Genomic DNA, 57,671 nt, shown 5'->3' with positions numbered 1-57,671 from the left:
ATGATGTTTTGGAGGACAGATCTGTTATTTGGCAGACTCGTTTGATTAATCCTCCTTTCAACCAACATGTTTTATTGCTTGAAGAAGGTGGTTTACTGGTTGGTTTCGTCTGCGCGTTTGGTAATCACAACTTTGAACGTGGCACGTTCATTGATGCGCTACACGTAGACAATAATTATCGTGGTCGAGGTGTAGGCAAGCGTCTGTTGTCTGAATTGTCGAAGTGGTTGCAGCAATACTATTCGGACTCAGGGCTTTACCTAGAGGTGATGTCTGAGAACCACCAAGCGATTGCTTTTTATCAGGCGATTGGTGGCAAAGAAGAGCTCGAGCAAGTTTGGAGCGCACCATGTGGCAGCCAAGTGAATGAAAAAGTGATTTCTTGGAGCTCTCCCGTTGAACTTGAACAGAAAACAGCGAGCGTTGTGTATTCTTAGTCGATTCTTGTTGAATACTGGTTTTTTGCTGAGTAGCAGGTTCTTAACGAAGCTATTTTAAAGCAGAAGAACAAAGACAAAAGCCCCGAGTATTAAGTTGCTCGGGGCTTTTTTGATTGAATTAGTGGTCGTTTTAATGATTCGCAAAGATACGTGAAATATTGGGCGATTAATCACACCATGTGATCTTATTCCTACCGCCTTTTTTCGAAATGTAGAGTGCTTGGTCAGCGTCGTCGATAAGCTGCTCGACAGAACCAAGGGCTTGAAGGGCATGTTTCACACCGATTGAAATTGTTACTTCTAATCTAAGGCGAGTAGGGGATTCTAAAAGGGCATTAACCAGCGATTCAATTGAAGCCTCGGTTTCTCCTTGGACCAGCACCAAAAATTCTTCACCGCCGTATCGAAAGCAGTTACTGCTAGTCGGTAGTCGTTTTTGAATTTCATCGGCCAGTTCTTTAATCACCATGTCACCCATTTGATGGCCGTAGGTGTCGTTAATCGATTTGAAATGATCAATATCTATCATGATCGATGTAATGGATCGCTGACGGTCTATGCTCGGTTCTATCACCTGATGAAGATAAAGGCGGTTGTAGCAGCCCGTTAGTGCGTCTTGATAGGAAAGGGCCTCGAACATATTAGATTGCTTGCGAAGCTGAATCGCTTGTTTGCGCAGTTGCTCGGATTGAGCGAAACGCTTGTGTACTTCCAAGTCACGTCTTATACAAGCCGCTGAGATCAGGATGTAAGCCGAAATATAAACGGAAATTGTTTCTATTTCATGCTCTGGCTCCACTTCATAAAGCAGTGGCGCAAGGCCGATGAGATAAGCCAAAAAGATAAACGACAGCGTAGATATACTGTATCTGGCTGACAATCTTGAAAACGTACCAATGTAGATCATCACTAAAATGATGCCACCTTGGTAATCGAAGTTGTTCAGCTCGATGGCTAGTCGACCGACATAGACCAAGAAAAGTGAGCTAATTACAAGGAAGGCACTTTCTACGAGTTCCAAAACGTTGGGTTTGTTTGTAATACAGTATCTGGCGGCGGCCATCATCAATAAAAAAAGTATGACTCGGAAAATGATAGGCGTAATGCACTCGCTACCAAAGTGGATGTAATCGGTGACGATAAAAGCACAGAATATTGAGATAGGGATGTAGATGAAATTTATGTACGGCAAATAAATTTCATTATCGAAATAGGTTTTAAATCTTTGATTCTTGAACCCAGAATAAGAACGCATTGAGAAATTAGCCGAGATTGATACACAATAATTTGCGTAGTATGTCACAGTCTTGATGATTGTAAACGAGCATTTCTATAGATTTGTCAGTATGTTAGCTAGATCAACAAACGGTAGCGGGCAATATTCACGCTCTATTATCGATAGAGCGTGAATATCTAGAGGCTGGTGTAAGAGTGGTAAACAGAAATTAAAGCAGATTATAAAAACTAATCGCGATTAACGCTTGTTCTTCAAATAACGCTTACGACGCTCTTCTTTTTTCTTGATCTGTTGTTCGGCTTTCAGCGCAGCCGCTTCTTCAACTTCGATCAGCTCTTGTGTGATCATTTCTGGCAACTCAAGCGTTACCTTACCTAAAGTGCCATTACGCAATTCGTGAAGCAGGATTTCTGAACATTTGTGAATGTCGATATGACCACCGGCACGAAGTGCACCACGCTTACGGCCAATCGCTTCCATCAGTTCGATGTCAGACTCAGGCAGCTCTTCAATTTGGTAGCGCTCTTGCAAAAGGTTAGGGTACTGTTTTGCTAGGTACTCTACTGTGTAAAATGCCACTTCATCGTATTCCATTGCTGTATCTTTTACAGCACCTGTTGCAGCCAAGCGGAAGCCACTGTGTGGGTTTTCTACTTTAGGCCAAAGGATTCCTGGAGTATCTGAAAGGATCACGCCATTTTGCAGATTGATACGTTGTTGGCGACGAGTTACCGCAGGTTGGTTACCAGTAACCGCAATCGTACGTCCAGCCAAGCAGTTGATGATGGTCGATTTACCCACGTTCGGGATGCCCATGATCATTGTACGAATGTTTTTGCCCATCTGTTCACGGTGCGGTGCCAGTTTGCGTACTAGCTCCATAACGTGATTAACTTCTTCTTTTACGCTAGTCGTAATCGCAATCGCTTTAACGCCTTGCTCTTTCTCGAAGTGCTCAATCCAACGTTGAGTCAGTTCTGGATCTGCAAGGTCACGCTTGTTCAGCACTTTTACACAAGGCTTATCGCCGCGCAGTGAAGAGATCATTGGGTTTTCACTACTGAACGGGATACGAGCGTCCAGTACTTCGATGATCACATCAACTTGTGGGATAACTTCTTCGATTTCTTTGCGGGCTTTGTGCATGTGACCCGGAAACCATTGAATACTACTGTTAACCATTTGAAACTATTACCTTTAAATTTTAGTTGTTTAATGTGGGGTACAAAGTGGGGTACATAAGATTTGATAAGGAAATCACAATACATGTACTGTTTCGTCGCCACAATAAACTTTGATAAAGAGATCTTAACACTTTATAAGGGTAGCGTGAATCGAATAACAGGTGTGAAGGCGTAGAGAGTATTTAAAATAAATTTCTAGGGATGATTGCGATGGATAAAGCAGATAGAAAGCGATGGAGCTCCTGTTCTTAGCTATATCTTAATTTGGTTCTAGTGATTGGAGAGGTGCGTATATCAAGGAGGTAGTTTTTAAAATGAAGAGGTTCTGAAGTAACACAACGCTACTGTGTATGGGTGAGTCAAATTCTACGTAAAGAAATGCGCTTAACTCATCATGTTGCGGGATAACAGTGCTCTATAGCAATTAATTGTAAAGTGGAATTTTGCGTTTACATATCGAAGTGAAAATCCCACTTATCATGGTAAGCCTAAAGCAAGAGTTATGCGGCTAATGCTAAATAGCTATCATCAAGAAAGTACTGACGTTTTTCGACTAGCTCTGATACCACAACCTTGAGGTCTTTGCCCAAGACCATTGCAGCAATTATGCTATCAATCTCATGAGAAAGAAATCCAACCGAGTTCGCGCCAAGAGATATTGAAGGTGGGAAAGTTCCATCATTAATTTTGCGATGAAGTGTTGCCATCGAAAATGGGATGCGTGCTAAAACGTCTTTTTTACGTTCGATCTTGAATTTAATGCTCATAAAAAACCTATATGTCACTGTTCAAATCAGTGAAATGAGTGGATGGTTTTCAAATGTTTATGAGAACTAAGTGGCATAATGTGCCAAGGGAATAATCGTTTGCATAATTTATCGCCAGCAAACAAGGCTCTATATTGTTAGTAACTCCTTCAAGTTGAATACAAAGTAAACTGTGAGGACAGCTTTACGAGGTGAATATGTTAACTGCTACTTATTTGCTTGGTAAAGGTCAAACATTTGCACATGCAATTATTTGTGATTAACCTCACGCTTAGTGGTGCTTTTTGTTTAATGTGTAAGCGATTCAAGTTGTTGGTTTATATAGTTAAATGATTAATACGATAAAGTTAAATCATATAACCCCCTAAATGCCGCGTGTGTAGTGGCATTTAGGGGGCTTCGATCTGAATCCTAGCTGATGGTGTTTCTAAAAGCTAAAGCTCTATCATCAAGTTTAATTCTCACTAAGTTTTTGTTGCCATTGTATCCATGCTTTGGCCATATATACCCCAATGAGGTTAATAGGGATTTTAAGAGTTTGGTTGCTCGGGCCTGTGTACATTCCTCATAAAACTTTACTCTTGGAAGTACCTCATGAAAATATTCATGGTTGTCATAAATTTTTCGCGATATTTCAAGAACCTGTGGACGTGAAAGTCTAAGTTTTTCATCCCGATTACTATATTCAGAACTCTCAAAGATCATTGAATTCAGAATCTTGGCAGGTTCAACGAGGTGTTTTGTGCTTTTGTCCAGTTGACTAGTCCAGACGTGTTTGAAAAGCTGTTTATTCGTAAAAGACATATCAAAAAGAACATCTTCTTCTTTTACTGAACTAATCTGATAGTCACGCATGATCTCGAATCTCTTTATCATCGCTTGCTCTTTAAAACCTACTTGGTTTGTTGCCATGAGCCTGTCTACTTCTGTTTGCGTGGTTAGAGGCGCATCCAAGATTGCTTGTATTCGACTCTCTTTGTCCAATCCATTCAATACATTGAGCTGATTTTGTCCCTTCTCCAATAACTCATGGGTGGTTGTTAATATTTGAACATTGAATCCAAGTTGTTTTAGCGCCCATCTCATACTTAATGGTTGGTTGCTATTGAACAGTTTCCGCTTGTTAACAAATTCTAGATTCAATAGGTCACAATCTGAATCAAGAAAATTGTTTTGTATTGGCTGATAGTCGTACATAAAATTTGATGTTAAATAGAACGTTATTTTCGTGCTAGTTCTGAACCTCTTTGAAAAATTAATCAGTTCTTTCACACCCAGCGTGAGATCACTCACGACGTTCACATTGTCTGTATAGTCACTTTCTATCGAATAACCTGAAGCTAGACATGGAGATGCGAAAATCTTGTCGTATTTCAAGCATTCCTTAGAAGGGTTTTCTAGAAATTTGGCTTGTTCTGATGAGCCTTTGTTAGCACCTGTAATAACAAGTGTTTTCTTACGTAAAGCTACTTTTTCGCATGGTTGCCCAGAGCTATCTTTCAATCCCAAATCTATCATTACAAGTCTGAGTGATTTGAGAGTGTCAAATAAAATGACCTTTTCATTTTTAAACTGTTTTCTTGTATTTGTGAAAACATGGAGCTTGTCTGCAATTGTGACGTTCACATTTTTGTATGGATTATGTGTTGCTTTGATAACCTGAATGTTTTTGCCTAGTTTTTTCAGCCAACGTAGAGTTGTGTCAGTAATATCAGCGTCAGCAACAACAACCTTGGGAGCCCTCTTAATTGCTTTGCTCAAGATTTCAAAGACTTCTTCTCGCGGCATTGTATTGTTGCTGTTTGAGCAAACAGTCGAAGTGACTTTTTCAAATTCATCGATAATAAGTACGTCGCAACTAAGTACGAAAGACGCTATGTGATCTTTGTAGCTACTGTTAACTACAACTCCAAGTGCATCTGCATTTTCTATCTCATATAAGGGCGCTTTTTTATAGGAAATTGCATCAGTCATTTCACAGAACTGTTCAACTAGTGGAATGAGATATGAAAGATACACGATACGCTTTTTGTTATGAGCAGACTTCGAGATAGGTTGCAGTACATTTTTAGTTTTCCCTGTTCCTGCTCTACCTAAGAGTGCATATGTGTTGTACTTTTCAGAGTTAATGTAGTGGCCCACATCCGCAAAAGTTTCGACTTCAACAATATCGTCAAAGTTGGAGACTCTAGTTGCCTCTATGAGTTCGCTTTCGTGCGACGCTTCAAGTTCCTGTAACTTGGAGAGAAGCTTTCTGTAACTATCATCGGAGCTACCTGGAACAAAGTGATTTAGGCAAGCCTCGGCTGAGTCAAACCGAAGCGGGATTTGCTGAATTAAGTACCTAGAAAGGAATGATGCCAAATCTTCACTTGGATGTATCTTGTAAGCTTCAAATAAGTACTGAAATGAATGGTAGCTAGAGTAGTCAACGCCCGTTACTACATCAATAATATGCTTTTTGTCGGCTTTGAAGTTTTCAAGCATTAGAGTCGAGGAAGCCTCTGGAAGTGACTGAGAATCGATTGCAAACCGTATGTCTTTTAATCCTGCTTGTTTATATGATCGGTAAATTTCCATAATGTTTTTTTGACCATATATTGGTGCCACGATCCTTCTATCTGATGAAGAATACTCAACACCATTTGATACGAGAATCGTGACTTTATCGAATGCATGACCAGTCATGACAATGTGTTCTGATGTTGTTGATTTATTAGTAATTTTCATATTTACCTTTTTATAGTTATTTTCGTTTTTACGTGGTGGAAATTGTTTAAAATTGGCCCTTTAGAATGAACCATAATCGATAGATTCAAAGAGGGACTCTTTGGAGGGTTTACTACTGACATTTATCAGCAAAGCGTTGCCTTTAGTAAAAGGGGGCACTTTGAAGTGTTTATATATAAATAAGGGAAAGTGTCCCTATGAGCAGTTTTCCAAAACTTCGTTTTGAATTGCTCGAGATGCTTATATTTTGAGCATTCGACAAGAAAAGGAAGGCCTTTTAATGCACTAAGAGTTTTCAAAGCTTTTATGTTGCGGTTTGAGTTTGAGTTTGAGTTTTGTTTTAAGGCTCTTCTATAGATAAGTTTGTTCATGGTGGTTTACCGTTGATTTGGTCAAACCTTAACGTAGATACGGTTCTGACACCATATACTACTACTTATAAAATCAATGGCTTAGGTGGTTTTTAAACGTTGTTATTGTTAATCAATATGTTACGGATTGTATTTTTTCAAGATGGTTCACATGTCTTGCTTCTTAAAGGGCCACTTTCTTCTGTATGTATAAAATAAGTTCAAAGTGCCCCCTGTTTTAAAGTTCGCCAAAGCTTAGCTGTAAACTAAATCGATATGTTCATGAGCATTGCTCATGGAAATTTTTTCTGTAAATGATGCCCTAGGCATGATTTTGTAGTTACATCCTTTGAATAACGTATAGATTAATTTATGTGATCTGAGTCTAAATATTAAAACCTCATAGAAACTAGATACTATTTTCATTAAGAAAGTTATGAAGCAAGCTAACTGATTGAGTTAGATGTATAAGTTCATACTCAATCTAAATTTTAGTATTATTAGATTTAATAAACTAGATTAAGTTACTGATTTAAAAGATTAATATCCATTACTGCTAATTGATAAAGCAGTCAATTTTAGTATTATTTACTACGAAAGTAGGGGGGCTCCTCTACCATTAATCAATTTGAGGTAAATAATATGAAGAAACAAAAGCTCACACTAATTAGAGGCATTCCTGGGTCAGGAAAAACAACAATGGCTTCAAAACTTGATGCCCGTTTGGTCGAAGCAGATATGTTTTTTGTAGATAAAGATGGTAAGTACAGCCATTGCCCGCAGTACATTAAAGATGCTCATGCATGGTGTCGACTTGAGATGAAACGTCTTCTAAGAGCTGGATATGATGTTGTCGTAGCCAATACTTTTATTAAAGGCTGGGAGCTTCAAAGTTACATCAATGCTACGCAGAGCCTTGATATTGAGTTGGAGGTTGAGGTTATTGAAGCTGAAGGGAAGTATCAAAATATACACGGTGTTCCAGACTGGACTGTTGAGCGAATGAATCAGCAATTTGAAACATTTGTACCAAAATCAAGCCAGAGCTCACTTAATACTAACGTGTCTACGGAGGTATAAGTATATGCCTGTAAAAGACATAGATTTTTTCTACAGAAAACATATTCGTGCGGCTAGAAAGGCAGCTAAAGGTCTCTCAGGGCTTGATAGGGCGGAAGCCATTTATATTTATTTTGAATATGAAACGCAGCACCCTCATGCGCGATATACATACGACCAGGAAATGATGAATCGTCACTCTGATCATCAATTTCCAATTGATTTGATGAAAGTCATGAGCTCATTATCTGCTACAAATGACTGGCTTGACCTAGATAGTAAACCAATACTTCTGATTGAATAACTTCATTATGGCTACTCTGAGATTGTACAGAAATCAATACTGATCATAGTGGATGTCAGAGAGCATCGGGGGGCCTCATACGGGAAACCAGTTCTGGTTTTATGGTGTTATCTTCTTATCATTATAAGGACATTACACAACAGACCTAATTTTAGTGGGGTATCAGTTAATACGTGATGAGGTACATTATTATTGAGTCATTTCAACTTTAAAAATTCTTAACATCCCAACCCAAATTTAAGAATTCTTAAATGGATTAAGAATCGGTAAGAATTTTCCCATGAGCTTCGCTCAAGAACCTGTCGATTTATTCAAAGCACCGCTTTGGTGGTGCTCTATAAGGGTTATATCGCCAATTAATCTGACGTATCAATGGAGTCGTACATGACTTGTTGGACATCGGTTTGAGCTACTATTATCCTGTTATAACAGTCATTTTTTAAGGGATTGCCAGTGGATACGTTGTTTCAAGTGATTTCAGATTTGCATGAAGAGTTTAGTGGAACCACTATTAAACAATTGGTTAACCCTGACGCTGATATTGTGATACTAGGTGGGGACATTACGCATGGGGTAGGGCTAGCAGAACTCGCTTTTCAAGCTGCTAAATCAAACCCTGACATTGAATTTATCGTGATTGCTGGTAACCATGAGTTTTATCCTCAAGGTTTCGATTATCTTGATTATTTGAGCTGTTTGCCTCTTTGGAATCAATTAAGTTGCAACTTGCACTTTCTCGAAAACACGTCGGTAGTTATTGATAAGTATGATCTTGAGATATTTGGAGGGGTTGGTTGGACAAACCTCAGTGGGCTAAATGACGTCAACACACTTTCTCTACAGATGAGAATCAATGATTTCAAGTACATAACCGTGAATAATCAAACTTTGACACCAACAAAAATGAGGGAGTTGAATGCTAAGTTTAGGAGTTCTTGTATTGAATCTATGTCTAACTCTCTAAAAAATAACAAGCTGGTTGTTTCACACTTTCCACAGAGCTTTGAACTGAAACATTCAGGCTATCCAGTTGACCTTTTAACGTGTTATTTCTGCTCTGACGACAATGAGTTAATCAGAGAGTTAGCTAGTCTTGGAGTAACTGTTATGGTTAGTGGACACACTCACGATAATTTTGATCGAATTGTTGAGGGCGTAAGACAGGTTTCAAACCAAGTCGGATACCCACATGAAGACGGGTTTGAAAACAATCTTATTAAGTCTAGAAAGTTACATACGCTGCTAAAATCCTAATGAGGAAATACTACTGCGCATGCGAGCCCTTCAACTCATAGTTTTCTTACTTGCTAAATAGAGCGGGAATTAAGGATCTATAAGATTGCTTTGGTAAACAAAAATCGTTGATTACTTCTTTGACTTGTTCGTGGAAAAACTGATTCACAGAGTTTTCAAACTAGTACAACTCAGATTTAGCCTTTGCTTGCGTACTCTCTATACATTGAACATTTGAATTTGAGTTTTTTGATTGAGTTTACTTTGAGAATAACTAGTAGGCTGTCCATGTTAGTAGTAGCAATAGAAGTGTTGAGATGTAGTATGAATCTCTCTATATGATTGTCACTTGATATATGTAAGTGCATAATATATCAGTAAATAGAACTATTTTAGAGAATTTAATCATGTGGCAGTTAAAGAGTTATCTTTTGTTAAAAGCTATATCTGTTTTACGCTGGGCTATACGTAGAATTAAATCAATTACCGATACCTCAGATGGTAATAACAGTGAGATGCTTTACCTGGCACCTACGATAGTTGAGACTCCAAATGATTACGACTATTACTTCCATCAGCTAGATTACTTCATTAATGAGTGCTCAAGTAATGTACAGGAAATAGCTCTGACTGGGCCCTATGGTAGCGGAAAATCAACACTATTAAGAACCTACTTTAGTAAGCGACCTAGCTTGAAAACTAAGTTTGTATCTTTAGGGACTTACTTGCCTTCTAAAGATGAAAAAAAAGTAGAAGACTTAGAAAAGGCAATTGCTCGACAGTTACTTTATCAATATAGCGGACTAGATGAAATCGGCTCAAGGTTTAGTTTTCCTATTTATAAAAAAGGAAAAAAGCTATCTGCATATATGCAAGCAGCCGTTCTGATTTGTTGGGGTGTATTGGCTGGGTATGGTATTTCATTGGGGTTAAAGACGTCATTAAACTTGCTATACAATGTTTTGCTGAATGCAGACTGGGTTAACATGAAGGTGTGGGGGATTAGTTTCTTTTTCGCTGTTCCGATTTGCCTTCTGGCCGATGTGTATAAGTACTTGTCTAAAAATAGACTGTCTAGTATTAACCCAAAAGAAGGTAGTTTCGATTTTCAACCTACAGCAAAAGAGGGGACGTCATTTAGTTTACACCTTGAAGAGCTTTTGAGGTTTTTTATTGCTACAAAGACTGATGTAGTAGTGATTGAGGATCTAGATAGATATGAAATTCCTGAGGTTTTTGAAAGTCTGAAAGAATTAAACAATATCGTAAACAAAAGCGACCAAGTATTAAGCCCTGTGCGGTTTGTATATGCTGTTCGTGATGATATCTTTCAAGGGAGCGGTAGAGCAAAGTTTTTCGATGCAATAGTTCCGCTTATCCCTATTATGTCGCCATTCAACTCATATGAAAGATTCAAACAATTGTTTGCAGATCCCGCAATAGCAACTCAGTTAGAACCTGTCTTAAGAAGAGTATCTGTAGCAGTACCTGATATGCGTGTGTTAAGGAATACAGTGAATGAGTTCAACTCATATAGAAAAATTTTGAAGACACAGAACTGTCAAAACAATTATGCCCGATTGCTGTCATTTATTGTATACAAAAACCTTTATAGCCATGACTTTGCCAAGTTATATACAAATGATACCAGTGCGATTGATCAAGCCGTTAACGTTAAAGAGAAGATCCGCCAACAGCAAGAAAAAAACTTAGCTGAGCAATATAACCAGTTACTTCAACAAGATAAAAACTCTTCTCTGGAACTTTTGCAGGATGAACAAGAGTATTTTTGGGTATTATTGGGGCAGCTATCAAGAGCTTTGAATGTGGACGCAATAAGGCTAATTTCAGGGATTGAAACTAAGCAGATGGAAACAGAGGAACTTGTTAACCTTATCCACTCTGACTCACCGCATTTTAAGCAGCTGACTGTCATTGTTAACGGGAACCATCAAACTAATAATTATCAGTCAAAGCAGTTAAGAGTCCCTGCTTTAGACCCAGAATTAGTGCAAAAAAGACTGAGTAATATTCGTGGCAAAAACACGGAACTAGCTGAGAAAAGGCAGCGCGAATTATCTAAAATTAAACAAATGTTATTAGAGACTAGATCTATGACTTGGCCTTTATCTGAAGCAATGGAACTGATGCCAGATGAAGAATGGGTTCCTCATGATATGCCTGTATTAAAGATGTTACTTCGGGATGGTTTAATTGATGAGCATTACGGTTTGTACCTTAATCATGTCCTTGAAGGGAGGCTTACAGATAGAGACTTTGCATTTTTACAAGCGTTGCGAGATCGTCAAGAGTTTGATTTGATGTTTGAGTCTAGCAATTACAACGAAGTATTGTCATACCTATCTGACAATGATGCTTACTCACCAGCGGCTCAAAATTATGGATTGTTGCGATTCCTTTCTAGTTCTGAAGAGCATTCAGTATTACGGAATAAAATTATGCATATTCAGTTCATTGAGCACGAATCATGTGCTGAGCGCTTATACAAACTTCGAGGTGTTCTACCTGAATGGAACAAACTTTTATGGCCAACTGTCATCTCAGATCTTTTATTTAGCATAAAAAATCTACCAAAAGTCGATGGTATTGAGTTGCTCTCTGACTTAGTTAATCATGTGGAAGATCTCTCTACCGAGGAGAAATCCCTTGTGCAACTTCAACTTAAAGAAGAGCCATTATTACTAGAGGCGATAAGTAGGCACTCTAATCCCCAAAAAACTATTGAATCATTTAAGAATAAACAAATAGTGATCAGTAGCTTGGATGAAGCTCCTCATCTTAGATCATTAGTTAGAAGTTCTATTGAATTTGGTATTGTCGAGCTAAACTCAACAACGCTACAGTCGGCGCTTTCTGCTTATTCAGAAAAACATATTAGCTTACCAGCATCCTACAAGTTAATAAGTAAGTTCGAACAAGTTAGGTCATTTGTTGATAGCGATTTCACAAAGGAAGTGGAGCTGGCTAGCACAGGAAAGATTATTAAATGCCCCGATACTTTTATTTTAAAAGTTCTACAATCAGAGCTAAGTGAGGAGGTAACGCTTAGTTCATTGAAGCGTATCGAATTTGAGTTGGTGACCTTAGACAAAGTTCCTCAACAGTATTGGGTACCATTAATAGAAAGCCATAAGTTACAGATTAATTGGTACGTAGTAGAAACTCTGATTAAAGTGACAGAAGAGGAGAATCAAATTGATTCAAACTGGTTATCAGAACTCTTAGCCGAAAAAGAAGTTAAGGAAAAGCTAGCAAATGACACCTCTAACTGCTCATATGAGCAAAATCAAATAATAAAAGCCTTTCTTATCGAGTATACCAAAGACTCAGAAACCTTTACTTATTATGCCAGTCTTCTTAATTTGAGTTTTTCTAATGAAGAGCTAGTTGAACTAACACCATCTAAGCTTAAGTCTTTTGTACATAATGAAATGATAGAACCATCATTAGAGCTTTTCGAACTCTTGCAGCAAAGTGATGTTGATAGCGCCTATTTTTTGATTGAGAAGTACCCAGAACTAATTGAGCAAAAAAGTTTTGAAATAGATGAAGATGATTTTTGTGCTTTGCTTCCTAGAGTAGAGTTGGAACATAGGAAGGTTTTGCTATCAGGCTGGACTGATTACTTGAACGCCTCGATTCCATCTGAGTATTGGTTTCCAATGTTTGCACAAGAAGTTGTGGTAAAAGCTCCATTTACAGGCCTTATAAAGAAAAAAAATGGAAAAGACTTAACACGACATTTAGCTGAAATTGGGATTAAAAATGTAATTAAGCTAAATGAGAGTCAAATCGTAAAGTTTCTTGAAAGTGAGAAAGTTACTCTAAATGAAAAGCTTAACCTGATTATTGGTCAAGTACCTCACCACAAAGGCAAAATTGATAGTTTAGCCGAACAAGCACTTGGTTCTGAATGGCCCCTTAGTGTTAACTTTTACCCTTATAACCCTACTGTTTACGCATTGTTGATGGTTTGCATAGAGTACGAATTATTATCTTCAATAAGATTGTCGGATGAGGGGGTGAAAATCAATTCATTCAGAAAATAGGTTTGGGATTAGCTGTAGTAATTCAGACCTGATCTGACAGTTACCCACTTTTAGACTCGGTGCCTGTCAGATTATATCTGGGCTAAATTCTTTTCAGCCCAGATTGATTTACCATCCTCTAATGTCTCTATTGGCGTTCTGCCACAGCACATTTTTCCTTGATGGGTACGATGATTGTTGTAGTAGTCCATCCATTCGTCCAGATCTTTCTGTAACTCTTCCATCGAACCATACAGTTTCTTTCTGAATGTGACTTGGTAGAACTCATTCAATATGGTCTTGTGGAAGCGTTCGCAGATACCATTTGTCTACGGTGACATCGCTTTCGTTTTCGTGTGGTCGATATCATTGATGGCTAGATAGAGCTGGTAGACATGCTGATCAACACGACCACAGTATTCAGTGCCTCGGTCAGTCAAGATTCTCAACATTGGCAGCTTATGATTCTCGAAGAACGGCAGAACCTTGTCACTCAACATATCTGCTGCCGTGATTGGTGTTTTTGTCGTGTAGAGCTTTGCGAACGCTATTTTGCTGTAGGTATCAACGAACGTCTGCTGATAGATACGCCCAACACCTTTAAGGTTGCCAACATAGAATGTGTCTTGAGAGCCTGGGTGTGCTGTTTCTATCTCACCACAAGCTTCATCATCATGCTTCTGCGTTCTAGAGCAGCGACTTGCTCTTCCGTTAGAATGATACCGTTCTCAGCAACTTGCTTTTCTAAGGCAATGAGGCGTTTTTTGAAGTTTTCTAGGTCGTTGTGAAGCCAGATTGAGCGCACGCCACTTGGAGAGATAAAGACCCCCAGTTTACGCAGTTCGTTGCTTTCGCTATCTGGCAGGGTAGTCGATGGCATATTTTAGGACGGCTTGTTCAGTTTCACTATCGACTCGGTTCTTTAAGTTTGGTGTTCTTCTGCTCTGATTAATCAGAGCATCAATACCGCCAGTTTCAAGTGATAAAACGTGTCTCGAGAGACACCCATAACCTTGCAAGATTGAGAAGCCCAGCTTTGTGTTTGATGATTGGATTGCTAGTATGAAGCATGAGAGTTACCTCTATTGTCTTTGATTAGTGATTAAGTACCTTTAATCAAAGTGGGTAACTCTCTTCTTTTCAAAATGAAGTGTCAGATCTAGTCGGAACTGATACAACTAATGATCCTTGTTGTCAAAAAACAAGTCGCACGTCGTATAAAAATTGTTGTGATAACCTGTCGCTATAAACGTGTAGTGATCCACGTCTCTCTCTCGAAAAGCTTCTATAAAACTATCACGAAGACCTTCGAATACACCAGCGCCTCTCATATTAGAAGCTAAAAACTCGTCATCTGATGTTTCACTTTCAACCAATTCAATTAATTGCTTTTTTGCGTCTTTACACCATTTCGACATGTGATTTGTCGAGTTTGAGTATTGATCCAGAGCATAAATAAATTTCTTATATTCCACCTTATTTCGTCTAAAAAATGGAACACTTTTCATTATAGCTCTCTGATCTATGCTTTCACTTGTAATTAAGTGTGCCCACTTGTCATTGTTCCTCAAAGACTGACGAAACAATTGATTAGTAACTCCACAGACACAAACATAGTTGACTGTATCGAGCATCAATAGCTTTTTTACAAGTAGATTGAACAACCCTTTGTTTCGCATTTCTAAGTCAAGAATTTCAATACGTTCGATTGCAGGGCAAGATTTCTGAAGAGCTAATATGGCTCCAGGTATTGATGAATCAAAAAGTTCAGATTCTCCAACCTCTAATAGCTCTCTTGGCATTTTAAGTGGGCTTCTGATTATAAGTTCGATTGAGTCATCGATATAATTAAACGCCTCGCGTGGATATGCCGACATTGAGAAGTTTTTAACAATTTTCTCAACTGTTGTTTTTACATCATTCATATCTAGAGCTCCTTAATAACTTCAGGACTCAAGAGTGCCAGACTGTCGGTGTTTGTCAATAACTTCTTATAATTCAATTATTTAAGTTATAATATCTCTGAGTGTGAAATGGTGGTGACCTATTTAAATCAAATGAACTGTTCAATGGGAATGTGAGTATACGACCCAACGATTAAGTCGTGTTAAATAGTCAACTTCCTTTGGTCTAAAAGTACGGGTTAGGCTTCTGAGGTAGAAAGTGTAAGAGGCTAAAAATCATTCTGACGCGAAAGTGGACAATTATGAGCTACGAATGCCATCAGTGTCTGCCTTGTTCGCATAAATAAAAATATGGGAAAACTCCATATCAGTGGCCAGTTTTAGTGAACCACTACAAGCTCAAATATGGGTTCTAATGTAATGAATCAAAAATACTGCATTATTCACAGTTTCCTTTTACTGCATCTGATATAATTAACCTATTGATATTAAACGCTTTGTGATGTTTAGTGAAATGAACTTTAATCAAACCACAGTATTGGCTTTCTTTGAGCCCTCCAAGGTTAGTTACGAGATCCCTGTATACCAGCGGGCTTATGCTTGGGGAGAGAACAACTGGCATGAATTCTTGTCAGATCTTTATGAGCAAGTAGATGGGGAAAACAACTATTTTTTCGGGAATATTCTTCTTGAATGCGTTGAAAAGAACAAGTTATACGAAATCATTGACGGCCAGCAAAGGGTCACTACCATTACTATATTTGTTCGCTCTCTACTCAATGTATTAAAGACACGAAATGACCTGTCAGAGCATGATTTTGACATTGATGACACTGAAGAAGCTTTCATCAGAGATAAAAATATTAAACTCCGCCCAGTTGAATATGATCGAAGTTGTTATGACTGCCTAATTGTTGAAAATTACGATCAGTTTGATGCCTATTCTCCATCACAAAAGAAACTACTTGAAGCGAAAGCCTACTTCACTAAACAACTCTCTAAGCTTGATACCGCACGCCTTGTCAGTATCCAAGAGAAGCTTGAAAATACCGACCTTACCATCATCGAGTTGGAGGGTAAGAAGGATGCGGCTTTGATGTTTGAACTGGAAAATAATAGAGGCAAAGAATTGACCAATATGGAAAAGGTCAAATCGTATTTCATGTATCAGATGTATGTGAATAGCCCTGCTGACGATGTTGATAACAATATCGAATTTGTATCGAACATATTTAAACGCATTTATCAGGTAATCAACAACATAGAGCGGATCAATGAAGATAGTGTGCTGATTTACCACAACAATGCGTATATCAAGGGGTACGCTTACCGCACTTTGGATGACTTGAAGGAAGCTTTCCGTAATAAAGATGACAAAGTTACCTGGATAAAAGAGTACGTTCGAAGTTTAAACGATTCATTCGTGGCCATAGATAAGTTACAACATGAAGAGAGTCTGTATGCGAAAAGGCTGTTTAAACTTGGGATCCCCGCATACATTTACCCATTCATTATTAGGGGCTACCGTTATAACTCTTCAGATCTCCCAGCTCTTTTCCGCATTCTTGAAGTGATAACCTTTAGGGCTAAGCTCATCAATAGTCGGGCAAATATCCAAGAGCGTCTCAATGAAATTCTGCTCTCCTACGATGGTAACAATGTTGTCTTATCAGAAAAAATAACAAGTAAGCTCAACGATACATGGTATTGGAGTGATACAAATACGAAGAACTATCTACATGGCGGGATGTACGGAAATAATGTACTAAGCTACCTGCTTTGGAGCTACGAGAGTTATCTTCAGAGAGCGGGATATTCAGTCGAAGGGTTCAAGATTACTAACCAACAAATTGAACATATAGCACCGCGTACGCCTACTGATGGAAGTCCTCTCGAAACAGGATATGAACTCAATGAGCAGGGTGAGTATTCCGAAGACTTTAGCTCTGAATACCTCAATTGTCTTGGTAACCTAATGCTCATATCAGGGTCGCACAATGCGTCCATCGGAAACAAACCATTTGCCGATAAGTTAATGTCTTACAGAAAGAACCCCATTCTCAATCAACAGGCTGAGATTGCTTCTTTCGTTAAAGATAGCGAGAACCCAGTGTGGGATTGTGAAGCAATAGATAAACGGCATAACAAAATCGTGGACTTTGCGATCACTGAGTGGTCATTTCGGTAAAGGGTAACCAGCCACTATCTAGAATCTATTGAGACTGGATAGTGGCAACAGACGGTTCATATATGTCACAAAGTTATGAAGAAATACAAGCGAACTGATTTTCAGATATTCACCCTGTGATTTTGTACCCAATGATTTGCAAAAATCGATAGCAGATTAAACCCCATAGAAATGTAGTGGCACACTGAGTTTGGTCACGCAGTTAGATTAGAAAAAACAAGTTAAATGAGGCTTTGGTGATATCTGTGTTAAATCGGTCGAAACAAGGAATGGGGCAAATATAAGTTCATTTCGCAGGTTGCGATTCGCACACTGCGAAATGGATTTCTAACTCAAAAAAGGGGCTGTTCTTAGCTAGCAGGCACTTTGAAAGAAAAGTGCCACGAGTAAAACTTCAGGCTTATGAAGCCTCTGGACAAAGGCGAGTTGGCGAGATTAGGAGCTTGTTAGATTTCGGATTAGCTGAGGTAACGCTAAGTCAACGAGCCAAAAACCATGGCATATACTCTCACGAAGTGAAAATACCAAGCGTTTTTGGTCACTGTTAAACGCCTTGTTATAACACTACTCTGACGGTTTCGCTTTCTCTCCAAGGTGCTGGGTAAACCTTAGTAAATAACCATCTAGATCTTGTATTAGAAACTCTCGTTCACCTGATAGCTTTTCACCAGTGTCATACCATGTTTCCTTTAAATCACGAAAAAAACGTACGTTAGCTTTCTTCAGTCTTTCAACTAGCGGCTCTAAGTCTGAAAGCTCTATTTGGAAGTTTACTCCACGTCCTAATGGAGTAACTAACTCACCTGTAATCCACCCTGAATCCGTGATTTGTTCGAGCATGATCTGAACCTGTTCTTGTTCAAGGTATACAAAGTCAGGATTTTCTCGCTTAATACGTACAGAGAAGCCAAGCACATCGACGTAAAATGATAACGACGCTTCAAAATTGCTTACCGATAATTCGGGAACCATAGGATTCCAGTATTCTTCCATAATCTATCCTTGCTATATGCTGTAATTCCGCTTGTGTTATAACGCCTTGCTAAGCGGACTAAAATTGTGGGTTATAATGTGTAGCGAAGCGAAACGTAACCCACTGTTTTAGTTCCGTTTAAGCAACTTGTTATATGCTTTTACATCTTCCCAATATTCATGTTCTGTAAGTGGGGGATATCTTTGAGACATGAGACCAAGAATTTCTTTTACGGCTTCTTCATGACTCTTTCCCGTGAATCTATAATCACTTAAAATTACTTTTAGTCCAGGAAAAGCTTTAGCAACTAACTTATAGTTTACAGCACTTGCTCCCTTATTTTCTATATTCTCTGTGCGCAGTCTAATATAGGTAGGTTCGTTTTCTAATTTTAAGGATATTATGGAAGCGACTAAATCTGCTGATAATTCATTTAAATAATCGTCATAATCGTCAGAGCTATTCTGCTTTACGAAACCAGAAACTTTATACCTGATCGGAGTGAAACAATGCCCAGTTTCATGTTTTAGAGTGTTTAAGCTAATCCCTTTTTTGTAAACAATGACACACTCTTTATTTTTTCCATCTTTCAACAAGTGAACACTAGTTACAGCATTTACATCTCTATTATTTGAAAGTATTAAAAACTTGCGATTTATAGAATCAAGAGTATTGATCGTAGGTTTTTTACTATTTTTAAATATATGATATTTCTTATTATCTGTATTGTTTAAGCTACTATTGAGCGCTATCAGTACAACACTAGAATAGTCACCGACCATTCTAGTGGCATTTTCATAGAAAATATTTTCTTCTGTGGAATGAGCATTTTTCAAAAAAAATGATAATAAAATAACGACTAAAAATGTATTCTTATGCATATTGTGATAAACCTTGTGTGCATATAACGCCTAATTAACAGGCAAAAAATAGTTGGTTAAAATAAGCGACGAAGGAGCAAAAACCAACTGTTTTTTGTCCTTGTTTAATTTCTTGTTAGGCTTTTAATACACCTTGCCAGTAACCAACATCTTTCCATTGTTCAAATTTAAAACCAACCTGTTTGAAATGTGCAACTTTTTCTAAGCCAAATTTCTCATGGAGAGCGACGCTAGCAGGATTAGGCAATGTAATGCCACCAATCACAGAATGGATAGAACGAGATTTTAACTCTGAGAATAAAGCATCATAGAGTTGTGAACCTACGCCGTTACCGATACATTTTGGCGATAAATAAACAGTAACCTCGACTGAAAAACGATAAGCAAAACGCTCTCTCCATTTGGTAGCATAAGCATAACCAATTAAGGCACCCGAAGAATCTTCGGCAATTAACCACGGTAAATCATCTGATTGAACTTTAGATATACGATTAAGAATATCTTCAGCAGATATAATTTCTGTTTCGAATGTAACAACAGTATCTGAAATATAATGATTATATATTTCAGCAATTGAAGTAGCATCCTTACTCACTGCATTACGAATCACAATGCCTCCTGAAAGCCTTACATTTTAATATCGTGCAAGCACGAATTCACACTTTCAGCATATCCCAACCCCATCACTTAACCAAATGAAAAATAAGAATATAATACAGTACAAATACGATTTTTTAGGTGCAAACCGTGCAAACACACATTGCTTCCTATCCAAGGCACGTTATCACTGAAGAACTTCCATTTAGTTATCGACTATTCAATAGCTTAGAGACACTTAAACAACGTATTCGTGCGTAGCTGTGTTTGAAGATCAGTCTTTAGTGGTCTAGTGGGTTAGAAATTTGGGGACAAAGTTAGAACTTTAGGCATGAGGAAAAGTAAGGCAAGTTCCTGAGTTTGAACCTGAGTTCAATCCCTATCTGGCTCATTTTGGGGCAGGAATAATTTAGGAAACAGGTTGTTTCCCAATTTGACAGCTTGATAAAACAGGCTGATTAAAATTGCATTTGCCTCCTATCCAAACTCATTTGGGGGCATAAGTTAGTTAGCGAGAGGAGAACTTACATTGAACGGCCAATCTCAGACGGAGGTTTGATCTGGATGTTTAGCTGTGAGTACTCGGAGCGATTATTGTTAATTCTTAGCAATTCTTAAGCGAATTAAGAATTCTTAAAAAACGAAAGAAATTTTAAGAATTCCAATTATTAACTGCTTTATCAATGTTGCGATGTGTTTACATTTTAAAATACCGCCTGCGGCGAAGTTGCCAATATGTTTTTCTTCCTTTTCTCTAGTCCTTGTCTAGGATAGGAGTGATCTTTGTGAGTCATCTCTTGAATGCTAAGTACATCTTCGTCTGTCAGACTTCCAAAAATATCGGCTTCGATCTGATTCTTTCTTGACTTGTTTGCGACTTGATATTTTACGTGCACTTGCGATGCGATAGTGTCGTTCAGCATCGAGAAGTCCGATAGAGGTTTGTGAAGAGCCTTCTCGTCCATGCCTTTAGCTCTAAGAATTTCTTCAAGTCTGAAGACTGCTTGCAGTAAAGATTCTGCTTCAAATGCCGTAACTCGATCGACAGATTCAATTTCACCAATTTGCTCGCAAACATGATGGATTGGGGCAGCGAGACTATGTGTGGTAATTCCATGTTGTAATTCTACTTTGTCTCGACCTTTTTGGACTTCTCTTTGCTTTCTAATATTATTTTTGTATGCAGCAACCTGGCAATAATCCTGGAGTGCACTGAAATGAGTATCCTTCAGTTGCATGATTTCAGGTTGGTATAGCTCAGTACCAAACATCTCGAAAGCTTCTTTTTTTGAAACTGGCTTTTTCGTTGCTAAATGCAGCTTAGCGCTCAATATCACGCCGCTCTCGTCTTTAACTTTCTTTCCGTCCTTTTTCACTGTGGCTCGAATGTGTAATGAAACTTGTTTTTTATCATTCGTTTGAAGCTCATCAATGTGCTGGAAATCTGGCTTTTGAATTTGGTAATGTACAGTTAAATTATCACTACCCTGCATTTTAATGTCATTTTTTAATTTGTATTCAAGTTCGATTATTCGCTCTTTATTATTCATGCTTCTAACCATTTTTATTATTTTTATTGGTATTTAGATATATTAATTGGAATGAATAAATATAGCAATGATTCTTATTAATAGTTGACAAATAAATATTACCAATTAGTAAGGCTTAACAATTTACTTTCCTATTGTTGTATTAAAGTTAATATTCATCTAGTTGAGGTTTTCTCTATTTAAATAAATTTAGTGCGAGTAATTATTATAAACAAAAAATATAAGGTAATAATTAATAATCAACAAACAAAGTTATGAAATTTAAATATAAATAACGAATTATCAATAATTTAAAGTTCGCAGGTTTATTGTAGGTATATTGACGGACTCTTCCAAACGGCAAGGCTTGTTCGCATAAGCTATTTCAGCTACACTAAATCTAAGGTAAGAGAGGGATTAGTCGGATTGAAAAAGCCCCTCCACCCGCGCTGCCATCGCAAGATGCTTCGGGAGAAGATAATGCAGAGCGACTGCGAAAAGCGTATAAAAAGGTAATCTGGAGATTCATCGCCCCTACTCACAGGGGCGTTTTTCGTTTATAGGGAAGGGGATAGGTCATTTGCGATAGTTCGTGCTCTAGCAGTGCTCTTTGTCCCGTCTCCTGAGTCTTGTTTGCCTTTAATGTGCATTTCGAGGTCGATAGTATCAATGACTTCGTTTTTGCGGCCATCATGATGATATTCTTGATTCTCAGTAAAGCCGAAGAGATTTTGGTAGTCACTATCGAGAAGTACTTCTGCAAACTTTATATCTGTCGATGGTGGGCGCACTTCCCGAGTGTCAAATCCAAAAAATTCTAGAATCATATCGATAAACATCTCGGCCCATTTTAGCTCAAGATAAGCACGATACTCGGGGCCTGTCATTCTCGGTGTTTCTTCGAGATTTTTGACTGCAAATCGACGACTGACAATAAAAACTCCATCTTTTCGATGAGCTCTAAAGTTTCGTTTCTTACGCAGCATTTTGAGAATATGTTTGGAGAAATGAAGTTCGTCCATTTTGACTTGAACATCGTAAACTTTTTTGCCCAACAATCTTATGTCATCAAGCTTCTTGAATGCGATGATGTCCTTTTCTTCATCATCTCTCATCCTGGTTTCACGAGCTGATATTTCTTTCGCAATACCAAGTTGCTCATCGGTGATATGAGACAGTCTGTCCTTGATTTTTTTGAATCCAAACTTGCTTTGCTTTCCTAGTTTTGAGGCTGAACAGATAAAGTTCTCACCGCTTTGAGCTTTGATTCTGTATGAGATGCCTTTGATTGCGCCATCTTTAGTGTATGTAAACTGAACGCCGATACTGGCTTCTCGTAGTGCCAGCATCCACTCAGACAGAGAGGGTTTTAATTGGGTTTCCGTGAGGAGTTGGTCATGCACAACGTTTAAGCGCCTGATGATGTCATTTACATGAGGTTTTCTTCTGTCGCCCTGCTCAGAGTTGTTTGGCACCATTATATAGTCGCCATTCTCCTGCTTTTCTGGCTTCATCAAGTCGCCTGGGCTTGCTAGACGGGTTAGGCCAAAGTCTAGCTCTATCTTTCTAATGATAGGGAAGGAGCGCTCGTGTTCTTTCCAGTCGGGAATGACTTTGTTAGTAAGCGTGTCAATTCGACTGATAATAAGATGGACATGTGGGTTGGACTCTTTTGCATGCTTGAAGCAGATCCATTTACAGTTTTCGTATCCAAGGCCTGTCATGAATTGTTCTGCAACCTTGGCCCATTGGTGATTTGCCATATCTTCGCCTTCGGGGTTTGAGAGCACCCAGTGCTTCAAAGGACGTTGGCATCTATCGTTTCTGCTACTAACTTCAATCAGCTCTTCGATCACATCATCCCAATTTTCAACGGTCGCGTTGGGTCTAAATATCATCTCGTCTGCTGAGAGCATCTCATTTGAAGTGATGAACTCGCTCACACTGCCTTCTTTTGTGTTCGCGCTATATAGAAGCATTTGTTCTGCGTTTAGTTCGGTGTCATCGATGACCTCAAGAGGGACGGCGGCTTCCATGCCGCCTTTACCCGATCTAGACACATAACGCATCATTTGGACGACGTCTTTTGCAGTCTGGACAGTTTCTTTAGGCTTGCATTCAAATCCAATCATGCATCACCTCTCGCTTTGCTGTTCTTAAGCTTATAGCCATTCACTACTTCTTTAACTTCATCAAGTGATAGATTATTGATGGCGAGTGAGATGATGGTGTCGGTGCTTATGTCGCCTTTAATTTCCTCGCGAAGCCCCCTGATTTCATCTCGAAGACTTACTGTGTCTTCAACGAATACTTTCATGTGCCCATTCAGCTGTTCTCCCCGATGTAAAGAGTGCATCAGTTGATTGAAGTTGCTGAAATAACTTCGTGAGCTTTTAAGAAATTCTAGCGATGTTTTAGTGATTATTGCTTTAGGCTTAATTGCGCTAAAGACGCAGTCTCGAACATAGTCTGACTTATACTTATACCCAGCATCTTTGTATGCTCTCACTATAGCGTCGTTTTGAGCATTAGTGATTTTGCATCGTAGATCTTTACTTTGTTTAAGGTGAGCTTCTTTTTTAGGTGCGCCACCTTTGTTTTTGCTTTCTTTATAATCGTTATTGTTTTTCATAGTAGTACCATTTTTATTATTATTTTTTTTTGGTAGTGAGTTAATTTTTGGTGTTTGGCACTGTTGTTGCCATTTGAGGCATCAGTGTTGCCAAGCTAGGGATGCGAAACCCAAATAAAGTCGATTTTGGCACCAGAGGTGCCATTTTGGCCGTTTAACGGCCAAGCTAGCGAAAATTGCGAAGCGAATTTTAAAGAGCCAACGGAGTTCAAGCAGTTGAAGAGGTAGTAACGAAGTTACGTATCCTCTGAAACTCCAGCTTGCTAATTATTTAAATATATGAAAAATAAGAACAAGCTTACTATTTGAATTTAGGGTAGCTAAAAAGCTTTATTCTTAATTGTTTTGCAGTGCGCGTGTGCGCTGAATTATATGTTTACTAATTTTAGATAAGGTGTTTTTCTTGAATTAGTTAATTACTAAGTTTTTAAAGATCTATGAATAACCGTTTATTTGCATTCATTCTTATATAATAAAGTTTAATTATTTATTAATCAACTGACATTGAAATTTTTAATTGTTATGTTTTTAAATTTATTTTAATATTACGCCTTTTGATGTTCTAAAAACCATATTTATTAAGGTAAACATATTCTCAAGTGTGTTTGTTTTTAATTAAATATAACCAAATTTTATTTATAAACAACTAACAAAAGTTAGTCATTTTCCACAAGATTTTTATTTGAAATAAACAAAATTAGTTAAATGAATTATGTAGACGTACAAACACTGGAAAATTAGCGGACAAAATTAAGAGTCGAGTTCAAGAAGAGGGATGCAAGATGTCTAAGAATAGTTTGATTCTCAGTAATGCTGACGTTAATTTTTCTGTGGGCTAGTTCTCTAATAGCAGGCATAGGCTTCTATCTGATCTGTTTGTGCTTAATGGGAATACCTTTCCGTGTAACAAATTACGGATAATTACATAAATTATGTAATTACAGCTTTTGTTGTTGGTGATAGTCTGCTTACAACGAATGAAGAGGAAGTCTAAATATGAACATGACTAAAGAAGAGTCCATTAGGTGGATTAATCATGCTATTGCATTTTACGAAAATTTGGGTAAGAAGCAGAAAGATCTCGCGCAAGATTTTGGTATTCCAGAATCAAGGTTGAGCGAACTCAAAAATTTACAGAAACCACTTAAAGTTACGCCTAACCAAATAAGGCAGATTATTGATTTGTGTGGGTCACCTAAAAGAGATCCTGGTCGATTTGAGCTCGCAGAGTTGTACGATAGCTTAGAGTCGTTCTTTGAGCAGTACATACCTGTAACTTTGAATCGATTTCAGCGTGACGTTTATCAATACATGTCTACCACCCGCGTTATTGATGAGGTTCTTAATATGTGTTTTTTTGAATCGTCATCTAGAGATGACCAGATTAGAAGTGTAAACCTACTATTAAAGTCCGATGAATTTGCGAAAGTTTGTAAAGATATTGAATTCAATAGAATAGTAACGAGTTCCTCCATTGAGCAACTTTCTTCGATTACTAAGTCACATGGTTTTCAGATTTCAGACAAAGGGACGTTTCATGTTTTTAGGCAATTGTGGTCACTCAACGAGGCGCTTGACGAGTTTCAATTTGGTTGTGAAACCAATCATGGACTTGACCTTATTGTACCAAAAACACCTATTGTTCTAACTGGAAAGCGAATAGCTGCATTTATGCCAGAACATTCAATGCATGATGGGCCAGCGAACGAACTGGTAGAGAAAGAGTTAATCAGGCTAATTAGTGACTACCTTCCATCCATACGTGACCTACCAAAATTGGATAATTGGAACACTATACGTGTAGAGGTGTATTTGAGTGAGAACATGAACTATCACCTATTGATCCACATGTCTCACGGTAACTTAGAGCCATCAGACCTTTCTCATGAATCTACTATCCCCGAGGGTTTCGAATGGTGCAACTACGATGCCGCCGTTGGCGAACGTGATCGAATAGCAGTGATTAAGAATGTTAATACTTTGGATTTGTTTAGACAGATAGAAGAACTTAGGAAATGGCAAGGTTTAGAGCAAGATAACCTCTACGAACTTAAGCAAAACATAGCTAAAGCTGGAGGGCATATTCCAGGAGCTTACGTGCTGGTTTAATAACCAAGTGTAGGATGAGCAAAGGGTTATATAACTTCAGAAAGCTAGGATAATAAAATGAAAGAAGAAAAAGAAAAAATTGGCCTTTTCATCGATGCCGATAACGCTCCAGCTAAAAAGATAGATAAAATCCTGTCGGAGCTCGCTCGTTATGGAGTTGTTAATATTCGGAAGGCATATGGCAACTGGAAAAACCAGAACCTTAAGGCATGGGAGGATGTTCTGCATGAACATGCGATACAGCCAATTCAGCAATTTGATCTAACAAGAGGTAAAAATGCGACTGACATGGCATTAGTGATCGATGTAATGGATGTCCTATATACAAAAGATATTGATGTAATTTGCTTAGTTTCATCTGATTGCGACTTTACGCCCTTAGTAACTCGAACCTTGGCTGATGGTAAAACCGTTATTGGTTTTGGAGAAAGAAAGGCTCCGTCGCCATTTGTTAATAGTTGTTCTAAGTTCTTGTATCTGGATGATGACCCCAGAGAGGCTCGTCATCCAGTAGTAAAAGACAAGCAGCTACATAGAGATACACGTTTAATGAATCTACTGCGCCAAGCAGTAGAGGCAACTGAAGAGGAAAATGGATGGGCTAGTTTGGGGCCAATTGGCAACCATATATCTAATCATGCTTCATTTGACCAACGGAATTACGGGTTCAAAAAACTAAGCGATCTGTTTGTGGCAATTGATCTATTTGAAATGAAAAAAACGAACGGTTCTGTACTGTGGGTGAGAGACAAAAAGCGGTCAAAGAAACAAAAATAGGGCATTGTCATGGTGGCAAACTAGGTGAATATTTGGCCTTGAATTTTGCGAGTTGGACGGCGTTTTACATCGTTCGTTATCCAACTAGGCTTAATGGTAAGTCTAGTTGGATGTTAGACACTTTCTTTATACAGGGAAGAGTATAGGTTTTTATATACGAAAATCCTTCAGCTGATTTACCTTATCTATGTTATCCAAGATTGTGTCTACGATATCTTGTGTTGTTAGCTGAAATTCTATGATTCTAGATTTAATCTTGAAGTACCCATGAGGAGATTTGCTAGGGGACGTGTATTGCTTCAAAATATCTGTAATGTACTCTTCAATATCTTTGGCCTTTGTATCCACTTCTGAGTAGTCATCACTATCTGTTCGCCAATTTATGTAATACGACTGGTTGTATGGTGGTAGGTCTGAAAGCGAACCAAAGATAATGTATCCATTTACATACTTTAGTTCAGGACAAATTTTTAAAAGTCCTTCGCAAATATTTTGCATAGCGTGGCCTTATGTATATCAGTGGCTTTGACAAGGTTCAATGTTTGATGAGTATGGGTAAGTTATACTCTATACCTTGAAAAACAAAGTATTACGGTAAAAAAATGGACTTAAACTTACTAAAATCTAACTATGAATCGGTACTAAAAGATCTTAATAGTACTGACTTTATCAATGGTGAAGACAGGTATTCAGGAGTTTTTCTACCTTATCCGTTTGAGGAGTTTAGTTCTGCCAATAGGCGCGTAATGATAGTAGGAAGGGAAACTGCTAGATGGAATACGCTCAACAATAAAAATACGATAAGTCGCATTGTTAAGCATAATGATACTAAAAACCTACGATCTATCATTGATGAAGCGTTTGAACGATATTCTTGGCATTTATTGGACAAGAAAGGCGGAGAGTTAAAAGCTTCTCATCGTTCTCACTTTAAACGATTCTACTCCAAGCTTGCTCAAGAGCTTTCTCTCAGCCCTCAACAACTTATTTATGCCAACTTGTATGCTTGGGATTATAACGGGGTATCGCCACAACGGCGCGGTAAAGAAGAGTTCTCGGTTATTCAAAAGTTATCCGCAGAGCTTTTGGTTGAGACGATCAAATTTTGTAAGCCCGATAGTATTGTGTTCGCAGTTGGATGTAATCGTAAAAACGATGAGACAATTAAACTTGTCATGAACAAGTATTTTGGAGGGTATGAAACGAAGGAACTGGAGAGCAAAAAGTACTGGAGATTTACTAGTAATGGTATGGATTGCTACAGGATAGCTCATCCGAGAGCAAACTCTAAAGAGCAGCAAGACTTTCGAAGCTTAGTTATTAATAAAGTTACAGGGTAGTGAGTGTTATGACCGCAATAAATGCTAACGGCATGATCAACAAGGCTCAAGTTATTGAAGCTTATGTAAAGGCAGTAAACGATTTAGATGACTACTTCGAATACCGCTTTGATTCACCCAAGGATAAGGAATTTGTCTTACGTGTACTTGCTGAACTAAATGATGCGCTAATTAGCACCAATAAGTCAGTAGATTAACGGCATACATACTTGAGTCATCAAAGACGGAATGAGCAAAAGCACATTTGATTGCCATCGTACTTGATAAGGGTGGGGCCAGGCCTTTTGCTCTGATGCTTTTGGCTCCCCGTTACAGATCTTTTCTTGGATAGTCAGTATTAAGACCTTAACTCCTCTCCAGAACCTTTATAGGTTGAATTTTTACCCGTGGCACTTTTTAACACAAAAATGCCCCATTTAGTGTTAGATCTTTTACTCATTCATATCTTGTTAATCTGAGTTTGGCCTACTTAAACTTATCCACTTGAATCGAGAAGTTAGCGTCCCCCTTTTTAGGCGACATTTTGCAGCTTAGTATCCCTTGCCTTACTTTAACTTATTGATTGTTAATTGAATTAATATGATTAAGAGTGCATCATATAGAAGAAAAAGACGACAGTTTATCGACTAATAAGCGTTATGTGAATGGAGAAAGGAATGAAGATTGTTGTTAGATATCAAGATGGTACGGTCGAAGACTCCGAGGGTAACGTTTTAAGTTTCGGCTTAGACCGATTTGTGTCTGACATTTGTCTGGGTGAACATTGCTTTATGTGTGGTGCTTCGCCAACTAATACTTCATTTAATGACGAACATGTCATTCCCAAGTGGGTTCTGAGAAAGCTAGACTTATATAAAGAGAAAATCACGTTACCAAATAAAGCACAAATACCATATGGACGATATGTTGTTCCTTGTTGTACGAGTTGTAATTCCTTTCTTGGAGAAACGGTTGAGGCTGAGATCAAATGTGCATTTGATAATGGTCATGATTCGTTAAATAAGTATATATACCAGAATGGCACGCAAAAGTTGTTTCTATGGCTTGCGCTAATTTTCTTTAAAACTCATTTGAAAGACTCTTTCTTAAGAAAGCACTTGGATATGCGTAAGGGGGAAGAGACTATTGCCAGCGATTATGATTGGAGTTTCATGCACCATATACATTGTTTAATACGGACTCTAAAAACAGGTGTTGAGTTTGATGAACGTTGTTTTGGTTCAATGATTATTTTGCCTGCTACTGTAAGTTCAAACTACTCCCAGTTCGATTTCTGTGATACTTACGCAAGCAATACGATCATGCTTCGTATTGGTGACGTCGCTATAGTTTCGGTGCTAGATGATTCATGTGCTAGTGCGTACTTTCTTGCCCCAATTCTTGAAAAAATAACAGGATCTTGTTCTCCGCTTCAGTTGCGTGAAATCTTGGCTCATGTGACACTAATTAATGACAAGCTCAAGTACAGACCTAGGTTTTTCACTAAATTCGACCGAGCAACACAATCACTGAGTATTCATACTGAATTACCAGAGACTATGGATATGGAGCCTTTTACAAAAGAAGAATTTGGTAGGGTTTTATATTCAAAAGTCTCTGATTATCTGGGTAAGGTCACTTGTCCCAATGGAGAGTTCAATGAAGAAAATCTAAAAGCTGGAAATTATCGATTTCTAATAGACGAAAAGAATGAGTTTATAGCTAATTCAATGGAAAAATTCACATAACAAGTAATTTAAGGGCGTTAGCACACACTATGGTTCAGGTTATTAGATAGTATGTTTAGTAAACAAGAAGTAAAAACTTTTCTCATTAAGTTAGGGCGAAAATGGTTTTTTCCAGATTTTGCCAATAAGGTCACTTGGTTTGTAGTGACGCTCGGAGCTTCTGTTATCCTTGCCCCAATGCCGTTAAAGCAAATTATCTTAAATTTCCTAATTGAGTCTTTTAATTTAAATAGTGGTGAAAAGCTTACATTGGCTGAGTTAGGGAGCAGCTCTGCTGACTATTGGCTGGGTTTCTCTTTGATTGCAATTGCGTTGGTACACAATGTGTTTTGTAAATGGTTAGTGTTGCAAGAAAGTATTCAGACTCATATGGATTCAGAAAAAGAAAAGGAAGTAGACCGAAAGCTATTTAATGAGTTTATAGCTTTGTTACCATCTACATCTGGTGCAGCTCAGTTTTTGGAACAACATGACTTTGGCAACACATTTGATTTAAGTCGTTTTCACCCAATTGACCAATTTGTATATGATTGGGATTGCCCAGAAAAAAGATTTCTAGATGAGTCACTAGAAACTATCAAAATGGATTTTTGGGCTAAAAGTCGTGAATTGAGTATTTTAATTGGTAGAAAGACGGGGCCACTTAGAAGTGGACGTCAAAGTGTTCTCACAGAGGAGTACCTCAGGGCATATAATATCCCCAAAGAATACGAAGAGGACATCAAGTTACTAAATCAAAAAGCGACAGAGCTTTTCGATATACATCAGAATCTTACGTTGCAGTGTCGAACAAAATTAGTGTGCTAGCAAAGCATTTTAGAGTGATTCGCAACGCTTGGCGTTAGGTTTTAAAGGAAGTTCAGTGTTTAAGGTAATAAAGAAAATAGTCACAAGTTTCTTAGCGCTTCATGCTGTAGCTCGCTACCTAATCTTGAGTGTACTAAGTGCAATGTTTGGCGCAGGTTATGTAGGAATCATTAGTGAGTTCGCATCCTATTATTTTGCATGGCAAAGTGGTTTTCGTATTCCAGCTGAGGGCATCCCATATCTCGCAATGACGATTTCCACGATCAGTTTCTTTCTATTCATAGTATTTGCAGTTGTCTTCGCGCTAGTTTATTTAATGGGGCTTTTCTTTACTTACTATGCAGTCATTTTTTCGGTGCTCTTACAGCAGTTAGGAACTGATGTAAAGGGTGGCTTTTTAAGTTATCACTCAAAAGTAAGAGAGCTTCCTATTTGGGCGATCTTTCTAATTGGCACTGGTTTAGGTTTCAGCTTGTGGGGTGCTTTTTCTATTGCAGAGTTGTATCGGGATTCCTTCTCTTTTGATGTTTGGCGATTATTAAGATCAGTTTTCCTAGGGGTGTTACTGCTAGTCCTAATATGGAACAAACGAATGTTAGTCTGCTTTGCTCTCTTAATGTCCTTGCTAACTGTGGTAACGGTGCCTTATGCGTTGTTCAATACAAGTAATTATGCACATATCTTGCAAGATTTACGTTATGGTGGTGGTATCGATGTGCTCCTAACTTTGAAATCAAGTGACGAGCTACACGAATATGAGCTATTGATGCGCACCTCAAAAGCACTCATCTTAAGAGATGCTGAAAGTCGGGTAGTTGAAGTGCCAATGGACAACATAGTACAAATAAACTATGGCCGAAAATAAACCTAACAAATCTTTAAGGCTTCAAGATACTTCATCTTATCCAATTTTGGCACTTTAGAATCTATACTCTAACGTGCTTTTGTCCAAAAGCTTGATAAGAACAGGTCTCGACTCTTCAGGGTCTCAATTAACAGAGCACTCTCGGTAGATCTTTTAACTTTGTAGTGTATTGAGGGGATAAAAAGTTACGCTTCATAGCCCAGTCATGCGTAGTTCCTTGAGCGGCTAGGAAGATCGAATCTCGCCCCAACTTGTTATTGAGTTTATCTATGGCTTTCATTAACGAAGGGTTATCAGGCTCCGAAAATAAGTCTTGTTGGCGCTGCCGATCTGATACTAGGTTCATCGCACCTACGCCAATCTTGTAATAGCTGACACCTGGTTTAAACAGTCTAGTTGCCATCAACGTCACTGCTTTAGTCAACTTACTTGTATCATTAGTTGGAAATTCAAATGTGCAGGTGTCTTTGAAATTTTGTGGTAAATCATCGAAAGGCGAGGTGTTGGCAAAAGCCATGAGAATAGCGCATGAACTCTTTTGGTTGCGTGCTTTTCTTGCCACTGTGGCTGCGTGAAAGGCGAGGGCTTGCTTTAGCTCTTCAAGTGACGTTATTCGGTTACCGACACTACGAGTGCTAAATATCTGTTGTTTGTCCGCTCTGCATTCGTCCCAAGCTTTGCAAGGATGGCCATTTAACTCACGAACGGTTCGTTCAATTTCTACATTGAAAGAGCACCTTGCTTGTTCAGGACTTAAATTCGCTAGATCTAGAGCCGTTTCAATCCCCATTAACTTCATACGTTGTGTCAATCTTCTTCCAACGCCCCAAACTTCAGATACAGGTTGTGATGCCAAATATTGTTGGCGTTTGTCTTCAGAATCTATGATGCAGACACCGTTCAATTCTTTGTCAACTTTTGCAACTCTGTTGGCCATTTTGGATAGTGTCAAAGTATCACCAGCACCAAAGCAAACGGGCAGTCGACATTCTTTCCAGACGGTTTGACGAATTCGTTGACCGAAAGAGGTCAAGTTTGACTCAACATGTGAAAAATGGCTTATATCTAAAAAGCATTCGTCTATTGAGTAAATGTGGCTCCTCGGTGAGAAAGCAGTAATTGTGGCCATCATTTTGGCAGACAGATCAGCATATAAAGCATAGTTTGATGAAAAAACGTTCACACCACGCTTTTCAATGAGTGTCTTTTGTTTGAAATAGGGCTCAAATTTCTTAACTCCAGCTTCATTTGCCAACCTATTTGCTGCTACAACGGCACCATCATTGTTTGATAAGACAATACAGGGCAGGTGTCGTAAATCAGGTCGAAATACTTGTTCACAAGCGACATACATAGCGTTGCAATCAATAAGAGCAAACATTACATGAACTCAGGCAGTGGTTTATGTAGACGAATAGAACGTATCACAACCCCTTCAATCGCAAAGGCATCTTCTGGATGGATCTCAATAGGTAAATGATGAGGATTTGCTGACAGCAAAAGCCTGTTATGCACATCAAGGATCTTGCACATAAATGCACCATTTAAGCTGACAATAACGGTATCAAAATGCTGAGCTTGTGGCTTTCTATCGATGACTAACAAGTCGCCGTTGAAGATGCCAATTCGTTCCATGGAATCGCCATTAGCATAAGCAAGATATGTGGCATTGGGGTTATTTACCAAGACAGAATCCAGGGAAACACCAAGCTCAACATACTCAGCCGCTGGTGATTCCCATGAGGTGAGTGAGCAAGAAATACTGGATGGGGAAAGCGGTAGAATGTGCATATTTACGACCTCAGAATCTATACTGTATGAATATACAGTATAGATTCTGAAGCCGTCAATGTCTGTAAAACCAAGTGCGGTTTAATTAACCGATGTTCGAGTTAACAAAGCTCACTTTTAAAAGTTGAGCTTGTTTGAACCAATCCGTTACGCGAGCGACTGAATCGTGATTTTCTTCACATGGTGGTAGTCTATTCCAATACTTTAACTGTGAGTGTTTTTATTATTCTGTACGTATGAATACTAAATCAATTTTTCTAGAGTATATCCATCGCGCAAATACTCATTGCGATAGCTGTTTAAACCAGTTGTTTGCATTGATGACTCAAGCTGTGATGAAGGTCGATTCTGACGACATAGCTTTGCATTTGATGAACGATGTATCGGATCCCGACCTGTTGCTGCTGATCGTCTTAACCGATATTGATTTAACTACTCAGTATGACGAGATCGTACTTGCGACCGCTGTCACTCACGTAATGAACTTTGAAAGTCATCCACTTCACTAGATTTGTTGCTTGATGTTGGACAATGCAGTCGCCTGGACAGTTCATTGGTACAGTCATCAATATAACCTGTTAGTTCTATCACTGGATTGCTAATTTGAAATGGTCTATGTGTATAGGGTCACTTTCACCTTAATATTATATATAGAGTAAAAGTGACCCTCATGAAGATATCCCAAAGCTACGCTTTGAAAGATCTCGATGAGTTCATGAGCGCAGCTCATGGTTGTTTCTAGGTAAGTTAAGTATCTCAATCCTATGAAGATCTCTTGTTCTTGATGTAGAGGACTAATTCTTGATGTAGAGGACTAAATAGCTTAATTAGTTATTCGTAGTTACACAGCATGTTGGAAGTCGGATATTCAAATGGAAGCGCGGCATAGCTACAACCTCTAGCATGCTCGGAGCTGATGAATTCGAGCCAAAATAACCCCACAGATCAACAACCTAAACGTTCCAATATTTGATTACTATCAGTTAAACCAGTTGGCAGAGTATATGGGACGATTGATCTCAACTCTGCTACTGCCAGCTTTTTAGTGCAGTAATTAGTATCTCGACTTGTGTGCTGGTTCATGAGAAAGGCTACAGAATTGCCTTTCTCATCGTACACAATTTTGTAGTAATCTGAAGGTATTGCATGAGGTTCATCAGCTTTTGGCAAAGCATCCATGTCGTTACGATAGAGAGTCCCAGTAATAACGTACAGGTTCTCTCGAAACCCAACGGCATCCCTAACTGCTTCTTCCAAGTTTTTCCATGCGCCTTGGTTTAAGTCTTTTGATTGGGGAGTGATATTCGATAGATAGTTAAGAGTAGGCCAATAGCGACTGCCGACAAAACTGGCTAAGGGAGCCTGGTGCCCACGGTCAACATCGAGCTTACTTGAAGCCCCAGTATAATCACCTTTCTCTAATCGTTCAGCTTCAACAAGTAGAGGGTTATTTTTCCAAGTCCGATTAGTTGTTGTTCCAAAGTTAAGAATATCGACTTCATATGCGACCCAATCAGCAAACTGTGTTTTCTTATTTTGAGAGAGCGCGTACAAACGTTCGAAGATGACAACATTACCGTCAATTTCAAGGCTAGGGCAGCCAATTGGGCAGTTTGGTGTCCGAAATTCGGCAGCACTCAAAACCCCTGAGGCTAACACTGTAATTGCTATCCATGATTTCATTATCATTCCTTTAGATGAGCTTCGACCCAAACTTAGCATAACTATCAAAACGGTAGAAGTAGAGTGGGTGAACATCTCTGACACGGATATATTCCATTTCGTTTCATTTTGCTTTCCTTGTGAGCTTCCTTATTCTGGCGTTTTTCCTAATTGGCCGTTTTATTCTGACGTTTTTCACAATTTCGACCTTCGACTTTAGGATTAACTGTGTGACAAGATTGCTTGGTGATCACATGGCTTAGGTGCAAAATCTCAAAAACGTTTGCGTCCAGTTTCCTCATTAGAGTTAAAATTTATCCACATTTGATTAATTTATCTTGGCCTTATATGTGTTGATGCGATGGCTAAAGGCAGAAATTGCTTCTTATATGCCATTTGGTGATTATGATTGTGAGGTTGCTTCAATTGAAAATACTTATCTACGTCAATAACTTGTATTTTATCGATTGTCTAAGTCTTTGGGCTGGAATAAGATTAGAGGTTACTCAACTAGTTTTTAGGTGTGATGGTTCATATTGACCTAAAAGGAAGGAAAATGTCGGAAACAGGAAATATAGAAAAACTTGCGAAAATAGTCTCGAAAGACATTTTTAAGTGGTTTAAATGGAATACTTGTCTGCCTAAGGATGAAGATTGGGGTTGTGAGTCAGATCATCATAGTAAGAGAACCCACCCTTCAGATGTAGTGTTTTACTACAATGACCCTTATTCAGGTGACACCAAGTATCTGAATACAGATTTAAAGAGTTATGCTGCTGGAAGTATAACTAAAAGTAGTTTAACCAAAGCTCTCAAAAGCCTCGCGATGTCTGTGGAATGCGCGAATATTAGTGATAGTTGGCAAAGTAAGTTTCTCCTGGATGATGTAGGTTTTGGCGATGTGTCAGGGATGCTTTTTATCTACAACCATGACAATGCTTACGACAAGGACTTCCACGGTGAGTTTGAGAAAGTTGATTTTAAAGAGATTCCTGTTGCTGATAATAATGAGTTAGTGGTTATGGGGCCCGACTTGATTCAGCGACTATGTGATGTTGTCAGTGATATGAAAATGCTGAGAAGTGATGACGGCAATATCCTGTTTCCAAATCCTAAGGATTACACATTCTTTTATCCAGATCTAATTCGTGCTCGCAGGTGTGGTGATGAATGGAATAAACCAGCGACAATAGAAGTACTGACATCACCTTGGTTGATTATTAAACACCGTAGTGGCGAAGAGTTTAAGAGTGGATTCGTAATCTATTATCACGAGTCAGGTGAAACGGTAGATGAGTTTATTTATCTGATCGATGCAATGTCTCATTATCAGATGTTCAGCGGTGATTACTCGATAAGGGTTCGTTTCACGAAGGCTTCCAATACAGCTAATACAAGCTTTGAGAAGGCCAAACATGAGTACCTGAAGATGTGGGGAAATGATGAAGGTCGTAAAAAGCAAATGGCAAATATAGAGGTTGAACGCATCACTAATTTTACTAAGAGCTACAATCCAATGGAAATAGGAATGCGAGACGATGGCTAAAGTTAATGCTGGCCCATCAATATATATCCCTACTGACAAGAATATATTTGATGCACTTCAACATAAGAAAGTTACCCAAAATGAACTAGTGTCATTTCTGCGTAAGAGAGGCGTACTGGTCTCAAATAATGTTTCAAAGCAGGGGCTGACGGAAAAAATTAGCTCATTGACGTTAAGTTATACTGACTTCAATTGGATTGGAAAACTCTTAGAGAACCCTAACCGTAAAGATAAAACGACCCATTCAAAGTTAAAGGGTGACATAAACGTTAAACAGATAACTAATGCTTGTGCGACAGTTAAAGCACAACTTACTGCTTCAGGGGATGATTCTGTAAAGGTCACTAAGTCTGGTGACAAAACAACACTAACAGTTACTTATGTTGACCACGATTTCACCAAGACTGAATTGCGTCAACGTACTATCAAAACCTGTGAAATTCAGATAGAACAGGGTGGCGAGGGAGTGGTTATGAAGCTGCCATCTACAAAGAAAGCGAAAGAGGTTTCTGAACAGTTCAAGGCTGTTTTGAAAGCTCAGGTGATTCAAGATAGTGGTGAAGAACTTGAAGAGTTTTCGATTTCTTTGGAATCCTTAGCTGATGCAACAATTCGAAGCAAGTTCTTTGACTATCTAATTAGAAACGTTCCTGGTTTTGAGTTCGATAACGTATCCAGCGTTGATGTTTATCATTTCGAACAAGAACAGCGTGATGAATTTGAAGATGATGATGGTGCAGAGGCTAGACTGGCATCGTACATCAACAAAGCTGCCTTGGCGGGAGAAGGGGTTCTAGAATCAACAGAGTTCAAACAACTTCATAAACGAGGATTCTACATATATAAAATTGTATGGACTGCTAAAGATACTTCTTTTGAGGGGGCTAAGGTAGAATTTGAAGCTCGGTTCGGTAAGCCAGATTTATGTACTGAGTTTATGTATACGGTAAGAGGTGTGTACCCATACAATAGTCGTACATTGGATTATAATGTAACTCGAAAATCTGCAACACCTTATGAGAATGATAAATACAATGTAAAGCTCAGGGATGCGTCGGAGAAAGCCTTACAGGTAGCAATAAGTGAATACGGAGAGTGACAAATGATAAAAGCAAAATGGCTATATTCAGAACTTCCTGTGCCCCTCTGTCAGCTTTCAAAATTGATGAAAGAGCATCAATATACTGAAAGTTCTGGTACAGGCTTTTTGCTTTCAACTTCGTCAGCCTCTAAGTTAGCTGGTAAATACATCGAAAAGATTGTTCAGAAAACTTTAGTTGAAGACCCTTTTGGAGGGGTTTCCGAAATTGAATCGATTAGTTACTACACCTGTCAATTCAACTGGAGTTCCGAGTCTAACTATATGTATATATCTGAACCTCCACGTTCCTTGAGAAAGTTTTCTAACAAGTTGCACTGCTTAACTGGCTTGGGGTTGGTCTTGTCTGAGGTTAACGTTGCTCCTGAACGATGGTTAGGTTTAATTGAGGATTGTGCTGACTCCATAAGAATCCTTCAGATATCATCTTATGGTATTCGTACATCGCAAAGCTCAGCAGCTAAAATTTTAGTAGCTGGAACTAAAGACGTTAGAGAGGCTTTCTCATCGATGGTTGCAGATAAACGTTATTTAGTTGATAGCATAAAGTTTGAGGCTGAATTTGAGAACTTAGTGGTGAAAGGCGAGCTTACTAAGTCAGGAGTCTGTAGGCTGAAATCACCTAACATGAGCTTCATTCTAGATAAGCTACGTAACTCTTTAGAGAAGTCCACAGTACATAACGTCTAAAACAGGCCCCTTTGAAAATACAGCAATGAAGATTATTTGTTGAAATTTCTGATGCTTTTCCTAATCATAACCAATAGAGCTAGAGCAAAGTCTCTAGCTTACTTGTCCACTGTCCTTGTTAGCTCTTTTACTAATTCATATCAATTAATCTGAAATGAACCTAATCAAATCTAGCTGCTTGGGTTGATAACTTAGCGTTCCCGTTTTTAGGCGACATTTTGCAGCCTAGTATCCCTTTTAGAGCTTTAACCAATTGAATACTAATTGAAGCAATGTGACTAAGAGTGCATTGTGTAGAGTAAAAAACGACAATTTGTCGGCTAATAAACGTTATGCATTTGTGTGACATCATGCGTCTAGTAGAGAAAATAAATTGTATATAAACAAAGAGCTGATAGACCCGCTAATTGAACCTGCGGAAGATAAACTTCATAGAATAGTGAAAAGTTGTTTTGCATCAATTCCTGGTGTAGGAGGTGTTGCGGCAGAAGTTTTTAACTCCATAGTAGAGTCACCTATGGAATCACGAAAAATACAATGGATGATTGAGGTTACGGATGCAATCAACGTGCATTTAGTTGATCATGAACATTCTATTGAGAAGTTAGTTAACAATGATGTTTTTATCACAACATTGTTGCAAGCAAGTCAATCGGCTGTAAGGCAGCACAGTTTAGATAAAAGAGAGATGTTAAAAAATGCTGTCGTAAACTCAGCTCGTGATGCCGAATTGTTTGAATGGAAGAAAACAATTTTCATGAACATGATCGAGCGTTTTTCAGTTTTGCATCTTGTAATGCTAAAAGTTGCCAACCAAGACAGAAATTGGTTTATGGATGGCTTCTTAAAGCAAAAGGGGAGAGACAAAGGCTTTAAAGCTATATTGATTTCAGAATTCCCAGACCTACAAGGGAACTTAAAATATGCAAGTATCGTTTGGGATGAGCTCTATAGAGAGCAGCTAGTGATTGAAAGAGAGTTTGAGCAACTTGGTAATGCAAACGGTGATAAAAAGAGACTAACGACAGCCATTGCTCAAGAGTTTTTAGCGTTTGTCAGTACACCGCCCCCCAATTTATAACAAAACGCTTTAAGAGGGATTCAGGGGGGGCAACACGAAAATACAATATAGTTGTATGGAGTGCTGCTTACTTCCTAACAACGTCCGCGTGAGTCAGTTTGAGCTGAAAGAACACGGTGACAGGCTTTGTCCAAGGGCTAGATATCGCTGAAGGTGTGTGTAAGGTAGCGAAGGACTCCTGCGTTGTTCTTGATAGCTAATAGCCGCACCTCAGATACTCCAGAACGTTGTCTATTAAACATATCTTTATTACGGTTAGGTTCTGGAGGCATTGGCATATTCTTTTCCAGCGATATCCTACTTAGATCAAGTATTTAACTAATTTGTATAAATATTTGTGACCCATACCTTTTACGTATCCATGCTCCATATGAGTTCAGCATCATTGTCTGTTATATTTCCTACGTTTCATATTCTATATGCGGTGATAAAAATAGTTTATTCAAGAAGTGCAAGCCAGCCGAAATTTCTGCTGTTTAGGCATTCGGGGCAGTCACTTTATTTGTTGCTGCGTGCTCAATGTTGACAATCATGCCTGGGAGGCTCGAATGCAAATAGATGGACATCATACTCTCACTTACGTTATCGCTCGATATGCGGGTATTGAGCATCATGACGCTGAAAAAGTTGCGTATTCTGCTCAATATGTAGATGAGGCAACAAATGATAAGCCAATCCATTTTGATAATGGTGCGATGTATGACCGCATTGTGTCCGCTCACAAAATGCTCGACTATCGAAATATGCAAGAGCTTGCAAATCATCAGGTATGGATTCCATTCCACTTTCTTCCTGGCAATCAGGGCTTCCCTTCAAATGTTGAACCTGACGGACGGTTCATACATCGTTTAGTTTGTAAACCAGACAGCGCTGTTGCAAGAGATATGCTGAGAATGGTGGCAACACATTGGAACAAGCCTTACGGTGCCCACCTTATGGGGATTGCAATGCATGTTTATGCAGATACTTTTGCTCATCAAGGTTTTGCAGGGGTGATCCACGATTACAATAAAGTAGATAGTCTAGAATCGACCGCGAGCTCTTTGTTACAACGAATTAAAGATGACTTGTTGAGCGGTGGGGTATCCGCTTCTTCTCCTCTTGGGCATGGTGCGGCCCTATCTTTTCCTGATAGACCTTATGCTTCTTGGACTTATCGAAATGGTGAGGGAGACAGCGTTGTAAGAGACAATACCTCTATATTTCTACAAGCTGCGGATGCGATGTGCAAAGCACTGCAATGTTGGAAACAAGGTGACGTTGAGGTCGATATTGATAATCAACCAGGTTTGAGCTCGCAACAGCGAACTTTAATAGAACATGCTCTAACAACCATAGATGAAGAAGATGGGGAAATTCGCCATGCCGAGTGGCTTAAGTGGTTGCGAGATGGAAGGTTTGGCTTTACTGCGGTCGATTTGTCATTTGACAAGATTGGAGATAACAGTTGGAAACAACGGGCGAGGGGACAAGGTTTTATGCAAGATGGTCAACTGGTCTATCGATACTCGCCATCCTTTCTAAATTCTGACTGGAAACTCTTCCATGACGCGCTAAAAACCTATCGAATAGAAGTGATCAGAGATGTACTGCCTAAGTACGGAATTTGTATCGCTTAGTGCATCCCCTCCTCAATAGTAAAAAGGGTAAATCCATGACTGGATGGTTTGAAGTATCCACTGCTCCAAGGTTAAAGCTTATTGCGACCGCTTCGTTGGTAGTGATAGGCCTTAGTGGCTGTGCATCTAATGAGTCGGTTTCAATGGTAGGAGAATACGCCAAGCAATCTACAGAGGTTCAAAATGAGCTAATTGCTGTATATGAATATACAGATGAAGTGCGTATTAACGCCGAACTTATGAAAGCAACAAGGGACGGGGCTACTGGGGCTGATCTAGATATTTCTACCATCGACAATGAAGGCCAAGATACCTTACTAAAGAACTTGAACACATTTTCCCAAAGTATTTATCTTCTTGCGACAGACGATAGAAGCGAAGACCTAGATAAATACTCGGAGAAGCTCAATTCATCGCTGGTATCTTTATCCCAGATGCCCCAAATGGGAGAGATTGATGTAAAGGATGTTGAGTTACTTTCAACTAGCGTGAATGCAATAGCGAGAGCTTATACGGAGAAAATGCGTTATGAGCTTTTAAAGGAAATAGTCATTGATTCGGAAAGCATAGTTCAAAGCGCACTTAAATCATTAGAAGGTGAGTTGGATTCCTGGCAGGAAGCGACAAGGGTTTCTTTGGAAAAAGAATTACGTATTCGTTTGTATTTACTTAATAACCCTAATCGTTGTGAGACCAGTGATAGCAAGCGTTGTGTGACGTTCTATCATTCACTTGAAGAACGAGCTGATGCTTACAAGAAAGCTTATAAGATCCGAGTCCGCATCAACGAGCTAGATGTGAAGTTTACAAAACTTGCAAGTGCTCTAGTTAATCTTCAAGAGTTGAACCAATCGATAATCATATCCTTAAAAAATGATGACGATTTAACAAAAGACGCCGCCAAGAAAGCGCTCAAATCAACGAAGACTCAGATCGATGCGATCAAAGAGTTTCGCGATAGCCTAGAGGACTAACAAATGGATCATAACCACAAGATTGCTTACGATGAATTGAAAAGTATGTATGACGAACTTCAAAGCTACCTTGACTCTGTCATGTTAGATCCAGAAGATGAACCGTTGTTACTACAATGCGAACAGCTGGGCGATCAAATTTATGCTTACAATGCGGCCATACTAAAAAAGAATTCGGTCACACTAGCTAAAGGACAAGGAAGTGTTAAAGAGCTTATTAATCAAGCTAAAGGAGCTAAAGTAGCTTTAAAGAAAGCAGAAGATAAGGTCAAAATACTAGCTCAGGTAGCTAATGCTATCGATAAGCTATTATCACAGTTAGCTAAATTTTTATAAGTGCCTTGGGTTATGTACATCTCACACACCGTCCTTTCGGACGAAATGGCGATTTGATGAGTTAGCCATAGTGGGCTATGTAGACCTTTATGTTTCGTAACTAAAGGGGGCTACATCGCCCCTGTTGAACACCCTAAATACCAACGCAGAAGAAGCAATCAAAATGTGCCTCGCAAACCTAAACTTGTGGGTTTAAGAATGACCTCATACTATGAAGATGACGACATAATAAACTCACTCCACCAAGCCATAATGTCTTTTCTTTGCTCGAAAAAATCGGTTCGATTATAGCTTGCTCTAGTTGTATTTCTATCAGCGTGCGACAAACAGGCTTCAATATGCAGTGAATCAAACTCCTGTTCGTGTAGGGCTGTAGACGCAATAGACCGTAAGCCATGTGCCACAAGCTCACCTTTATAACCAAGACTGCGTTTGATTGCAGCGTTAGCTGTGGATTCGCCTATGTGGGTATTAGAGTTGCGCTCACCAGGGAAGACAAACTCTTTACCTTCACTTAGAGGGCGTATTTTGTCTAGTATCTCTATCATCTCATCAGTCAAAGGAACTTTATGTGCTCTTTGGCCTTTCATTTCTTCAGGCGGCATTGTCAAACATCTTTTGTGAATATCAATATAACTCCAGCGAGTTCTAGCAGCCTCTTTAGGCCTTAACATTGTGTGAAGTTGCCAAAGAATGACGTATTTGGTTTTATCTTGTAGCGTGTTGTTTTCATTAAGCTTGTAAAGGAAATCTCGAAGTATTTCTGGGCGGATTGTTGGCATATGTTTAACATTATGATGTTCAAACGCGTTGATCATTCTAGTCAATGGATTGACATCAATTACATCACTATCAACCGCATACTCCATGATCTGATTCAGGGACTGACAGATTCGTTTAATCGTCGAAAGTTTCTGGGCTTCTTCGAGAGGACGTAGGAGCTGAATGGCATCTCTACGCGTAATAGACTCTATGGGAACATTTTGAAATTTGGGGAATATGTATATTTGTAGAGTTCTCCAAACACGCTCAGCATGATCCTTGCTAATTGTTTTTTTCTTCCTTTTGAACCATTGCTCGGCAACGCAAATGAAAGTATTAGATTCTCTACGAATGGTGTCCTGCTTTAGTGCCTCAATGTGCTCGCGCGGGTCAACGCCGTTGGCAAGTTGATTTCGGTGATCTTGAGCAATCTTCCTTGCATCAGCAAGCTTTAACGTCGGGTATGAACCTAGCGATAGCTTCTTAACTTTGCCAGTTACACGATTGGTGTAACGATACTGCCATGATTTGGTGCCATTCGGTCTAATGCGGAGGTTAAGCCCATTTCCGTCAGACAGAATATATTCCTTCGTTTTGATCTCGGCTGCTTTGATTTGTTTGTCAGACAAACTAGTGGTTTTCTTTGGCATATGAACTCCCCAATAAGTTGTTACATATTCTACACTAGTCATTGTTTGGGGTACATAATGGGGTACAAAGAACATGAGGAGTGGTGAGTTGGTATGAGAGGGTGTGAATTGAATTATTTGTATAAGCTGTTGTTTTAAATGGTATGTTTGGTCTTGATGAGTCGGGGTGATTGTTTAATTCAGTAGTCCCGGAAACCATTGAATAGACATAGAGATAAACCTTGATAAATATATTTGCTGCACATTGTAAGGGTTGGATGATACGTGTAAAGGTATATCTATCCCGACCTTCAATGAGCTCAGTGAGTTTGCTTGAAGTATAGGCGACTTGGTGATGTTTATTTAGCTGATGATTGACCTATTGAAGGTGGGAGCCACTAATCTTGTGAAGCGTAAAAAGCCGCTATATCTCTCAAGTCTTGATCATTGAGCTTACTTAGTTGTGCTCGCATCATATCTGCGTAGTCGCCTTGTCTTTCCCCGTTTTGATACGATTTCATTGCATTAAAGAGATAGGTTGGATCTTGACCAGAAAGCTTGGGATAGGAGTTGTCAGTCGAAGGGCTGTTGGGGTTATGACAAAAAACGCAGCTTGGTGATTTCACTTTACCTAGTTCAGGGTCGCCAAAATCAGAGGCATGAAGGCTAGAGGAAAAAGCGAGTAATATTAAAGCTAAGGATGGGTAATGCACGTTTTTGCTCCGGTAAAAACATGATTATAAAGCTTACCTTAAGGGGAAGCTCAAGTTCTATTTGCTATAGATGAGCAATTACATATGGTTTAGAGTGAATTTTTGCAGCTTACTAGGAGAGTCGTGCGCAAATGGGAGCAGCTAAGCTTTTTGAAAGCTGTGAGTCATAGAGTCGAAATGTGTCGTGAGACTTAAGTTTTTGTGATGCTCAGATGTTCGATCTCAGAGCAGAAACTTGTTAGCGGGTAATTTGGACCAAGCTTTGAAAGGGGACTTTCCTCAACTGCCATAGTGCTTGTTGGTAACTCTAATTTACTATTATCTTTGTATTGTGTTTATACTTTGAGCTTCATATCAGGTTGTATAATAGTCTCTAAACTATTGATAAAATATGCTTTTCTTATCGCTTCTTTGCGGTTTGTGACATTTATTTTTTTATATATATTGTATACGTGCGTCTTTACCGTACTTTCTGAAATAAATAGTTCGTTTGAAATTTCTAAATTTGAATCGCCTCTAATCACGCGCTTAAATATTTGAACCTCTCTTTTCGTAAGGCTAGATAGTATTACTTTCGACTTGAAAGTGTAATCGTGTCTATTAGATAGAATATGTGACATTAACTTTCTCGGTAGCCACAAATCGTCGTCACACACTGTTTTTAAACAACGGGTAAGGTGATCAATAGGAGCGTCCTGATAGATGATTCCTTTTATATTAAACAAGTTGAATAGTTGCATTACGGTAATACTTTGTCCGGTAATGTCAGCAGGAACATCGTAGACTACCCATTTATTTGATTCTATTTTTGATAAAATGATGTTGATATCTTCGATATTTACCAATAGTAAGTAGCTAATAAGGACGACATCGAAAGTCTTATGGTTACTCGAACGCTCAATGCTTGTCATGCATTCTCTGCTAAAAGAAAAATCACTGTATTTTTCTATTTCGCGCTGAATAAACTGGTTGTTAATACCGTTGTCACCAATTAGGAGCATGTGCTTTAAATTATTTCTATGCATAACTTATCCCGAGCCTGGTAAATCAAGTTTTGATTCTATGACGTTGTGCTTTATAAAATTGAGCTCTGCGGCTTAATTTTTACATAATTGCATAATTATGGTTGCTGTGAAAGTCGAGGTTCAATAGAAATTTGTAATATATCGTCATATTTCCCTCCTGGTTTGTTCTCTGTTTCACCAATGACAAAATTCAAAGGAATAGGTTGACCAATCGTAGCGGAAAGACGTTGAATTCTCGCATCCAGTTGCTCAAGGTTTATTCTGTCGCTATCGAGGGAAAGTTGGTATGGAATATCCCACTTAGTCTCATTAGATTCATGACGTAGCACTCCTTGATGGGATGATTCGAATACGATGGTATAAGCTGTATTGCTTTGAACCCATAGGTTAGGTGCAGAGCGAATAATCTTGTTTGAATATAATGTCCCTAGATCAAGGTCATAATGTTGTTGGGTTAATCCATAAAAATGAATTTTCGCAGCAGGCGGAACGTTAACCGATACCGGGATGGAGCTAGGGCTAATTTCTACTTGTTTACTATTAGAGGTATAAGAAGGCGAAACTTCTAAAAGCCCTCGGTAGGTTCCTGACGCTAACCATTGCTTGCTCGGAAATCGCATTTGTATCGTTGCTGAAGGGTGGCTATCGGTTAATGATAAGTGCCATTGATTAGCCACCGGCATGCCAATCTGCCCTGACCACTCAAAGTTGAGTTTGTCTTGGCTCGACCCTTTTAACGATCGACTGGTATCGTTAAGCTGCAAAATTAAGCTTAACTCGCATGGTTCGCCAATTATGTTCGCATCTATTCGGTAAGTGTTAATTGTTGCGAATGAGCCTGCGCTAAAAACATCATATTGCGATTTAGATGAGACGGGTTGAATAGTCAACGCATTAGCTTCACACGCAAATGCATAAGGTAGATGGTTTATGGCGATGAGGAACAGGGATCCCAAAAGTACTTGTTTATTCAACATACACATCTCCAAGTCTTATCAAGTTGTCACTGCGTTCACTAAGGGAAATGATGACTGACTCTTGTTCTTTAGTGTCTAGTACCAATTGATATTTACCTGGCTTTAATCCAGAGATTGCAAATATGCCGTTACGATTGGTAAAGAAGTCAATGGGCAACTGTTTTGCCTCACCAAGGTAATGTGCTACACCAGCGACAAGTGAAATAGGGTTGTTACTTTGACGATCGAATAGCTTGCCAATAACGGTTAATACAGCATCAGATCCAATCTGGAGTTGGAAGCCCCGTTTATAACCCGGCTTAATCCAAAAAGCGCCATCACCTAAGTCATACCCTGGCGGCAAGTTATCGACCTCGTAACTGATTACTTGGCCATTGTAAGCAACAAGGTCTGGGACCATAGCACTTGCATCTCCTTTAAGATAAACGCGTGCGTACTCACCGTCCCTTGTGGGATCGATAGCCACGTCATTCTCTTTCAGACTCTTATGTTTAGTGACAATCGCAAACGCTTCGCGTACTGGTCTGCCGACTGCCACAGATGAACCTGCAAAAGCAAGTGAACTAGTAACAGTTACGTCGGTACTGTGGTTTCGTGTTTCACCACTAATTTCTTCAAGCCGCGAAGCGTGGGTCGCATTCAATTCATAACGGTTGGCCGTGTAGTTAATCCCAGCATCCATATCGGCATCCGTCTCTTCGTTAGTAATAACACTCGCAAACGCCGACACCCCTCCTGTGTTACCAATATTATTCTGATAGCTGTAATCTAAGGCGGCTTCATTGAGCTCTGTGGTGTAACGACCGACAACACGAGTTTGTCGACTAAGAGGCCAACTTATGGTGACAGTCGTGCTGATGTCATCGTCTTCGCTTGCGTTATGTCGATAGTTAACGCGTGCACTCCAGGTAGCGGGAGTATCAAACAGTCCGTCCGATAAACTCGGGCTAATCAGCCAATAATCGTTCTCTTTGTCTATTCCTGATCGGTAATTGAGGGTCATGGCGGCACGTAAAGACTGACCAAGGTAAATGGAGCTGAATGCAGACACATAATGAGTGGTTAAGTTGATATCGATATCGGAAGCATCAAACCCTGAGACCCCAGTAAAATTGTTGGCCAGATATTCATAACTAAAACTCAGTTGTGGGGACAGAGTGTTGGTATTGGAAAACTCCGCGTCGAATGCAAATTTGTAAGCGTAGCCAGTTCCAAATGTAGGGTGTTCGCTACGAGAGGCAGTGAGTTCAGTGACGCCCCATATAGAAGCGAGTAACGCGGTGGCACCATATTGATAAAGATCTTCACGGGTTTGAAAGTTCGTACCCAACGTTAACCAAGGGCTAATACCCACATCAATATAACCATGGAAAATACGCTCGTCGGTTAGGTACTCTAGTTGTCCATTTTGTAATTCAGAAGGCGCTCCATACATGATGCTATATTCAAACTCACCGCTATTGAGCAAGTCGTTACCGGTTGCAATAGAAAACTCGATACGTTCTTCATTCCCGGAGCGGTCGGTGATGACGAGTGCAATATCATTGCTACCTTGCGCCAGGGGGATATCACTAAGGTTATAGCTACCAGCGCCGAGGGTTAATCGTTGGACTGCGATCCCATCTATATAGACATCGACATTTGATGCCCTTTGAAGGGTGAATGATTGATTGGCTCGTGGTCGTGCATTTCTGGTTGGAATGAGTGTGAAATCTCGCGTTAACCCAATACCAAGTATGTCGGTACTGTCCTGAAAAGATTGACCACTGTTGTACATATCGCCGAGGACAAGTCGTGTGCCTTGTTCTGCAAAGTCAATATTAAGACGAGATCCTTCTCTTACGTATCGCGAATCTTGTGACGAGCTGTTTTCTAAATAGGATTCGTACTCAAAGTTTAGAAAACCAATGTTAAGTGCGGAGTCGAATTGACCGCGATAGAGATCTTGCCTTGACGAATTCTGGTTCACATATTGGGTCTCATTGGCCGAAAGGGCAAAGTTAACGTACCCACTTAATAAACTTGGTTCGGCATAGTTATAAAAATCATCTGCGCCGTTCATAGACAGTTGTTGGGTTAAGCTAAATTCAGGTGGTACCGTCACGATGCATTCTAATGATGAGAAATCGAAACTCAGATCTAATCCTACGCTCTCAAAATGATGCTGAGACAGCATCTCATCGTCTGTCGTGTCATTGAGTCTCGCAATACCTTCATGAGTTACGACGGAAGAAAGGAGAGAAAGCGTACTTTCCTTCGGTAACAAGATCTCGTTGTTTGCGGTAATGATAATGTCCGCTTCCCCCAGTATGGTGTCACTTATCCTCAGTAAAGAGGTAAGTTGAATATCTCGCCCTGTTGGATTCAAGACCATTTCCTGGCCCCAAGCTGCAGGGCTTAAGGCGGCACAATATAGAAGTACTAATCCCAAGACATACAAAACTCGCCACATCTTGTGATGGGTTTCAGTTTTCATGCCCATGGTAAGTGCCCATTGGTAAGTAATTTAAAGAAGAAGGAAAAGTAATAGTGGAGTGTGGTGGAATAAATTGCTCACCTAAAGCCGCATGTACTTTTTGGCTCTGAGATTCGAGCCCCGTAAAATGAAGTAACGATGTATAGGTAAATCGTGACCCTGAATTAGTAAGTGTTAGCTTGCCTTGTTTATCTACGTGCAATTTCACGTCAGGTTCTAACGAGGATGAGTGAATGTGCAACAACGCATTGTAGTGAACTTGCAAATTGATACCGGTGGTTAAACCGATGGGCTTATCTATTCTCGCGTTGTTCTGTCCAATATTCACGGTACTGAAACGAATGAAATAACTTTGAGAGGTTTCGAGTGTTCTGTTTCCCAACCATTGTATACGGAATACTTGACGTTCTCCGGGTGCTAACATCGCGGCTGGTGGAAACACAAACATCTCTTCACTCGCTAGATCAGATGTCTCGAACGTGCCATCTGATAAGAAGTTCAAACGACGAACGTTAGCTTCAAGTGGGAGAGCTTGTGTTGAGTTGTTAGTCACAACCAGTTGAGATGCTGCCCTGTGATCGGTATTGAGCTCAATGACGGTTGGAAACAGTGTTATGCCAAACGCTTGTGTGCACAGAAAGCAAGAAATGAGCGCTCCCCAAATATAACGTCTCATTACTATTGATCCTGCTCTATTTCAATCGATAGGGTGTTTACGTCATAATTTTTAAGAGGCTGCATTTCAAAAAAACGCGTGGAGTAGGGAAGGACCAAAGTACCCGGAATACGTTTAGCGATTTCTACGCCTTTTAAATAGGTTGAATTTTTACCATCAGATACCTTCCATGTTGTATTGGTTAATCGACCATAACTATTACCACTGTTAAGTACTTCAAGAACCCATTTGTTCTTTTTGTCATTTTGCTCGATGCTTTTAATTTCAAGCTGGGAAGTTGTGTTCTGAGGTCGCACGTTGATAAGCGTATTAAACTGTAGCAAAAGGCTTACTTGCCCTTGATTACTGCTCGCTCTTTGAACTTTTACTTGCTTAACAGCAATGCGATACGCTTTAGATTCTGTGATTGAAGGATCGCCCAAATACCGCACCATAATGGATTGCGATCGTCCAGGTTCTATTATTGCGGTCACTGGAATCACTAGTAACTCGTCATCCGCAGGAGTGGTGGTCTCTTTGCCATAATTGTCCATTGTCATGTAGACCGGAGAAAGCTCAACCGTGAGTGGTTCTTGAGATGAGTTCTCAACCCTCATGGTCATTTGAGCTCTTTTGCCAAGCGGTGTCATTTCCATAGACATCGGTTCTACTTTGAACGCATGAGCGGACAAACAAGTGAATGACAATAGGAAAAGAACGATCCATTTATGCATGATCCATTTATACATAGCGAAGAGCTCCAAATTAAACTTATGTCGTTGAGACTGAGATTAAGTCGGAGGCTGAACAAAAGCCCCCGACTTGTTAGCCTCTAATTCGAGGTGATATTTACGGTTAATGTATCTGAGTAACCACCTGCCCACGGCGAGGTTTCTGTTGTAACAATATCAATGCTTGCGGCAACACCAGTAGCTAATGCCCCAGAACCACCATAAGAGTTACTGACTGAAACGTCATTTAGACCTGGGCCCCCTGGTGCATTAAGCGTGAAAGGAGCTAAGCCTGACGGGTTGAATGTTGCATCATATGTAAGAGCGTAGTCTTCGCTATCGTCTGACTCTAGACCACCTTCAGCACTTGTCAGTGTTACCGTTGCACCATCGACGTCATTACACTTCATGTTAAGGCCACTAACAGAAAGGTTTTGAATTTGAGATACGTTACCAAAGTCCATCAGTTGCGTTGAAAGACCAGTAACCTCACATACAGGTGAAACAAATCCAACTAACTGGACATCACCAGGAGCGGCTTGGACTTGAGCACCAAAAATAGCTGTGACTGTTGCTGCGTAGAGTGTTAGCTTTTTCATTAGAAATTCCTTTATCTTAAATGATTGGCTCGAATACTGCTGAGCGTATGTTGTTCTGCAGATACATTGCAGAGTTTTCACTTTGTCACGCTATGAATCGAAGGGTAAACTTCGATCTCAATAACGTCTTGATAATAACCTGCGAAACGCAAGCTATTTTCGAGTGCTACCCTAAGACTCCCATGTTGAGAGAACGGAATAACACCAGAACTGTCTATCATTACTGGTGAAGTAAGTTGGCTGCTGTGCCTATTTTCATAAAGACGAATTTCGTCTATTTGTAATGACAAATTGTAACTCTCAATAATATCAACCCCTTGATGTTGATATTTTAAGCCTCCATGTTTTGAGTTGATCGTTATACCCAACGGACGGTTACAATAGATATTAAAAGGCAACGATTGCGCATCACGGTGTTCTGTAAAATTCATAATATTGCCAGAAAAAAAGTTTATTTCGCATCGATCTTTGATCTGACCGCTAATTCCTAACGTTAAGCTATTAGCACCAACATATAATGAGAATGACATACTAAAAATAAACATGTAGACGATGAAGTTATGAAGGGTCCTAAATACTCTAACCATAATTTCACCTCTCAGCGATTGAATGTAACTTGTTGCTTAACTTTGAAAACTATATGTGCTTTAAAAAATGGTGAAGTAGTAAAAAAAGTTTATTATTTAAGAGAAGTATGAGTTTTAGTATGATTTTAACTTGAGGAGTAGAGGCTGAAGAATTAGATAATAATATTACATTCAATTAGATAGGTGTTTTCCGTTGAAGATTCTGGTTTACGAGGGCTTTTTATTTAATTGATAAAATTAGGGTTATGGTCTACCGATGATGATTTGTATTGAACTTTCCGATGAGCCACTGTTTTTGGTGTCTTAAAATTGACAGTATTATTAAGTAAATAAGGATTTTGTAATTTGATTTTAATATGAATGTGTAATTGAAAATTTTATTAACGGAGAGTGATTACCTAAGCTGGTGGCAATTTATCAATTAAAATTAGATGTTTACAGAAGTATAATTAGGAATGATGTAATCTGTTTCTAATTACCGCATGCGTGTTGATTAAAAAATTAACTGTTGGAGCTGAATTATTTATCTTCAGCGACCATTCAATGTTCTATTTCATTAATGCAAGTCAAACTTGAGCGGTAATAGAATGCTGAAATGTGGGGAATGATTCTTAGAAGGTATTCATATAGGCCAAAACGAGATCGCGTTCTGTTCCAGTCAATTTAGTGTGCTTATTAGAAAACTCGTCTGTGTCGAGAAGATGATTTACTGTGGAATTGTTGAATGAATTTTTTGAAAGACTAAAGCTTCTCACAGGAAGCTTTAGTCTTAATTACGGTAGAGGTTAATCTCATTAAAAGAGTTAAAGCGCATTTTCCAACTTAGTTAGGAAAGTCGCGATGTCTTCTGAACTGATGTCTCTATGGGTAACAAAGCGCACTGGGTTCCCTGGTGACATCGTAAAGCCTTGTTCGCTCAGCTCGCGAGCGATTCGGTTGATATCCACGGACTCATCTAACTTCGCAAATACAATGTTGGTTTGAATGAAATCAGGGTTAACCGAAAAACCTTCTAGTTTGCTTAAACCAATCGCTAGGTTTTTTGCGTTCTCATGGTCCGCTTTAAGTTGAGTAACGTTCTCCGTCAGCGCCATTTTACCTGCAGCGGCAAGAATACCTGCTTGGCGCATACCACCGCCGACCATTTTACGCAGTCGACGTGCTTTGGCGATGTATTCTTTGCTGCCAAGAAGTAGTGAGCCGATTGGAGCGCCTAAACCTTTTGATAAACAAATCGTCATAGAGTCGAAGTGTTGTGCGATCTCTTTGATGTGCACGTCTAATGCGACTGCGGCGTTATAGACGCGCGCGCCATCTAGGTGCATTTGAAGTCCGTGTTGGTTTACGAACTCACGTGCTTCCGCTAGATAAGACATTGGCAGGACTTTACCATTGATCGTGTTTTCTAAACTAAGAAGCTTGGTACGAGCAAAGTGGCTGTCGTCGGGCTTAATCGCAGCGGCAAGCTTTTTAAAGTCTAAAGTCCCGTCTGGGTTGTTCTCGATTGGTTGAGGTTGGATTGAACCAAGTACCGCAGCTCCGCCAGCTTCGTACTTATAGTTGTGCGCCTGTTGGCCACATAGGTACTCATCACCACGCTCACAGTGCGCCATCAAACCAAGTAGGTTGGCTTGCGTACCTGAAGAGGTGAACATTGCCGCTTCAAAGCCCGTTTCATTTGCTGTCCACTGTTCTAGCTCGTTGACGGTTGGGTCATCGCCATAAACATCATCGCCCACTTCTGCGTTTACCATTGCGTCACGCATAGCTTGCGAAGGTTTAGTTACGGTATCAGAACGAAAGTCCATGTTTCTCTCCTAGAGTACTTTAGGTAGCCATATAATTGGCTATAGATGGCCACATAATTGGGCTTTGCTTAAACAAGCGATAGTTTTGGTATCGGTGATTTGATCGTGTCGTATTTTATCGTGCAGTTCTTCTAAACTCAGTTCGATCACTTCTATTACTTCATCTTCATCGCATTCAAAGCGGGTAGTGAGGCTTAAGTCTTTCGCGACAAACAGATGTTGTATCTCATCACAGAAGCCAGCTAAAGGGGTGACTTGCCCTAAGCTTTGAAAAGAAGTTGCACTGTAACCTGTTTCTTCTTCTAGCTCTCGTTGGGCACATTGAAGAGGTGTCTCATCTATTTCCATCGTGCCTGCGGGTAGTTCTAAAAGCCATTTTTTAAGAGAAGGGCGAAACTGGTTTATGAGGATGATTTTTCCAGACGAAGTGATAGGAAGAATAACTGCCGCGCCAGGGTGGTTGATTGTTGTATGTTTTACCACGACGTTCGTAGGGAGCGTCACGTTCTCTTCTATGAGAGAAATGCTTTTCCATTTATGGATAACTTTACTCATGCAGTCTGGCCACATTCCTTGCCAATTTTTCGTATAACGGAAGACGTGCACCACCATAACGTCTATGGTGTCGAAAATAAAAGAAAAATTAGGTTTCGCATTAGATTTAGTTTCACGCCGTTCGTGATGTTACTCTCATAATTGGAATCTATGATTGCGCCAAAATTACCGACGTAACCATCTGATATAAATGCAACTCAATAATAAAATACACTTGTAACAAAGTGCTAACAAATGTATAAAAACAATTCTACACTCTCAACTGTTCAAAGATTTTCGGAGTAACGCATGAACCCTTCTATTTCTTCACATGCTGACAAGGCGCTACTCTCTGAAAGAATCAATAAATTAGCGCATGCTCTCTCTGATGGTGTCTATGAAAGAGAAGACACGATTAAACTTTGTTTACTGGCTGCTTTGGCTGGTGAAAGTGTGTTTCTATTAGGCCCTCCGGGCATCGCAAAAAGCCTTATCGCTAAACGTCTCATTCAGGCTTTTGACAACAGTAGTTACTTTGAATATTTGATGACTCGTTTCTCTACTCCCGAGGAAGTGTTCGGCCCACTAAGTATCCAAGAATTAAAAGACAACGGTCGTTACGTAAGACTGACCGAGGGTTACCTACCAACCGCACAAGTCGTATTTCTTGATGAGATCTGGAAAGCCGGCCCTGCAATCCTAAACACGCTGCTTACTGTCGTTAACGAAAAGACTTTCAAAAACGGCAGCGATATTGAACGTGTACCGATGCGTCTACTCGTGTCGGCATCCAACGAACTTCCAGATGAAGACAGCGGCTTGGAAGCACTTTATGACCGTATGTTGGTACGCGTGTTCGTGAACCGTATTCAAAACAAACAAAACTTCAAATCGATGCTGACGACGGGTACTTCTCAAGAAGCGGCAATTCCAAAAGGTTTGGCGATTACGGACATTGAATACCATCAATGGCAGAAAGAGCTCGATAAGCTGGAACTGACAGACAATTCGTTTGATAAGTTGTTTGAACTAAAAACCATGCTTGAAGAGACGGTTAAGAAGCAAGGCTCTGCCTCAGAGTCAGAATTGTATGTATCAGACAGACGCTGGAAGAAGGCCGTTAAACTATTGAAAGCGAGTGCGTTCTTTAGTGGTCGCGATAGCGTGAACCCGCTAGATATCATGCTTCTGCAAGATTGTTTGTGGCATAGCCCAGAATCACGTGATGTGGTTCGTAGCGTGGTGAAAGACTTTGCATTGAACCGAGCGTTTGATCAACAAGAGTCGAAAGCTCAAATTGAAATGTCTCGTGAAGAGTTAGAAGAGATTCAAGACGATGTTGAATCAACGTTGTCGGTATCGCTTTCTATGGAGTCAACCAGTGGCTTGTTGCGTAAAGACGTTTACCAGAATGATATTAAGAACGCGAAAATGTACAGCGTGGGCAGTGCTTACAATCTAGTGAAACTGGTTATGCTGCAAAGCAACATGTCGGTGTCTGAATCTGAGAAAGGCGATAGCCGTTGGGTATACGTAGCCAAAGACGATTTTGATCGTGTGCTTAAAGAAGGTCACGGTGATATTTACGGTTACGTAAACGAAAATAAAAACCTATGCCGTTTAAAACTCGACTTGGATGCATCAAACCAATTAGTGATTAAAGACATCGCCAATCGCTCTGTATTGGTGAGTGTGGTTACTACTGACGGTTTAGACCAAGAACTGTACAACAAGTGGTTGAGTGGCGCTGAGAAAGCCTTAGAACAGTTAACTGAAGCTGAATTCAAGTTAAAACGCGTTCGTACTGAATTCCATGATGCATTACCTCATAACTATATTGACCCTGATTTACCAAAAGCGATGGAAGCAAGTTTGCAATCGGTAACGCAAGATCTTGAAACCACGAAAGTGAAGAGTGCCAAGATCGCTCAGCGTATTAAGTTTATGAGCCAGTACTTCGAGTAAGAGGAGAGCATATGTTAGGAGCAGACGGCTTAAACCTCGCTTTGATGGTAGCTGATTCCGGAATCATTGATACCGCGATGAATGATCTCATCGCTCGTTCTCAAGTCATGATGGCTGCAGAGAACAAAGGTGTGAAAACATCCGTGAAAAACCACTTAGTCAAATGGCGCGGTAAAGTAAAAAAACGCGTCACCAAGGTGTGTGAAACTGATCGATTCCAAGAGGAAATCGCCCTTTATCAAGAAGTGATTTACTGGGATGAACCTCAGTTCTTTGATGAGATTGACAGCGTTATCAAAAAGCTGGAGTGGCATTCCGCGTTTTATCTACAAGCTCGACGCCTTATGGAGAACAACAAGGGCGTTTATAACGCGATGTTTCCACACTACTTTTGCGACCAATGGTACCAATCACTTTCTGATGCGATTAAGCAAGCTCAAGTAACCGAACTTGAAACAAGTAAAGAAAAAGTCTTAGCCGATCTTTATCAGCGCATGGAAACTATGAAAAACATGGACAAAGTGACTGAGTCGGGTGATGAAGGCAGTGTAGGGCGCTTGTGGGACATGGCTTCTGCCAAATTAAGCAAAACAGACCTTACCATCATGAAGCGTCATGCTGAGTTCTTGAATAAGCACAAGGGCTTGCAAGAGATCGCTGAAAAGCTAGGCCGTATGGCTGGTGAGGAAGATGATCCTTCGCTACACAAAGCCCCTGTAGAAGAATTGCAGATGGTTGAAGAGAAAAGCGATGAAGCGGTCGATGATATTGTCGGGATTCATGAAAGTGATGACCTCAACAAGATGCTGCCAAACGAAACCATGTTCTTAGCTTATCCTGAACTTGAGGTTATCTTTTACAAGCATTTGGCCGACAAGCGCTTACTTAGCTATCGCTCGCAAGGTAAATCACGCACGTTACGGAAAGTGAAAGCGCAAAAACCAGATAGCAAGAACATTGATATTGAAAAGGGCCCGTTTATCGTCTGTGTCGACGCTTCGGGCTCTATGAGTGGTTTCCCTGAGCAGTCTGCTAAAGCAATGGCTTATGCCTTAATGCAAATTGCTCTTGCAGAAGAGAGAGACTGCTACGTGATTCTGTTCTCTTCTGAGCAGATTACCTATGAGTTAACAAGGCAAGATGGCCTACGTGAAGCTAGCGACTTCCTAAGTTACTCATTCCACGGCGGTACGGATTTAGAACCTGTTCTCATGAAGTCGATTGACTTGATGACGGGTGATAAATACAAGAATGCCGATTTAATCGTACTTTCAGACTTTATTGCACCGAAACAATCTGACGAAATGATTGCTCAGGTTGAAAAGTTGAAAGAACACAAAAACCGTTTTCATGCGGTTAGTCTTTCTAAGTATGGTAACCCTCAACTTATGACGATGTTTGACCACTGCTGGGCGTATCATCCGAGTCTTGTCGGTCGTTTCATGAAGAAGTGGTAGCGTTAGAACATTTTGTTTAACTCGATTTTGCTGTGTGTTTTTTGATTGAAGAGATCGAACATGCAGCAATTTGATTTAAATGTCAGCAAACGGAATTTAAATTCACTTTTTTGTTTGACTATCTCCCCTCAATCCGTAAAGTAGGCACCCGAACACAGCGGTGCGGCTTACTTAAGTCCCTAAAGTGTTGAATTAAAAAGGCGCCTTGGCAGAGTGGCTATGCAGCGGATTGCAAATCCGTGGACCTCGGTTCGACTCCGGGAGGCGCCTCCA

The 57,671-nt window shown here is 39.6% G+C and carries 49 protein-coding genes, 1 tRNA gene and 1 pseudogene (1 of these 51 running past the window's edge); 24 read left to right on the top strand and 27 right to left on the bottom strand.

What is annotated here, in order from left to right; all coding sequences use genetic code 11:
* Positions 1-437 carry the 3' portion of a GNAT family N-acetyltransferase gene (locus MSG35_RS00255; RefSeq protein ID WP_248382409.1) on the top strand. Its footprint begins 109 nt before the window's first position, so 437 of the gene's 546 nt are visible here — the last part of the coding sequence; its start codon lies off the left edge, out of view; the stop codon is at positions 435-437.
* Positions 438-606: 169 nt separating this feature from the next.
* On the opposite strand, the gene MSG35_RS00250 is transcribed toward MSG35_RS00255, so the two are convergent.
* From MSG35_RS00250 to MSG35_RS00235, 4 genes are all read right to left on the bottom strand, one after another.
* Positions 607-1,632 (bottom strand): GGDEF domain-containing protein, encoded by a 1,026-nt coding sequence (locus tag MSG35_RS00250; protein ID WP_248382408.1) that lies wholly within the window; start codon positions 1,630-1,632, stop codon positions 607-609.
* A 282-nt stretch (positions 1,633-1,914) separates the two neighbouring features.
* Complete coding sequence (ylqF, locus tag MSG35_RS00245; protein ID WP_123300796.1) at positions 1,915-2,859, bottom strand: ribosome biogenesis GTPase YlqF; 945 nt, start codon at positions 2,857-2,859, stop codon at positions 1,915-1,917.
* 502 nt (positions 2,860-3,361) lie between these two features.
* Entirely contained in the window at positions 3,362-3,628 is a 267-nt protein-coding gene (locus tag MSG35_RS00240; RefSeq protein ID WP_016788587.1) for an AlpA family phage regulatory protein, read from the bottom strand.
* Between the two features lie 411 nt (positions 3,629-4,039).
* A complete protein-coding gene (locus tag MSG35_RS00235; protein WP_102484222.1) occupies positions 4,040-6,358 on the bottom strand; it encodes a hypothetical protein in 2,319 nt (772 codons plus the stop codon).
* A gap of 992 nt (positions 6,359-7,350) precedes the next feature.
* Between MSG35_RS00235 and MSG35_RS00230 the strand changes: the two genes are divergently transcribed.
* From MSG35_RS00230 to MSG35_RS00215, 4 genes are all read left to right on the top strand, one after another.
* Positions 7,351-7,788 (top strand): AAA family ATPase, encoded by a 438-nt coding sequence (locus MSG35_RS00230; RefSeq protein ID WP_065113537.1) that lies wholly within the window; start codon positions 7,351-7,353, stop codon positions 7,786-7,788.
* A gap of 4 nt (positions 7,789-7,792) precedes the next feature.
* Complete coding sequence (locus MSG35_RS00225) at positions 7,793-8,071, top strand: hypothetical protein (RefSeq protein WP_102484221.1); 279 nt, start codon at positions 7,793-7,795, stop codon at positions 8,069-8,071.
* Positions 8,072-8,524: 453 nt separating this feature from the next.
* Positions 8,525-9,325, top strand: a complete 801-nt coding sequence (locus tag MSG35_RS00220; RefSeq protein ID WP_081090025.1) for a metallophosphoesterase — start codon at positions 8,525-8,527, stop codon at positions 9,323-9,325.
* A 386-nt stretch (positions 9,326-9,711) separates the two neighbouring features.
* Positions 9,712-13,374 (top strand): P-loop NTPase fold protein, encoded by a 3,663-nt coding sequence (locus MSG35_RS00215; protein ID WP_061025525.1) that lies wholly within the window; start codon positions 9,712-9,714, stop codon positions 13,372-13,374.
* Between the two features lie 71 nt (positions 13,375-13,445).
* On the opposite strand, the pseudogene MSG35_RS00210 reads toward MSG35_RS00215, so the two are convergent.
* Together MSG35_RS00210 and MSG35_RS00205 are read right to left on the bottom strand one after the other, a co-directional pair.
* Positions 13,446-14,424, bottom strand: a pseudogene (locus MSG35_RS00210) (IS481 family transposase).
* 107 nt (positions 14,425-14,531) lie between these two features.
* Complete coding sequence (locus MSG35_RS00205; RefSeq protein ID WP_248382407.1) at positions 14,532-15,278, bottom strand: hypothetical protein; 747 nt, start codon at positions 15,276-15,278, stop codon at positions 14,532-14,534.
* Between the two features lie 493 nt (positions 15,279-15,771).
* Between MSG35_RS00205 and MSG35_RS00200 the strand changes: the two genes are divergently transcribed.
* Positions 15,772-17,445, top strand: coding sequence for a DUF262 domain-containing protein (locus tag MSG35_RS00200; RefSeq protein WP_248382406.1), 1,674 nt, complete (start codon positions 15,772-15,774; stop codon positions 17,443-17,445).
* 564 nt (positions 17,446-18,009) lie between these two features.
* On the opposite strand, the gene MSG35_RS00195 is transcribed toward MSG35_RS00200, so the two are convergent.
* The 6 genes from MSG35_RS00195 to MSG35_RS00170 form a co-directional block, all read right to left on the bottom strand.
* Entirely contained in the window at positions 18,010-18,438 is a 429-nt protein-coding gene (locus tag MSG35_RS00195; protein WP_016796814.1) for a VOC family protein, read from the bottom strand.
* Between the two features lie 108 nt (positions 18,439-18,546).
* Positions 18,547-19,299 (bottom strand): hypothetical protein, encoded by a 753-nt coding sequence (locus MSG35_RS00190; RefSeq protein WP_248382405.1) that lies wholly within the window; start codon positions 19,297-19,299, stop codon positions 18,547-18,549.
* A 115-nt stretch (positions 19,300-19,414) separates the two neighbouring features.
* Entirely contained in the window at positions 19,415-19,909 is a 495-nt protein-coding gene (locus MSG35_RS00185; RefSeq protein ID WP_102484219.1) for an arsinothricin resistance N-acetyltransferase ArsN1 family B, read from the bottom strand.
* A gap of 691 nt (positions 19,910-20,600) precedes the next feature.
* Positions 20,601-21,446, bottom strand: a complete 846-nt coding sequence (locus tag MSG35_RS00180) for a hypothetical protein (protein ID WP_061026032.1) — start codon at positions 21,444-21,446, stop codon at positions 20,601-20,603.
* A gap of 536 nt (positions 21,447-21,982) precedes the next feature.
* Entirely contained in the window at positions 21,983-23,557 is a 1,575-nt protein-coding gene (locus MSG35_RS00175; protein ID WP_061026034.1) for a relaxase/mobilization nuclease domain-containing protein, read from the bottom strand.
* Positions 23,554-24,057 carry a hypothetical protein gene (locus MSG35_RS00170; RefSeq protein WP_050648091.1) on the bottom strand — a complete coding sequence of 168 codons (504 nt, stop codon included), beginning with the start codon at positions 24,055-24,057 and terminating at the stop codon, positions 23,554-23,556. The genes MSG35_RS00175 and MSG35_RS00170 overlap by 4 nt, the downstream gene beginning before the upstream one ends.
* A gap of 996 nt (positions 24,058-25,053) precedes the next feature.
* On the opposite strand from MSG35_RS00170, the gene MSG35_RS00165 reads away from it, so the two are divergent.
* Both MSG35_RS00165 and MSG35_RS00160 read left to right on the top strand, forming a co-directional pair.
* The gene (locus tag MSG35_RS00165) at positions 25,054-26,166 is read left to right on the top strand and encodes an XRE family transcriptional regulator (protein WP_248382404.1); all 1,113 of its coding nucleotides are present in this window, start codon (positions 25,054-25,056) and stop codon (positions 26,164-26,166) included.
* Positions 26,167-26,223: 57 nt separating this feature from the next.
* Complete coding sequence (locus tag MSG35_RS00160; protein WP_108338741.1) at positions 26,224-26,943, top strand: NYN domain-containing protein; 720 nt, start codon at positions 26,224-26,226, stop codon at positions 26,941-26,943.
* Between the two features lie 150 nt (positions 26,944-27,093).
* Here MSG35_RS00160 and MSG35_RS00155 read toward each other — a convergent pair whose 3' ends face one another.
* Positions 27,094-27,441 carry a hypothetical protein gene (locus tag MSG35_RS00155; RefSeq protein ID WP_248382403.1) on the bottom strand — a complete coding sequence of 116 codons (348 nt, stop codon included), beginning with the start codon at positions 27,439-27,441 and terminating at the stop codon, positions 27,094-27,096.
* A gap of 104 nt (positions 27,442-27,545) precedes the next feature.
* Here MSG35_RS00155 and MSG35_RS00150 point away from each other — a divergent pair, with 104 nt between their 5' ends.
* The 5 genes from MSG35_RS00150 (at position 27,546) to MSG35_RS00130 (ending at position 31,682) form a co-directional block, all read left to right on the top strand.
* A complete protein-coding gene (locus MSG35_RS00150; RefSeq protein WP_248382402.1) occupies positions 27,546-28,283 on the top strand; it encodes a hypothetical protein in 738 nt (245 codons plus the stop codon).
* Between the two features lie 8 nt (positions 28,284-28,291).
* Positions 28,292-28,480, top strand: coding sequence for a hypothetical protein (locus tag MSG35_RS00145; RefSeq protein WP_102424193.1), 189 nt, complete (start codon positions 28,292-28,294; stop codon positions 28,478-28,480).
* Positions 28,481-28,939: 459 nt separating this feature from the next.
* Entirely contained in the window at positions 28,940-30,010 is a 1,071-nt protein-coding gene (locus MSG35_RS00140; RefSeq protein WP_248382401.1) for a hypothetical protein, read from the top strand.
* 51 nt (positions 30,011-30,061) lie between these two features.
* Positions 30,062-30,817 (top strand): hypothetical protein, encoded by a 756-nt coding sequence (locus MSG35_RS00135; protein WP_248382400.1) that lies wholly within the window; start codon positions 30,062-30,064, stop codon positions 30,815-30,817.
* A gap of 55 nt (positions 30,818-30,872) precedes the next feature.
* Entirely contained in the window at positions 30,873-31,682 is an 810-nt protein-coding gene (locus MSG35_RS00130; RefSeq protein WP_248382399.1) for a hypothetical protein, read from the top strand.
* Positions 31,683-31,809: 127 nt separating this feature from the next.
* Here MSG35_RS00130 and MSG35_RS00125 read toward each other — a convergent pair whose 3' ends face one another.
* A complete protein-coding gene (locus MSG35_RS00125) occupies positions 31,810-33,063 on the bottom strand; it encodes a Y-family DNA polymerase (protein ID WP_248382398.1) in 1,254 nt (417 codons plus the stop codon).
* Positions 33,063-33,473 carry a S24 family peptidase gene (locus MSG35_RS00120; protein WP_050648101.1) on the bottom strand — a complete coding sequence of 137 codons (411 nt, stop codon included), beginning with the start codon at positions 33,471-33,473 and terminating at the stop codon, positions 33,063-33,065. Before MSG35_RS00120 ends, MSG35_RS00125 begins: the two co-directional genes overlap by 1 nt.
* 236 nt (positions 33,474-33,709) lie before the next feature.
* On the opposite strand from MSG35_RS00120, the gene MSG35_RS00115 reads away from it, so the two are divergent.
* Positions 33,710-33,982, top strand: coding sequence for a hypothetical protein (locus MSG35_RS00115; RefSeq protein WP_016796877.1), 273 nt, complete (start codon positions 33,710-33,712; stop codon positions 33,980-33,982).
* 436 nt (positions 33,983-34,418) lie between these two features.
* On the opposite strand, the gene MSG35_RS00110 is transcribed toward MSG35_RS00115, so the two are convergent.
* Positions 34,419-35,156 carry a DNA/RNA non-specific endonuclease gene (locus tag MSG35_RS00110; protein ID WP_248382397.1) on the bottom strand — a complete coding sequence of 246 codons (738 nt, stop codon included), beginning with the start codon at positions 35,154-35,156 and terminating at the stop codon, positions 34,419-34,421.
* A gap of 535 nt (positions 35,157-35,691) precedes the next feature.
* Between MSG35_RS00110 and MSG35_RS00105 the strand changes: the two genes are divergently transcribed.
* The 7 genes from MSG35_RS00105 to MSG35_RS00075 all read left to right on the top strand — a co-directional run bounded on the left by MSG35_RS00105 (position 35,692) and on the right by MSG35_RS00075 (position 42,480).
* Positions 35,692-36,681 (top strand): hypothetical protein, encoded by a 990-nt coding sequence (locus MSG35_RS00105; protein ID WP_248382396.1) that lies wholly within the window; start codon positions 35,692-35,694, stop codon positions 36,679-36,681.
* A complete protein-coding gene (locus MSG35_RS00100; RefSeq protein ID WP_248382395.1) occupies positions 36,674-37,780 on the top strand; it encodes a hypothetical protein in 1,107 nt (368 codons plus the stop codon). The genes MSG35_RS00105 and MSG35_RS00100 overlap by 8 nt, the downstream gene beginning before the upstream one ends.
* Positions 37,781-37,783: 3 nt before the next feature.
* Positions 37,784-38,470 carry a hypothetical protein gene (locus tag MSG35_RS00095; RefSeq protein WP_248382394.1) on the top strand — a complete coding sequence of 229 codons (687 nt, stop codon included), beginning with the start codon at positions 37,784-37,786 and terminating at the stop codon, positions 38,468-38,470.
* Between the two features lie 373 nt (positions 38,471-38,843).
* The gene (locus MSG35_RS00090; RefSeq protein ID WP_248382393.1) at positions 38,844-39,551 is read left to right on the top strand and encodes a hypothetical protein; all 708 of its coding nucleotides are present in this window, start codon (positions 38,844-38,846) and stop codon (positions 39,549-39,551) included.
* Positions 39,552-40,099: 548 nt separating this feature from the next.
* Positions 40,100-41,170, top strand: a complete 1,071-nt coding sequence (locus MSG35_RS00085) for a DUF6765 family protein (protein WP_248382392.1) — start codon at positions 40,100-40,102, stop codon at positions 41,168-41,170.
* Between the two features lie 35 nt (positions 41,171-41,205).
* Positions 41,206-42,144 (top strand): hypothetical protein, encoded by a 939-nt coding sequence (locus tag MSG35_RS00080; RefSeq protein ID WP_017089388.1) that lies wholly within the window; start codon positions 41,206-41,208, stop codon positions 42,142-42,144.
* 3 nt (positions 42,145-42,147) lie between these two features.
* The gene (locus MSG35_RS00075) at positions 42,148-42,480 is read left to right on the top strand and encodes a hypothetical protein (RefSeq protein ID WP_017089387.1); all 333 of its coding nucleotides are present in this window, start codon (positions 42,148-42,150) and stop codon (positions 42,478-42,480) included.
* Between the two features lie 209 nt (positions 42,481-42,689).
* Here the strand turns inward: MSG35_RS00075 and MSG35_RS00070 are convergent, their stop codons facing one another.
* From MSG35_RS00070 to MSG35_RS00020, 11 genes are all read right to left on the bottom strand, one after another.
* A complete protein-coding gene (locus MSG35_RS00070) occupies positions 42,690-43,892 on the bottom strand; it encodes an integrase arm-type DNA-binding domain-containing protein (protein WP_016788543.1) in 1,203 nt (400 codons plus the stop codon).
* Between the two features lie 377 nt (positions 43,893-44,269).
* Positions 44,270-44,584, bottom strand: coding sequence for a cytochrome c (locus MSG35_RS00065; RefSeq protein ID WP_248382391.1), 315 nt, complete (start codon positions 44,582-44,584; stop codon positions 44,270-44,272).
* Between the two features lie 335 nt (positions 44,585-44,919).
* A complete protein-coding gene (locus MSG35_RS00060) occupies positions 44,920-45,609 on the bottom strand; it encodes a response regulator transcription factor (RefSeq protein ID WP_248382390.1) in 690 nt (229 codons plus the stop codon).
* Between the two features lie 95 nt (positions 45,610-45,704).
* Positions 45,705-46,586, bottom strand: coding sequence for a hypothetical protein (locus MSG35_RS00055; protein WP_248382389.1), 882 nt, complete (start codon positions 46,584-46,586; stop codon positions 45,705-45,707).
* Positions 46,576-48,960, bottom strand: a complete 2,385-nt coding sequence (locus tag MSG35_RS00050) for a fimbria/pilus outer membrane usher protein (protein ID WP_248383218.1) — start codon at positions 48,958-48,960, stop codon at positions 46,576-46,578. Before MSG35_RS00050 ends, MSG35_RS00055 begins: the two co-directional genes overlap by 11 nt.
* 91 nt (positions 48,961-49,051) lie before the next feature.
* Positions 49,052-49,738, bottom strand: a complete 687-nt coding sequence (locus tag MSG35_RS00045; RefSeq protein ID WP_248382388.1) for a molecular chaperone — start codon at positions 49,736-49,738, stop codon at positions 49,052-49,054.
* 2 nt (positions 49,739-49,740) lie between these two features.
* On the bottom strand, positions 49,741-50,466 hold the full coding sequence (locus MSG35_RS00040) for a molecular chaperone (RefSeq protein ID WP_248382387.1): 726 nt from the start codon (positions 50,464-50,466) through the stop codon (positions 49,741-49,743).
* 83 nt (positions 50,467-50,549) lie between these two features.
* Positions 50,550-51,047 (bottom strand): hypothetical protein, encoded by a 498-nt coding sequence (locus MSG35_RS00035; protein WP_017080976.1) that lies wholly within the window; start codon positions 51,045-51,047, stop codon positions 50,550-50,552.
* A 77-nt stretch (positions 51,048-51,124) separates the two neighbouring features.
* Positions 51,125-51,649, bottom strand: a complete 525-nt coding sequence (locus MSG35_RS00030; protein WP_248383216.1) for a hypothetical protein — start codon at positions 51,647-51,649, stop codon at positions 51,125-51,127.
* Between the two features lie 788 nt (positions 51,650-52,437).
* Positions 52,438-53,442: a low-specificity L-threonine aldolase gene (ltaE, locus tag MSG35_RS00025; protein WP_248382386.1), complete on the bottom strand. Its 1,005-nt coding sequence runs from the start codon at positions 53,440-53,442 to the stop codon at positions 52,438-52,440.
* 39 nt (positions 53,443-53,481) lie between these two features.
* On the bottom strand, positions 53,482-53,997 hold the full coding sequence (locus MSG35_RS00020) for an NUDIX hydrolase (protein WP_050620708.1): 516 nt from the start codon (positions 53,995-53,997) through the stop codon (positions 53,482-53,484).
* A 288-nt stretch (positions 53,998-54,285) separates the two neighbouring features.
* Between MSG35_RS00020 and MSG35_RS00015 the strand changes: the two genes are divergently transcribed.
* The 3 genes from MSG35_RS00015 to MSG35_RS00005 all read left to right on the top strand — a co-directional run bounded on the left by MSG35_RS00015 (position 54,286) and on the right by MSG35_RS00005 (position 57,671).
* Positions 54,286-55,941, top strand: a complete 1,656-nt coding sequence (locus MSG35_RS00015; RefSeq protein ID WP_248382385.1) for an ATPase RavA domain-containing protein — start codon at positions 54,286-54,288, stop codon at positions 55,939-55,941.
* Positions 55,942-55,952: 11 nt separating this feature from the next.
* Positions 55,953-57,398, top strand: a complete 1,446-nt coding sequence (viaA, locus tag MSG35_RS00010) for an ATPase RavA stimulator ViaA (protein ID WP_017070584.1) — start codon at positions 55,953-55,955, stop codon at positions 57,396-57,398.
* A 199-nt stretch (positions 57,399-57,597) separates the two neighbouring features.
* Positions 57,598-57,671 (top strand) — tRNA-Cys (locus MSG35_RS00005).

The organism is Vibrio sp. 1CM23M, from assembly GCF_023161755.1.
Lineage (GTDB): Bacteria > Pseudomonadota > Gammaproteobacteria > Enterobacterales > Vibrionaceae > Vibrio > Vibrio coralliirubri.
Note: the sequence above shows the minus strand (reverse complement) of the source record. Positions and strands in the feature narration are given on the sequence as shown.

Excerpts from the sequence above, each read along its gene's own strand:
- ylqF (WP_123300796.1), bottom strand. The coding sequence starts at position 2,859 with ATGGTTAACAGTAGTATTCAATGGTTTCCGGGTCACATGCACAAAGCC.
- MSG35_RS00240 (WP_016788587.1), bottom strand. The coding sequence starts at position 3,628 with ATGAGCATTAAATTCAAGATCGAACGTAAAAAAGACGTTTTAGCACGC.
- MSG35_RS00235 (WP_102484222.1), bottom strand. The coding sequence starts at position 6,358 with ATGAAAATTACTAATAAATCAACAACATCAGAACACATTGTCATGACT.
- MSG35_RS00230 (WP_065113537.1), top strand. The coding sequence starts at position 7,351 with ATGAAGAAACAAAAGCTCACACTAATTAGAGGCATTCCTGGGTCAGGA.
- MSG35_RS00225 (WP_102484221.1), top strand. The coding sequence starts at position 7,793 with ATGCCTGTAAAAGACATAGATTTTTTCTACAGAAAACATATTCGTGCG.
- MSG35_RS00215 (WP_061025525.1), top strand. The coding sequence starts at position 9,712 with ATGTGGCAGTTAAAGAGTTATCTTTTGTTAAAAGCTATATCTGTTTTA.
- MSG35_RS00205 (WP_248382407.1), bottom strand. The coding sequence starts at position 15,278 with ATGAATGATGTAAAAACAACAGTTGAGAAAATTGTTAAAAACTTCTCA.
- MSG35_RS00200 (WP_248382406.1), top strand. The coding sequence starts at position 15,772 with ATGAACTTTAATCAAACCACAGTATTGGCTTTCTTTGAGCCCTCCAAG.
- MSG35_RS00195 (WP_016796814.1), bottom strand. The coding sequence starts at position 18,438 with ATGGAAGAATACTGGAATCCTATGGTTCCCGAATTATCGGTAAGCAAT.
- MSG35_RS00190 (WP_248382405.1), bottom strand. The coding sequence starts at position 19,299 with ATGCATAAGAATACATTTTTAGTCGTTATTTTATTATCATTTTTTTTG.
- MSG35_RS00180 (WP_061026032.1), bottom strand. The coding sequence starts at position 21,446 with ATGAATAATAAAGAGCGAATAATCGAACTTGAATACAAATTAAAAAAT.
- MSG35_RS00175 (WP_061026034.1), bottom strand. The coding sequence starts at position 23,557 with ATGATTGGATTTGAATGCAAGCCTAAAGAAACTGTCCAGACTGCAAAA.
- MSG35_RS00170 (WP_050648091.1), bottom strand. The coding sequence starts at position 24,057 with ATGAAAAACAATAACGATTATAAAGAAAGCAAAAACAAAGGTGGCGCA.
- MSG35_RS00165 (WP_248382404.1), top strand. The coding sequence starts at position 25,054 with ATGAACATGACTAAAGAAGAGTCCATTAGGTGGATTAATCATGCTATT.
- MSG35_RS00160 (WP_108338741.1), top strand. The coding sequence starts at position 26,224 with ATGAAAGAAGAAAAAGAAAAAATTGGCCTTTTCATCGATGCCGATAAC.
- MSG35_RS00155 (WP_248382403.1), bottom strand. The coding sequence starts at position 27,441 with ATGCAAAATATTTGCGAAGGACTTTTAAAAATTTGTCCTGAACTAAAG.
- MSG35_RS00150 (WP_248382402.1), top strand. The coding sequence starts at position 27,546 with ATGGACTTAAACTTACTAAAATCTAACTATGAATCGGTACTAAAAGAT.
- MSG35_RS00145 (WP_102424193.1), top strand. The coding sequence starts at position 28,292 with ATGACCGCAATAAATGCTAACGGCATGATCAACAAGGCTCAAGTTATT.
- MSG35_RS00140 (WP_248382401.1), top strand. The coding sequence starts at position 28,940 with ATGAAGATTGTTGTTAGATATCAAGATGGTACGGTCGAAGACTCCGAG.
- MSG35_RS00135 (WP_248382400.1), top strand. The coding sequence starts at position 30,062 with ATGTTTAGTAAACAAGAAGTAAAAACTTTTCTCATTAAGTTAGGGCGA.
- MSG35_RS00125 (WP_248382398.1), bottom strand. The coding sequence starts at position 33,063 with ATGTTTGCTCTTATTGATTGCAACGCTATGTATGTCGCTTGTGAACAA.
- MSG35_RS00120 (WP_050648101.1), bottom strand. The coding sequence starts at position 33,473 with ATGCACATTCTACCGCTTTCCCCATCCAGTATTTCTTGCTCACTCACC.
- MSG35_RS00115 (WP_016796877.1), top strand. The coding sequence starts at position 33,710 with ATGAATACTAAATCAATTTTTCTAGAGTATATCCATCGCGCAAATACT.
- MSG35_RS00110 (WP_248382397.1), bottom strand. The coding sequence starts at position 35,156 with ATGAAATCATGGATAGCAATTACAGTGTTAGCCTCAGGGGTTTTGAGT.
- MSG35_RS00105 (WP_248382396.1), top strand. The coding sequence starts at position 35,692 with ATGTCGGAAACAGGAAATATAGAAAAACTTGCGAAAATAGTCTCGAAA.
- MSG35_RS00100 (WP_248382395.1), top strand. The coding sequence starts at position 36,674 with ATGGCTAAAGTTAATGCTGGCCCATCAATATATATCCCTACTGACAAG.
- MSG35_RS00095 (WP_248382394.1), top strand. The coding sequence starts at position 37,784 with ATGATAAAAGCAAAATGGCTATATTCAGAACTTCCTGTGCCCCTCTGT.
- MSG35_RS00085 (WP_248382392.1), top strand. The coding sequence starts at position 40,100 with ATGCAAATAGATGGACATCATACTCTCACTTACGTTATCGCTCGATAT.
- MSG35_RS00080 (WP_017089388.1), top strand. The coding sequence starts at position 41,206 with ATGACTGGATGGTTTGAAGTATCCACTGCTCCAAGGTTAAAGCTTATT.
- MSG35_RS00075 (WP_017089387.1), top strand. The coding sequence starts at position 42,148 with ATGGATCATAACCACAAGATTGCTTACGATGAATTGAAAAGTATGTAT.
- MSG35_RS00070 (WP_016788543.1), bottom strand. The coding sequence starts at position 43,892 with ATGCCAAAGAAAACCACTAGTTTGTCTGACAAACAAATCAAAGCAGCC.
- MSG35_RS00060 (WP_248382390.1), bottom strand. The coding sequence starts at position 45,609 with ATGCATAGAAATAATTTAAAGCACATGCTCCTAATTGGTGACAACGGT.
- MSG35_RS00055 (WP_248382389.1), bottom strand. The coding sequence starts at position 46,586 with ATGTTGAATAAACAAGTACTTTTGGGATCCCTGTTCCTCATCGCCATA.
- MSG35_RS00050 (WP_248383218.1), bottom strand. The coding sequence starts at position 48,960 with ATGGTCTTGAATCCAACAGGGCGAGATATTCAACTTACCTCTTTACTG.
- MSG35_RS00045 (WP_248382388.1), bottom strand. The coding sequence starts at position 49,738 with ATGAGACGTTATATTTGGGGAGCGCTCATTTCTTGCTTTCTGTGCACA.
- MSG35_RS00040 (WP_248382387.1), bottom strand. The coding sequence starts at position 50,466 with ATGTATAAATGGATCATGCATAAATGGATCGTTCTTTTCCTATTGTCA.
- MSG35_RS00035 (WP_017080976.1), bottom strand. The coding sequence starts at position 51,047 with ATGAAAAAGCTAACACTCTACGCAGCAACAGTCACAGCTATTTTTGGT.
- ltaE (WP_248382386.1), bottom strand. The coding sequence starts at position 53,442 with ATGGACTTTCGTTCTGATACCGTAACTAAACCTTCGCAAGCTATGCGT.
- MSG35_RS00020 (WP_050620708.1), bottom strand. The coding sequence starts at position 53,997 with ATGAGTAAAGTTATCCATAAATGGAAAAGCATTTCTCTCATAGAAGAG.
- MSG35_RS00015 (WP_248382385.1), top strand. The coding sequence starts at position 54,286 with ATGAACCCTTCTATTTCTTCACATGCTGACAAGGCGCTACTCTCTGAA.
- viaA (WP_017070584.1), top strand. The coding sequence starts at position 55,953 with ATGTTAGGAGCAGACGGCTTAAACCTCGCTTTGATGGTAGCTGATTCC.